Origin of the sequence: Arenibacter hampyeongensis (assembly GCF_002909255.1) — a bacterium.
Lineage (GTDB): Bacteria > Bacteroidota > Bacteroidia > Flavobacteriales > Flavobacteriaceae > Arenibacter > Arenibacter hampyeongensis.
On sequence record NZ_PIOB01000001.1, the window covers coordinates 807,401 to 865,071 of the forward strand.

Below are 57,671 nucleotides of genomic sequence, written 5' to 3' on the forward strand. Positions count from 1 at the left end.
AATCGTCCAATATTGCTTGGGGGTATACCAAGGGTTTCGAATTGGTATATTTTCCTCCCAAGACTTCTAATTTTTCCAAATATTCATAGTCGGCCACCTTAACGGATAAGGAATGAACATCTGCAAAGATGTAGTTAGTAAGGTTATTGGTAACCGTTAATTCCTTCACTTTATCCTTAAAGCTAGGATACTTGCTAGTTTTGAAGCCATAATTCAAAATGGATTTGGGTGCTCCGTTGGAAATGGTAATATTGGCAGCTTTTTTGTTGGAAACTACGGCACTACCGGAGACGTTTCTCGTATCTTGGTTTCCGGTGGAAGGGTCAAACCAATTTGTATCCCCACTTTCTTGATCGGCAAGGGTTTCTGTATTTTCTATAATTATTTCGGTCTTAATATCCGACCCTGGTGGGAAAGTCAGCAAATTTATATTGTAATTGGAATTTAGGGACATGCCTTCTGGCACTTCATAAAATACCATTGCTTTTGATTTGTCGTAAGACAAATTTGTTCGGATGCCCTTATTATTAACAGTAGAAACAAACTCTGCCCTTGTTTTAAATCCGCTGTCGAAGAGATAATTCTGGGGAGTTTTCATTTTAACATATCCCTTGTTATATTCTTCCGGATAAAAACTTTGTTGATCAATGACGGGATACATATAGGCTATATTTTCCAATGGAATATAATCCGGGGCACGATCTGTTTTAAAAGTGATTTCTTTTTTTTCTATAACTGGTTTGCCATTTTCAACCATAGTTTGGTAACTACCCCCTATTTTTTCATCAAAGCTAACTTCGACCACCACCTTAACTTCCTTTTCGGAGGGTAGGGTTTCAGTTGGTTTAAAAGTTACGGCATCATTTGTATCGTTCCATTCCAAATCTCCTTTCAGTTGTTCTCCTTCCGAAGTAACGGTAAAGTTCTTCAATCGTAATTTGAAAGTACGGACCCCATCATCAAACTCAACCTTAAAATCTGAATTGGCGGCATAATTGAAAACTGCTTGTGGAGCGGTAAAAACCGAAATATTGTCGCTATTATCCTTGGGTGTCACATCCGATATCATGGGAACACCCACTGCATTATTAATATTTTCCAGCTCACATTCCTCACCCACTTCAACTTTTAATCGCAATCGACCAGAAACGAGTCCGCCTAAAATTTTGTAGTACATACCTACATAGCCTTGAAAATAAGCCGGATTGGGAAATTGACCCCGTAACATTGCGGCAACACCTGCCTCAGCGATAGGGAATTTACCCTTGATGAAGGCCAGGTCTACCTTCACTCCAAATTCTCCATATAGATAGGCATAAACTTGCCCCATAGAGTACCATCCATTGTTTCCAATGGGGCCTGGACGACCTACACATTTTGCATTCGGGTAGTAAGCGTGCATGACGTCAAAGCCTGCTCCCAGCTCTACAAAGGCGTAGAAAATTAAATAATCAAAATTATAGCCATAACCAAAATTTAGTCCAAATGCAAAACCTTTGCCCGATTGTAGCTGGTTTTCTTGACGATTGCTGTTGAGCATATCATCCCCTAAAATTTTAACGACCATTGGATGGGGATCCAATTGCGAAGGCAGTTGTGTGCCCGTCATAAAATAGCCCCCTATCCGAAGTTGTACTCCTACCTGAAACAAAAGTTCTATTCTTTTTTGAGGAGTACCAATATAAATGTACCAATCCTCAGGACCTGTGTGCATTTTGGCATATCCTGCAAGGTTGTTTTCCCCGCCGCCTTTAACGCCCTCCAAATCCAGATATAGTTCAAACTCACCATCAAAGGTCTGGTTTACAAAATCTTTTTCAATGCCCACATAGACACCGATTTTTCCGGAGGCTGCAACATCGTGGACGGGAATTGATTCTTTGGCCAGTCCCATAAAGTTGCCATATTTGGACAGTTGATCTGCTATTCCTTTATTATTCTCTACAAAATCGTTTACCTTTTCAAATGTTTTGTTTAAGGCACCAAAATCCGAGCTGTCAAGGCCACCACTAGTCTTGTCGCCCATGAAGGCACCTTCTCCAGTAAAGCCTATTCTATTTAATCCACCATGACTGTTGAAAGCCATATCCAAATAAGCCTTTCCACTAAAAGTATCCGAATTTTGAGTGCTTATATCCACTCCGGCACGAACGCTTAAACCATAATCCAAATTTGGACGGTATACGGCTGAAGATGGCGAAAAACCATCCTCATTACCGCGAATCTTTTTCATACGATAGGATATACCTCCTACCATAGAATTGATTATAAATTTTGTACTACTTTTTTCGTCGTTTTTGGCCCAAACATCCACGTTCCAATATCTAAAATCTTTCACTCCAAAAATGGCTTTACCCTTTACTTCTATGTTGACACTTTTAATGGTTGCCGTAACATTACCGCGAAATCCATCACCATACCAACTGTGGTCTTCCATTATTTCCAAGCCTCCTTTTATGGTGATTCCACTTTTTTCATAATCAATATCAATTCCATTCACCTTAACCCTTTCAAATTGCCATTTCTGTATTTTAGCACCGTCCTCCAATTTCCCCATTACTTGCATACTAGTCGTGGCATGGGATCCTTCACCGTCCAAATTAATTTTTAGGTCAAAAGAAAGTCCAACTTGGTTGCTGGGTGTAACCAGCTCTAATTTTTCCACGGAAGCCGGGAAATTCATCAGCCTCATTTCACCCTCAAATCCAAAGCTTTTGGCACTGATGGGTTTTTCGCCCGGTTCTGTTTCCAACTTTAATCCCTCGAAAACAATACCCGGAAAACTAAATCCTTTGCCACTATTTGTGGCCGTTTCTGCGGAGGGCGACTCCTCTCCTTCTTTTTGGCCAATTTTGCCAACTATGGACAGTTGTCCGGATAGGTTGGCAGAAGGATATACATTGCCGTCTTTTATATCTATGGCTACACTGGAATTTTTCTCCAATTGCATTTCACCCAAAAAAACGGGAGTTTTATAATTGCTGTTTAAGCCAACTGCCAGACCGTAGCCGTCTTGTTGTATATATCCAGTATAGTCCATTGGCTTCTCAAAAATAGGCACGGCAATATCCCCCGCAATGGATCCTCCGGTCAGGGAATTTCTGGAGAGTGAAAGGCTCACATCGGCAATAGTAAAGGCCCATTTACCGGCAGACCCATCCCCAGTCTTCAAAACATTTTCGGCAAAGAAGGTGCCCGATACCCCTTGACTATCCAATATGAGATTCTCTGCCCCAAATTGTACCCTTTTGTCGGATGTGTTGGTATTTTCAATTCCCTTGGGTAACATAATACTTAGTTCCTTGGCATAAAATCCACGCCAAAGGTTTCGCTCCCCATGCACCAATACCTCGCTGTAATCTTTTGGGAACTTTATCCCAGATACATTGCGACTGTCACTTAAGTCCAATACCACCTGTTTTATATTAAATCCCCAACCTTTTAATCCCCTAACTTCAAATTGGGGGAGTGACACATCTACCAATAGGTCGTTCCAACCATTGGCTTTAACGCTAAAGGATGCCCCTACATAGCACTTGTTGTTTACAACATCAGAATCCTTAAGGTATTTATTGTCCTTACTCTCACCACATACATAATTTCCACCACTGGTAATGGGAAGGAGAATGTTTCTTGAAATCCTTAGGTCGGCCTCCAATCCAATGGACTTTAGCCCGGCACAGTCGAACTCCACGAAGGATTGGTCTCCAAAGGCCCCATTTTCAAGGTCTATTCCTCCTTTCAGGGTAAGTAGCCAGTTGTCACCATAAAGGGGAATGGCCTGGTCGCCCAAAAGCACTAATTTCATATCACCCAAAAGAGCCCCGTCATGGGAGAGTTTAATGCCTTCACCCCCAAAATATATTTCACGACTAGGTTCTCCGTTGTTTCCTTTGACGGGAATGATCATTTTTGCCCAGGCCTTGAATTCTGCATATTGTGGTGTAAATTTTACTTGGGTAATGGCCAGTTCTACCCGGTTGCCAGAGGTCGAGTCTTTTTTACTTAGTCCAACCGGGAGCTCCAATAATTCCTTTCCTGTAATAATATCGACAAAATTGCCCAATTCCTTTACCGCCTCAAAAGCTCTTATGGCCTGGGCCACCAAGGTGTCCGCTTTGGGATTTCTGGAAAAATTAGTAGAAATATAATCTGAGGTAAACTCAGGTTTAAGGTTGGCAAAGGAAACATTGAAATCTTCTTTTTGTACTAGTTTTTGGTCAAGTGAGGGAAAGGAGCGGAAGGCTTTTTCTACTTCTGTAGTTGCCATTGAGCTATTGTGCCTTCGGCTACGCTCAGGCAACGTTGGTATAGGGAAAACGGATCTTTCACCAGCATTGTCCATTCTTGCCATGGCCATCTGCTGTAATTGGGCCAAATGATTTGGGTCTACTTTCTTAAGTTTGGTGGTGTCTTTTGCTTTTGAAAGTAGAGAGTCTTTTGAGATAATAATAATGGTTTCAGAAAGACACACCCCGGCTTCGCCACCCCTACTTCGACTGGGCTCAGCACAGGTCTCAAGAGGCGAGTTGGTTGGGTCTGCCCAAAGCAGGCTGCACCAAAAAGATAGGATGATATTTATGTGGATTCTTTTCATATTTCTGAATCTTTATTTTCTGATTTAAAACCTCTAAGTACATATTTAAACCCTTCAAGTTTTGCAGCTATTAAACTGGTAATCTCAAGTGTTTCACCAGTTTTTTGAAAATGTTCTATATGAAGTTTTACCGAACCTACAACAAGCCATATGCCAAATAAACCTATGACACTGAAAACTAAGGTTAGCAAAAAATATAAAGCCCTTTCGATTATTGATATTTTTTTGCCCTTTAAAAAAAGGTCGTTAATTTTAATTTTCTCAATACTTTTATTTTGATAGGTAACCTCTACCGTACTATATTTTTCAAGTTGGTCATTACTAAAAGATAGCGGAATTATTTTTCTTATGTTGTCTTCTTTTAAAACACCCAATTGAAACAGAAATATTTCTATTTTTTTATGTTCTTGATCAGGTATATAAAAATTCTTTATATATGTCGTTGCACTATCGAACCTAACAAGCAATTTTAGATATCGTTTGTCAAACGAATTACCATTTGGTAAATAGGTAAGATTGAACTCAAGTAAGGGGTTTAATGAAACAAACACATCTTGTTTTTGAGCTTTACTATAAAATTCCGGTACAAGCATGAATAGTATGCCAAGCGTTACGCCTATCATAAAACCAAATGTTACTATGTAGTTTAAAGTTTTCACTTTTCTAAGAACTGTGTTTTTTAAAGTTATAATTCATTTTCGGCTAATTGTTTCTTTATTTTTACTCCTGCCCCTCTTTCTCTGGACGGCACGAGCCTGTCTTCCGCAGGCAGTAGTGAAGCTTGCGCTTGCGAGGTTTTGGTATAGGTGGCTTTTTCTCCTGATAAAATATTATTAGAAGTAAAAAAAATAAATAATTTAGTTGTTTTAAAAGCATTTATTCTTGGATCAATTTTTGAACTTCTGAGACAAAAGAATAAATTTTCTCTTTTAAATAACCATTTGCTTCAAGAAGTCTATCATCAATCGATAAAATCTCTAAGTTTGCAGGCTGAAAGTTTGGTTTTTCAAATTGATTCAAGTCATTAATTAGGGTGGAATAGATTCTATCATTTAATAGAAATTTTTCTTGAATGTGTTTTATTTTTTCAGCTTTACTTTTTGAGCTAAAATTTGATGAATACTGGTCCAATTTCCATTCAGGTAAACTTTCTAACTTTTCTTTTGATTCAGCATGTAATTCACTTAGATATTTTTCATATAACTTTTTTAATTTGTCCATGGTGCAGAAGTTATGCTTTTAGTTATTGATGATATATTTTGCTGATTTTGGGCAAAACTGATAATTACTTGTTCTTCGCCTCCTTTTAAATAAAAACTAGTTGTATTACTAGAGGCTGGTTGTTTGGCAGCTCTCACCGCTAGCGCGAGCGTCACGCTCGTGCCCATATGCCTGATTATTTATAACATCGTCCTTCATAGTTCCATCATTCCCAAATGCAAACCTTCATTATCTATTTTTAAAACCGAGTGGTCATCCTCATAGTTCCTTGCACTACTGTATTTCCAATCCACTGGGTCCGTAACAAATCCTTGTTCTACGGGGTTGTTGTGGATATAATCTATTTTTTGTTTTATAACTTTTCCACTCCATAGTTCAATAGGTTTATTATGCTGTTGCCAAAATTGTCTTCTACTCACATTGCTGTTTTTTTTACCCGCTCGCTCCATCATTGATAGTAGCCACTCTTTTCTGCTTTCTTGTCGATTTTCTTGGATTGCTTTAATCATTTTTCTTGCGGTAAAACCTTTAAAATCCCTTAAAAGTTCCGAAGGATTATCATTCCCGGACCTAAAAATCAAATGAACGTGGCTTGGCATAAAACAATAGGCAAAGACTTCCATCCCTTTTTCTGCTCTACAATATTCTACAGCTTTTTCTAAAATTGAAAAATAAATCTGTCTCGTAAACACATCCATCCAATACACGGTTGCGAAGCTTACGAAGTAGGCTGCTGAGGGGTTTTGGAATTTGTATTTTCTGCTCATTCTTTTTTATTGACTACTATTTTTTTTTCTGATCTTGAGCCGTTCTGCTCACTGTTGACGGCACGAGCGAGACGCTCGCGCTAGCGGGGGGGTTTTGGAATTTGTATTTTCTGCTCATTCTTTTTTATTGACTACTATTTTTTTTCTGCTCTTGAACCGTTCTGCTCACTATTGACGGCACGAGCCTGCCTGGCCGTCAGACAGGCGTGACGCTCGCGCTAGCGGGGGAGTTGGTTATCACTTAAATAAGCATTTAGTTCCTCTCTGATTTCATAAATTCCAATACTTACTTCTCTAAAATTTTCATTAAGGTTGTCGTTATTAAATCCCTCCACACCTCTGGTCACTGAATTAAAACCATTATCTAATAGTTTAAGAAGTTTGTTTTGTGGTTTTTCCATATATTTATTAAGAGTAATTTTCATATTTCTTATGGTATTTAAACCATAAGAAGCACCCGCCCCATAACTACTGATATCAATTTGTGATGTATTATCTAGAGTATATTCAAAAAAGCATTCTAACTCTAGGAGTTTATTTTCTATTCTTTTTAGATTTACCATTTGGCTTTTGTGGATTTAACTGTTAACCGAAAATTTGAATCTTGTTTTTCTATATAATTGATGTATAGTTGCTCGGCGCCACCTGGGAGACGCTCGCGCTAGCGGGGAATTATCTTAATGGGCTAGTTCCAAAAACATCTGATAGAGTTCTTCAATTTTTTGATTTACTTCTGGTTGTTTATAAACTTTTAAACTGGGTATTTTGTTAGGTTGTATCATTTCTTTGTAACTCCTAAATGCCTCATTAATTTCTAACTTAGTAGGAAATATTATTTTCTTCTTATATGGAGATGCATCAATTATCTCCATTTGATTTTCGCAAAATAGGAGTAAATCTTCTGTGAGGTGTTTTTGCTCATTGTTGATTTTATAACTCGCAGCTTGGATATAAGGGATTACTTCTCTTATTTTTGAGTATAAATTAATTTCGTGCAATGGCTGGGAGACGTCAAAACTTTCTTCACGATATTTAGCTATTTGAAGAATTCGATTTGATTGTTTGTTATCTTCCTCGGCCAATCCCCAATCGAAAGCTCTCCTGATTTCCTGCACAATTTCAAGTCTCATTTCCATTTTTTCCTTTTCTCTTGCATTTGCAATTTCCATTTCTTTTCTTAAATGTTTTTTTAAATTGACGATAACAGAATCGATATACTTTAATATTTGTTTATCTTTCATTAGTCTATTAGTTTTAGAGTTATTTTAGTAAAGGGATTTTTTTGGGAGAATGACGGATCATTAATAGGAAAATCGTCAACAATATTGATCACCTTAAAGTTTTGACCACTCAACAATAATACTTCCATTTCGCCAGGAAGACAGGATATTTTGCATATGTTAGAACCATTTGCATTTATTATTTCCAAAACAACATCATACCCATAGCGATAGCTGAACCTATATGCTGCAATTTCAATGCTTGTAGAAGTAGATTTAAAATCTTTAAAAATTATATTATCCCCTATTTTCCAGTTGTTAATGTTTTTAACTTCTTCTCCTGTAATGCCCCTATACACTTGATTATGAAAACTGTTGGAAAGTTTAGATAATCCTGAACTTAATAGTTCATTTAATGCCTTGTTATAATCGTCCAACTTACCATCTCTTAATTGAGAATTTAGGTCATAATGAATCTTAACTCCCTTTCTCGACATATCACTTGTATATACTTTAATAGCAGTCAATTCGTCGATTGACAGGTTTGGGAACTTAGAGGTTAGTTCACTGGATATAACCTCTGTTCTTTGTGTAATAACAAAAGTATCATTTAGAAATATCGATAAGTTGGAACTGGGATTATCCAATATTTCAGCCCATTTGGAATATCCTCCAGAATGCATAATATCTTGGACTATATCATCTACACTCTTTCGCAGGTTATTATCAAGATATTTGCTCAGCAGTTTGAGTTCTCCGTTTTTTCCAATCCTAATGGTGCCATCCACATTGACCCTTCTCAATACTTCCCAGGCCTCTAGTAATTTGGGATTATTGGCAACAGCCTTTGCAAAGTCAATATTGGCTAAATCCGTATCTAGAACTTTAAAAACTGTTTCATCAAATTTCAATTTTTTTATGATTTCTCCTATTTGTTTGGTAGCGTTGTCGGAGAATTTCAATAACGAATAGTTTCCAGTACCAATTTTTATTATTTTACCAATGTTTTTAACACTTGTGACATATACAAGAGGTATGGTGGATGCAAAAGAGATAGCTGCATTTTGCCCGTCTCCTTCCCATGTGTACCATGCACCGTTTATGGCATCAAAGAGTTCACCTGCAACTGGTGTCATACCTGCTGTATCCAATAATAAATGTCCAGCTTCGGAAGAATAAAGCTTACCGAAAAGATATTTAAGGTCTTCGGTGGTATTCACATCATAAAAGGGTTCTTTTATCAACTGCCATAATCCATTGCCCTTGTTATATTGATATGTTTGAACTTGACCATTTTCACCATCAGCAATAGTGTATATATATGCCAAACCTCCATTTGTAGATTGCGACAATCTTAAAAACCCACCACTTCCGTAGTAATTATAGTAACCAAAAATGTACTCCGTAAATGAGGAATAATCAATTTTGCGAAGGCATGTTTCGTAGTTTTGATCTTGTATTTTTAAAAGATCTGCAGGCCCATCAAAATCCCATTTGGTAACAAGAGGCCCAGTCCCCGTTTTATTAATATCAATGGGAATAAATTTACCTTCGAACATTAAGTGGGAGCAGCCCAAGCCACTATCTATAGATCTTACTATTATATTATTATTGTCCGGAAGTTCCGGAAACTGATATGGCTCATCTTCCTTTGCCCTTTTATATCCTGTAAAATTAGATTCTCGATTGTATCCAAGATAAATTCCTTTAGCAGGCCCATCTGGAATTGAGAAACTAGCTAAAACTCCATAAGCCGTTATAGGTTTGCTTTTAACTTTATAAAATGCAGGAATTGCCTCCTTAGGCAATGCAACAGGTATGCCAGCGGGGGAAACATATACTAAAGAGTTATTCTTATTTGAAACATTATCGATTTGTATTAAATCGGTGTGTTCGAAAGCTATATCTGAGGAGGTAATATCCCCATCCTCATCATCTTGGAAAACATAAAACTTCAACTTAGGATTGTGTAATTGTTTCCAGTCCATATGACTGAGCAGCGAACCGTTGGCATAGTCCATCAGCCATCCGGTTTTGCCTTCGATCTCCTTTCCATATAGATCAAAAGGATGTTGTAGTGCAAAAACCCCGTGACCAATTTCATGAGCTATGGTTTTAGCTAACTCTCCTTTACCCTCTTCATCGGCATTTTGATTGTCGTTACTGGTAAATACAAAACCAAACTGTCGTTGTAAAGGCATAAATCCGCCTATAGGTTTGGAAGGTTTGACTCCGCTACCAAAAACAAATACATAGTATTTATTAATATTGTAATCGATTTTATTTTTGAGGTCTGCAATGACTGCTTGTTGTTCGGCATTGTAATTGGTAAGCCAACCACTATCGCCAATATCCAAACGGGCATTATCTCCCAATACTGCTAGGTCTAGTTCGGCACTCGCGGTCTGCGTTTCTATGTTAATCGTTGCAACTCCCTTTTTAAAGATTTTAGCTACCTCATTTGCCAATCCGTTCACGTTCCCTCCGCTCACGGAAACTAAAACAACATCTACGGGTCTGTCCGTCAAATGCCAAAGGGTAAAGGCCCCGGCGGTTAGTTGTTTGGTCCTGTCCGCTTTGGAGGGCACTACGGCATAGATGATTTCATTCTCGAAAGTGTAACGACCTTTGAGGGTTAGCCGAATAGTATTACTGCCTCTAATTTCAACAGGGATTTTTTCACCCTGTTTTGTTTTAAATACAATACTATCCAATACATATTGGTTGCTGCCTGTTTGTTCTATTATGGCATCAACATAAGCTGTCTGGCCTTTTTCAACGGCCTGATGAGCCAAAGTGTAATTATTACCACCGGCATCTAGTATGGTGGTGTATTCCTTTTTTATACTGGCATTTGCGGTACTAGGTATCTCGTCAAAACCAAAATCGCCCGGCACTTCTTTGAATATAATCTGGATATCTTTTGCCGTTAAGCGTTCCAGTTGCCCGTTCGTGGATATGCCTTCCACATTGTTGGAAGTTACAGCACCTCCAGCATCAATCTGACCTCCTTCTCTAATCTCGCCGCTGGCATCAATATGATAGACCTGGCCTTCACCATCAACGACTACCTTGTCATCACCCAAAGGTTCCGAAATAGAGGCTCCATTTTCCGGATTGGTTATGGTCACCATTCCGTCCTTTATTTTAATGTAATTTCCAACACTGTCTCTTGGAATCATAAAGTTGACCCGCATTTCATCAAGGTCATTATCTCCTTCGAAAGGTTCGGCAACTAAATCACTTATGGTATCCATCGTCTCCACTACCTCATCCACATCCAGAATACTCGCTAAGTTGGGGTCATAGACCGTAACCACGGTACCCTCGGACATTTGCTTATCGGTATTGATCAGCACATTGGTAAATTTTACGCCTACTCTTATACTATTCAAATAAGGGATGGTGACATAGCCTTTGCCCGTAAACCGTCCGTTACTTCCACTAACCTCCAAAACATGTATAGGGAAATCTCCGGCTACAAAACTTTCTCCTGTACTTAATTTAGGTAGAGGTTCTTTATTCGTCAGGCTAAAATTGGGGGTTATGCCACATTGGTATACACTGGCTTCATTATCGGCTAAAAAGGTGGTGAACTGCTTGGTCACACTCCATTCGCTACCTGTAACAACACATTTTTTCTGCAATTGGTATTCATAGGTTGCACCTGCTTTTAGGTCCCAAAGGGTAAGCTGGTTAGTAGTGGTCTTGGAAAGAAACCATTCGGCATCTTGTACATTTTTTTGCCGATACCGAACCGTAAATTCGGGCACTTCGGTCGTAAAATCATCCCAAAAAATATTGGCATTGGTGCTGCCTTTTACTTCATGGTTTATACCTACTGGCAAATCGCATGACCCTGCATAGCTAAAAGAGAAAATTTCACTATATCCCTGATTTTTAAATAGTCCAATTTCTTCGGCACCCTGTTTGGCTTTTGCTTGTATCCGCCAAGCATAGTTTTTGCCAGATAGCAAAAGAGGGTCGGACGGACCATATACGTAGGTGGTGGAGGTAGTGGTAGTTTGAAAAACGGGAGGGGAACTTAAAAAAGCGGCTTGCGGGTCTATTTGGGTGTCCCAAATCTCTACCAAGCTTAGCTCATATTCCACATTGCTAACGTTAATACTTCTGGGTGTCCATTGAAATACAATGTTTTGCGGATTGTTCTCGGCAACAAGGGTCTTGTTCCTTGGGGATATTAGAAAAGGAGGTTCGTTCTGGAAGACTACACTTATGGCACAGCTTTTTTGGGAAAGGCGGTTGCCGGTAAGAACTTCATACACCTCATAACAAAACTGATATGCCCCTTCGGGAATAACTTGTCCATAGACATTGGGCGAAATACCCGTAATATTTTCAAAGCGAAAATATGGCGCCAATTCTACGTTGGTCAATACCAGGGGAACACCGCCTTCTAAAAACAAGGGACTTGAGCCAACTACTACATCATTGCTCTGGAATGAAATTCCATTTCCTTGAAAATAGGCCTTTAGCCGTATTTCACGATTGTTGATTTCTAAATCGTTTAGTATAATTTGAAGCCGTAACGGGCTGTTTGTTGTACTGGCATCGGCATATTGCGAAAAGTATATGGGCGGTGGTGGGGCTACCTGGGGAATTAATTGTACAGGAAAAGATTGTGCGCTAGCCAGTAAGCAGTTGGCTATTAACAGAAGCCACAAGAAAACCCTCCCAAATCCACTACATTTTAGGGCTAAAATTTTATAAGGGTCAAAGGAATTATTTTTGGCAAAAGAAATATATATTATATGCCATATGTTCGCACACCACCTTTTAAAGGGATAATCCCCTTTAAAAACGGAAAAAATAAAAACATACAATCGTAATAGTTTTGCCATACAATATTAATATCCGGTTGGATAATAAATTTCTGGCCTTTAGGGGGGTAAGGGCCTTAGTTTTTGTTAATATAATTCAATTCAAAATCATCAGGATTTACAAGGCCCAAGGATTTTTTGTAATAAAAATCAATAATCCCGTTTTCTAAATAATCTTCCAATTCATCCACATCTTGGCTATTATCAAATATCTCGAATGATTTTACTGATGCAAATTGTTTAAAATCCCTTAGATATCCAGCTGGTTCCTGAACAACATCAATAGAATTAAATTCAATGAAAATCCTCTGCATCCAGCGGTGGCCAACTAATTTTTGTAAGCGTTCTTCCTGTTCTGCCAAAAGGGCCTTAAAAGTTGATTTTTCTTCTTCAGGGACCTCTATTTCCCAGTCTTTTTTGTTCAACGGGTGTTCGTCCACTTTCACCTTGGTCTCCACAAAGCTATTTTCCAGAGTGAGGTCTATTTTGCGCATATCAAACTTAATTTTTTGTATAACGGCAAATAATGCATCATTATAAGTGGCCAAGAAATCTTCAAAAGAGTAAAGTTCTTTTAAAAAGGTAATAGCATTTTCTTTGTAGGGCTGCTCTTGTTTTTGATCTTTCACCAAAGCCAATAAAAGCGTTAGTTCATTTTTTTTGAATTGAGGGATATCCTCAAATTGAGAACTTTGGAAAACTGTAGTAAGTTGTCGGTTCAGCTCTGGAATTGTACCACTATAGGTTACATTTCTGTAGCGGAAACTCAAGATGTTTTCGCTGATACCAAGTGGGTTAACCCGAGGGGCGCGCTCTCCAGGCTCCAAATTCAGTTTGAAGTTATCAAAGGCATAACTATAACCAAAGGTTACGGTGAGGTCGCGTCCCGTATTTAAGGTGGAATTGCGAAATAGTGCCAAGAAATTTAGGCTGAGGTTATGTTTTTCCAATAGGGCATAATTGCTACCCAATCTAAAATTGTATATATTATTTTGTTGCTGGCCATTGGTATAGGAAGTGTTGAAAGAGGTAGAGAGATGCGTGCGGAGTTGTTTTTCAAAGAATTGTTTCCCTATTGTCAATGTTGGGCCCAAGGTAAGGCTATTGTCTGTTTCACCAATTGCATTGTAGGAGGTGTTAGCGGCTAAGGTAACGGTCAGGTTTTGTTTGGGATAACCAAGAGTATACCCGGCCATACCGTTATAAAAGGCATTGTTGCCTCCGGCTATATTTTCACCCTCTTGTTGGTTATTGGAATTTTGGTAGACCAAATTTAGGTTAGTACTATGCTGTTTGTTCTCCGTCTTTTTTAGAATATAATTTATACCGAGATTGGCATTTTGCGATATCTGTCTATAATTTAGGGTGTCTATATTATCGAATTCCCCAACTTGGTTGATATAATCGAATTGGTCTCGAATATTGGTGTAGGATTGAAAGTTGGAGTATCCCGCATTGATGCCCAAACGTTCCGATGCTGTATAATTGAGGGTAACAACACTTACAATTCGTTGTTGGTCAGATGTCTTGGCATTGTCCAGATTGTCTTGTTGAATTCCAGCATTTATGCTGAGGTTTACTTTGTTATTAAAGAGGGTCTGACTTGCATTAAGGGTAATGTTCTCCAAATCATTGTTAAAGTAATAGGCGCCCAGCGTCTTGTATTCCGGATCTATACGCTCATAACCGGCGCCCACGGTGCCGTTACCCGCAGGATAAGAAAAAGAAGCATTTAAGGCATTGTAATAATTGGTGCTAATATTCTCATTTAGCATAAAAGAGAGCAGACCATTGGATGTAGGGGTATCGGTTAGCCTAGCATCTTCGGTTACCCCAGATATGGCATACTCAATTCTTATTTGGGCCTTGTCCAAAAATCGGAATTCAGATTCGAATGAGAGTACGGCATTGTCTTTTGGGGAAAGCCCAAGTTCTGCCGGGAAATTATTTTCCAAGGAATATTCATCATCGGAGGCCTTAAAAAGAATAATTCCCAATTTCATAAAATCGAAATCGTATGCTGTTTTAATCCCGTATCCCATTCGTTTATATGCAGTAAGTGATCTAGGTTCTTCGGGGTCATATTCCGTTGCTTTCAAGAAGCGACCGTACATGGCACTTATCTGGAATTTTCCTTCGGGATTCAACTCGAACCCGCCCCCGCTAAATTGGTGCCCACTTAAGGTGTAAGGGGAGAAGGTCATACTAACATCCCCAATATGTGCGGTAGCCCATTTGTAGGAAGGGTGAAGACTTAAACGATTGAATTTAAAAGGATTTGGGAAATTGAAATTTTGATTGGAGTAGGTGAACGAAAGTGGAATATTATAAAGTCCGGCTAAATTGAAATTGAGATTACCCGTTAAATAATAGGTGAAATCCTGTCGGTTCGTGGAACCATCATAGTAAACCGCGTTTGCGGCGATCCCTCCATTGTACCGCACCCATTTTTCTTTGCCCAATTGGTCAAAATTGATACTCTGGGAAAAACCAAACGTACAGCACATAACAAAGGGGCATATAAGTTTGAACAATGGCGTGTTCTTAGAGTTTTAAAAATAAGTTAAAATTTTAATTTTAACATAATTTTTTCGATGAAATACCTCCTATTTTTTGTAGTATTCTAATTTTTTTATTATCAGATTATTCTTGTTATATGGTGGTATTGAAAGATGTTTATTATTTTTTGAAGGAATTTGGCCGGAATTTAACATCAAAGGGATAGGCAAAAATGACATGTTATGAAAGCCCAGGACTGTTCATTGTTGGTTTAGATAATTGCAATTGGCTTTCATTTTTTTAGTAGATCTAAAGCTATAATGAATACAGCCTATGATTAGTTGTTCTTAAATATATCATATCTATTATCAAGAATACTCAAGTAGGATTCTTTCATTTTCGCAGATAGAAATGATTTATTTATCCATTCAACCGCTTTGGGCTTATTTTTGATTATTCGATTAAATGCGTTTTTAATTTGCTTAGGATTTAGCCCCATGCCTTTTCCTAATTGCGTAAAATCTTCCTGTTTAAACTTTTTCTTTTTCCCGGCAAGTGTAAGTGCAAGTTCTTCCTCATCTTCAGGATTTAAAATAGCCACATTAAGTAAGTCGTAGGCCGGTGCAAGTTCCCATCTCGAAGCATTTTCCATCATTGAAAAGTTCTTCAAGTGCATATCATTATTACCTGTTAAAAAGCTAAATAAAGCCAATTCAAAATAAAAGATCTTGTCCAGTAAGGTGTTACTCGAATAATTGTGAAGGGCCTTTCCAACTTTTTCCATCGAGCCTTTGTATTTATCAAATGCCTCGGTAATCTGAAACATATCTATCATGTGAATCTTTTCTCCCGTTTCCGTCCTGTCAACACGTTTCGTTATATATGAGAGTTCTCCGGAAGCAAGTCGGATCAATGAGGCTGGTACTACCCTAATTCCGAAGGATTCGGCTATTCGCATTGTTACATGTTCGTTTTCAGGCATTTCAGGAAAGCGATCAGATGGGGGCTTAAAAATGTATTGTCCTCCCAAAGCACCTACAACAGTAAGGCGGTAGTCTGATCTTCCTTTAGTTTCATTCACTAAGGTCATTGATAATTTCGCCTGAACACCTGGTACTGAGACACTTCGTTCAACCACATTTTTGGCTAGTACACTCATTTGATTCAACGAGTACTCTATTAATGGAGGAGTTGGCGTTCCAAAGAATGCTAACGAACATTTCTCATGAAAATCATTCCCTTTCTCTACAGATTTGTAACAATATAGACATCTATTCTCCATCTATTTCAGAAATTGGTTCAACACTTACAGCACCAATGCAATTCTGACAACAAGCCAGTAATAATCCCATGCGATCATTCCGATTGATTTTCCAGTTTTCGGAGGCAATATCTAATAGCCAGCCTTCGGGAATCAATCCTTCAAAAAACGGAAAGAGCCGCTTATCTTTATAGGGTTTGTTGGTTACTGGCATGGTGAATGTGATGAAATCGCTGTGATGATCTTTCACATATTGTTTCTCATACTCAAAAACATACTCCCCTTCATTTGTTTCTGTAATGATACCGGCCATGCGATCTTTATAATATACCCTTCCACGTCTCATTTACTCAATTCTTTATTATTCACAGGAGCTAATACATGTCCAAACATGCGGAGTACCAAGTTCACTTTTTCCAGATTCAAATTTGTTTTACCCTGTTCAATTTTACGGATTACAGTCAGCGCAACACCTGCACGTTCGGCAAATTCCTCTTGTGTAAGACTAACTTCTTTTCTGCGTTCCTTTACAAATTCAGCCAATTGTACCATTATATGCAATTAAATATAAAATCAAGTAAATATATAAAATTATATGTAATTAGATATAAAAATAGCAAAAATATGAAATTTATATGTCTTTACATATAGTGTGTGTATTCAGTGAATAAGCCATCACTTTTCACCTTTGTCGAGATTGTACCCTTGCCCCAAAACAATCAATTTCCAATCCTGTCCGCCTGCGCTATAGGTTTTTAGATCTTTAAACCCCACCGCATAATGCGCCTCCAATGAACGCAGGTTGGTGGCATCCACCTCTGTGATGATGCTGGTGAACTGGGGTTGAAGGGTGTTTTTCATGGTATCGTACAGCTTTCTAAAAATGCCCTGCCGCCGATACTCCTTGTCTATACATATTTGCCCCATTACCATATAGGGTTCCGCTTTGGGCACTACAGAAGTTATTTCCTTGAACATGGGTTTTAATACCTCTATATAGTTCCCAAAACGTGGATGCATACATAGTGCATAGCCCACCACTTTATCTTGGTCCTTGGCTAGGATATGTGGACAGGCGGTATTCATATCTGTCAGGAGTTCCAAAGTATGGGATACTGTCACAAAACCTTCTTTTTCCTTTTCGCCAGGACCTAGGTTAGTGATCAGGTTCTTTTGTTGTAGTTCTAGTATTTGTTGTAATTCGCTGTCCTTGGTACAGCTCTTAAAGACTACCTCCATCTTATTCCACTTTTAGCCAATCCTTTCTATTTTTTAGTACTTGTTTACTGGGTTTTTCACCATCCTTTTCCATTAGTTCTATCGTATAGGTAGGATCCGCAGATAAAACAACAGTGGTGGATTTTGGAATGCCAAATCGGGTGTAGGCTACTTGTACACTTTCCCCTACCTTAAATGATCCAATTAATTCCCCAAAACTCTGGTTAGAAGTGAGGGGGAAATTGTTTATTGAGGTAATCACATCCCCATACTCCAGCCCTGCGGTATAAGCCGGACTTCCCATGACGGTATTCCGTTGAATATTGCCCGCCCCAAATTGGTTGAAGTTGATACTTGCTCCAAAATAAGGTTTGTCAGTGGCACGCTTTAGTACTATGCCAACAGATTTGAACAGCTCCTCATAATTTGGCATTTCACTGTTATGGATATATTGATCAAAAAAGCGATTTCCAAATTCCTTTCCGGCGTATTGTACCAAAGTTTGACGCAGATCGGACAGCGTATAGGGAATTTCTTGTTTCCCATAGGTCTGCCAGACCAATTTCATGTAATCATCCAAGTTCAGTTTATTTTGTCGCAACGATAGGTCCAAGGCCAATCCCAAAACACTGCCGTAGGAATAATAGGAGATAAAGGTGTTGTCCCTATTTACAGGATCTACGGAAGTGGCGGCGTCCACAAAGGGTGCCTGATAGCTCATTTCTATGGGATTAAAGAATTGTCTGGCCGGAGAGTTCCAAACATAGTTGAAAGTGCTCGTAAGGCCCTCTACATATTCCTTAGGAGTAATGATGCCTGTGCGACAAAGGATAAAATTGGTGTAGTAACTGGTAAAACCTTCCGCAAACCAAAGTTCTCCGCTCATATTGGCTTCGGCAAAATTAAAGGGTTCCAGAGCCTGGGGCCGAATACGTTCCACGTTCCAGCAATGAAAAAATTCATGGGCAACGGTGCCTATATTGTTCTTCATTCCACCTTGGGCCAAACCTTCTATATCGGTAAGAATGGTAGAATTCCTATGTTCCATACCATCGCCGGAAGCGTTGGGAATATAGCAGGCTAAAAAGGTGTAGGTCCCATAATCGTAGGAGGGAAGTTCGCCAAAAACGTCTTTTTCGGCCAAAACCACTTTTTTTACCTGCTCAAAATAGGTGTCCAGTTCCGCTTCCGTACCGTTGTGGTGCAATACAAATTCTATGGTTTGTTGCTGGCCATTAGTATCCACAGTAAATTGGCGTAGTCCATAATTGCTGATTTCCGTAGGGCTGTCCATAAAGTACTGTAAATTGGGCGAAGTATAGGTATTGCCCATAACCTTGGGCATTTGAGTGGCCACTTTCCAGTTGAGGTCTTCCCGGACCCTAAAGTCCACTTCTATTTTCCGATCTTCCAAATTGGTCACATACATAAAGGTAGCCGGGATATTTAAATGGGCATGGGTCTCATCAATTTGCGCATAGGTGCCATCCCCACGATTGGCAAAAAGGGTATAACTTATCTTCACTTCCCCATCATGGCCGCTAATATCCCATTGGTAGGGATTGGGTCTGTTGATTTCCAAGGTTTTTCCCTTGCTATCGGTTGCCTTAAAATTATATACATTTTTAGCAAACTCGTGCAGGGCATAACGGCCGGGGGAGGAACGGCCCATACGTACCGATAGTACCCCGGGATCCAGCTGTGGAAAGGATGCTGTTATTTCCGCTTCGTGATGTACGGCATTTTCAAAGGAAATGGTATAGCGGTTGGTCTGACTTTGTAGGCCTATACAACTGGCAATAAATAAAAGGCTTAGGATTCTATATTTCATACTTTTCAAGATCGATAAATATTTTTAAAATTGAGAACGCAGCTGATTGCAACGCTCCTAAATTATTATTTTTCCAAGTCATTATTATCACGAATATACTATTTAAATACAGGATATGCTACATTTGTAATATGACGGAATTCCCAAAAAAATTGTCGGCAAAACTCACCGAAAGACAGGCTAACAATGCCCTTCGGAAGTTGCCCATACCCAATGGTTTGATCGATTTTTCCTCGAATGATTATTTGGGATTTGCCAGAAATGAGGCCATATTCAAAAATGCCTCCAACATCTTGCAAAAGAAGGGTGTCCTTGCCAACGGGGCTACTGGATCAAGACTTTTAACGGGTAATAACGGACTATATAGCGAATTGGAAGATTTTTTGACAGATTTTTTTGGTTCAGAGTCGTCACTGGTTTTCAATTCTGGTTACGATGCCAATATCGGATTTTTTAGTGCCGTACCCCAACGGACAGATGTTGTTTTTTATGACGAACTGTCCCACGCTAGTATTCGAGATGGCATAGGTTTGGGCCGTGCACAAAGTTATAAGTTTAAACACAATTCGGTGGAGGATTTAAATCGACAGATAGACCGTTTGCGGGAAGGCAAAACAGATAGTGATATTTACGTGGTTACGGAGTCGGTTTTTTCCATGGATGGGGATTCACCGGATTTGGAGGCTTTGGTAGCGACATGCAAGGCCAAAGGAGCCAATTTGGTAATTGATGAAGCCCATGCCGTTGGAGTGTTTGGTAAAAAGGGAGAGGGTCTATTGAATGAACTGCAATTGCAGGACAAGGTATTTGCCAGGATAGTCACATTTGGGAAAGCAATGGGCTGCCATGGTGCGGCCATCTTGGGGAGTGATGCCCTTAAGAGCTATTTGGTGAATTTTGCACGCAGTTTTATCTATACAACGGGTATGCCACCGCATTCCTTGGCGACGATACTGTCGGCCTGCGAACATATAGCCGCAACAAAAGGGGGGCAAAATCAGCTTAGGACCAATATTGATTTTTTTAAAAATGAATTGAAGGCCCATAACCTTCAATCCTATTTTATTCCAAGTAATTCTGCCGTACATTGTTGTTTGGTGGAAGGCAATGAAAAGCTGAAAAAATGGTCGCAGCAATTACAGGAAAACGGATTTGATGTAAAACCTATAATGTCGCCCACCGTTCCAAAAGGGAAGGAGCGTTTGAGATTTTGTTTGCATAGTTTTAATACAGAAAAAGAAATTAGCAAGGTGCTTTTACAATTGTCCAACTTATTTTAACAGCATGGCGAATCAAGAATTTTATACCGTAGCCGCTTTTGAATATGTTGCCGATGTGCAAATATTAAAAGGGCGCTTGGTGTCGGACGGTATTCCGGTTTTCCTTCGGGATGAGAACACCCTTAATTCCGATCCGCTGATCAGTAATGCCATAGGTGGAGTAAAGTTACAAGTGTATTATTCCGACAAAGAAAGAGCTACTGAAATTTACAATGAAATAAGGTCTTATGCTATGGACGATCATGGTAATTTAAGAAGCTGCCCCAATTGCAAGGCCCAAAGAATGGAGATATATTTTAACAGGAGAGGGCTATTTTATAAACTTTTCCCTTTTTTTGAAAAAAGAAAGTATAAATGTCTAAATTGTGAGTTTATAACAGAACCAAACTAGAATGAAGCAGTTTTTTGTAACAGGCATATCCACAGATGTGGGAAAAACAATAACCTCTGCCGTTATGGTAGAGGCCTTGGAGGCAGATTATTGGAAACCCGTCCAAACTGGAGACGACTCCGATAGTGAAAGGATTTCCGAATTAATTTCAAATACCAAAACTGTAATACATAAGAGTAGCTATTCCCTAAAGGCGCCTATAAGCCCACATGCGGCCGCGGCTTTGGAGGGTGTTTTTATAGACCACAATAAGATAAATGAGCCCAAAACTGAGAACCATATGGTAATCGAAGGGGCAGGTGGTGTATTGGTACCCCTAAACGATTCGGATACCATGCTGGATATTATTATGCCGACCTATTACGTGATCGTAGTGGTAAAGCATTATTTGGGAAGTATAAATCATTCCCTTTTGACCATTAAATGGCTTTTGTTAAAAGGTTATGATGTGGCAGTCCTTTTTAATGGGGAACCTAATGCCGCATCCGAGGATATAATTACCAAGATTACAGGAGTCCCTGTGCTGGGCAGAATTGGGCAAGAAGCATCCTTGACCAAGGAAATTGTTAAGAAGTACGCTGCAGAATTGCGTCCTGCACTTATGGCATTGTAATTTCAATGGACAATAAAATAATTCTTAGGAATTATTAGGGATTATCGTTTCGTTTTTCCCTTTAATGAAATGGAATCGGGATAGTGTTTTTAGTCATTATTCCCCATCTTTGCACTTCTATTTAAAAAGGATATTCAATTGAAAAATCTTTCGGAAAGGGATCAAAAGCACCTATGGCACCCACTTACGCAACATAAGCTACATCCTAAAATGCTTGGCATTGTCAAGGCTAAGGGAGCTGTATTGTATGATGAACAGGGCAAGGAATACATAGATGGGATATCCTCTTGGTATACCTGTATGTACGGTCATTGCAATGATGCCATAATAGCTAAGGTCTACGCTCAAATGCAACAGTTAGATCAGGTAGTCTTTAGTGGATTTACACACGAACCGGCCATTGCGCTTTCTGAGGCGTTGATATCTTTATTGCCATCCAATCAAGAAAAATTATTTTTTTCGGACAACGGTTCCACTTCAACTGAAATAGGCATAAAGATGGCCTTGCAGTATCATCATAATCTAGGGAAAAAGCGATCTGTTTTATTGGCATTTGAAGATGGTTTCCATGGGGATACTTTTGGTGCGATGTCCGTCTCGGGTTTATCCGTATATAACGGCCCTTTTGAAGATTATTTTATTGATGTAAAAAGGATTCCTGTTCCTACGGATGAAAATATTGGAAGCCTGTTGCATGAATTGGAAAATACCATAGCGCTTGATGCTATTGCCGGATTTATCTATGAGCCTTTGGTCCAGGGAGCTGCAGCCATGAAAATGCACAAGGCAGAACATTTGGAGAGTATTTTAAAAGTGATAAAATCCCATGGCGTATTGGCCATCGCTGATGAGGTTATGACGGGATTTGGAAAGACGGGGAAACACTTTGCTTCAGATTATATGCAGGTAAAGCCAGATATTATATGCATGTCGAAGGCGTTGACGGCAGGAATGCTGCCCATGGCGGTGACCAGTTGTACCCAGGAAGTTTACGATGCTTTTTACAGTGATGATATTGCGAAAGGGCTATTCCATGGCCATACTTATACAGCAAATCCACTGGCATGTGCTGCAGCCTTGGCGGGAATTGAATTGTTGACATCAGATGAAATTCAAAAAAATATAGGACAAATTACTCAATGGCACCAAGAGTTTAATGCCGAGATAAAGGATCATCCAAAAGTAGCTGCCACAAGGCAATCTGGGATTATCTACGCCCTGGACCTTAATATTGTCATGGAGCGCTATGGAAATGTAAGGGACAAACTTTTTAGGCATTTTATGGATTCGGGTGTTTTTCTTAGACCTCTTGGAAATACCATTTACATACTGGCCCCCTATATTACCACCAAGGAACAAATGCAAAAAATCTACGACAGTATAAAGGAAGTTCTTAATTCTTTTTAACCTATGCAGAACGAACCTGTTTATATCACGGCAATATCGTCCATCTCACCCCTAGGCATTTCCTTGGTGGAGACTTGGGAAAATTATAAACGCCAAGACCATTTTCTACAGCTAAAAAATTATGGAACGGTATGGGCTTGGGGATCTTCCTTAACGGAGGATGCAAGACAGAATATAGAAGTATTGAAAAATTCCGATTCCAAGTATAAAAACTTGGATCTATCCGTGCTGTTTGCCATTTATGCCTCTAGGGGAGCCATAAGTCAGGCGGGTTGGAAGGATGGTGATTTTGGAGTAAACATTGGATCATCTAGAGGGGCTACCGGACTTTTTGAAAAGTACCATAGCGAATTTATCCAAAATGGCGAGGCCTCAACCTTATCTTCACCAACTACCACTTTGGGGAATATTTCTTCCTGGGTGGCCCATGATCTGCAGACACAGGGCCCCGAAATATCACATTCCATTACCTGTTCCACTGCCCTGCATTCCCTCTTGAATGGGGTTGCCTGGCTTAAAAGTGGTATGGCCAATAAATTTTTGGTGGGAGGTAGCGAGGCACCGTTGACGCCTTTTACCATTGCACAGATGAAGGCCTTAAAAGTCTATTCGCGGTTTGCAACCAACGACCCCGAGGGTTATCCTTGTCGCGCCTTGGATTTGGACAAGAAACAGAACAGTATGGTTTTAGGCGAAGCGGCCTCCATGGCCTGTTTGGAGAAAGGTAACCCGGGTAATGCCCTTGCCCGTATTGAAGGTCTGGGGTACGCCACCGAAATACTGGAACACAATATTAGCATTTCCTCCGATGCCGTCTGTTTTCAAAGATCCATGAAAATGGCCTTGGGAGGGATGGATCCCAAGGAAGTGGATGTGATAGTATTACATGCCCCTGGCACCATTAAAGGCGATCTGTCCGAAGTAAGGGCCATAAGTAAAGTATTTGGAGCAGATGTGCCGGCAATGACCACCAATAAATGGAAACTGGGGCATTCTTTTGGCGCTTCCGGGATGTTGAGTTTGGAATTGGCGGTTTTAATGTTGCAGCACCAAGAGTTTATAGGAGTGCCCTTTGTAAAGTACGATGCTATGCCAAAACAGATCAATAAAGTAATGATCAATGCGGTGGGTTTTGGAGGCAATGCGGTGAGTATTCTCCTAAGAACGGTTTAACAAACCACTCATGTTGAAGTAGCGCTAAAATGAATACCATTTGTTTTGGTCCAGCGGATATTTTGTATGCAAAATGTACCTAGGTTTTTTATGATAATCCATAAAAGTTACTATCTTAACCCAACTAACCAAGACTATAATTTACCATGGAAGAATGGTTTGAACCATTATCGTTATTCGAGAAAATTTATTGGGCAGTGGCTGGAATATCATCGGTTATATTCATAGTTCTGTTGGTGCTAACTTTTTTAGGAGGCGACTCCGATACCTTGGAGGGTGATGTTGATGTAGAGATAGAAGGAGATACGGGTATTGGGTTTCAATTTTTATCTTTTAAAAACCTAATTGGGTTTTTGACCATTTTTGGTTGGTCCGGAATTGCCTGTCTCGAAGGAGGCTTGTCCAAAGGGTTGACCGTATTGATCTCTGTAATTTGTGGTTTATTGATGATGTTGGCCATGGCCGGACTTTTTTATTATTTGGGAAAACTTCAAAGTAGTGGTACCCTTATATTAAAAAATGCCCTGAACCAGACTGGGGAAGTGTATCTTACTTTGGGTGCTAACAGATCGAAAATAGGGAAGGTAAGTATTACCGTGCAGGGATCACTACGAGAATTGGACGCTTTGACCGACGAGGATAAGGATTTGGTGATGGGTAATGTTATCAGGGTGAAGGAAGTTACGGATAACGGAATATTAATTGTTGAATTACTAAATAAATAACCATATGCTATCATTGCCATTACAGATGGGCGGAAGTGCCTCATTGCTTGCCATAGGTTTTGCAATTCTATTCTTTTTTATCATCGTTATATCCTTTATAAGAAGGTATAAAAGATGTCCGTCCGACCGAATTTTGGTGGTGTATGGAAAAGTGGGCACAGGAAATTCTGCCCGCTGTATCCACGGGGGGGCCGCCTTTATATGGCCTGTTATCCAAGACTACCAATTTTTGGATCTTACCCCAATTTCCATTGAGGTAAATTTGGTGAATGCCTTGAGTAAACAGAATATTAGGGTGAATGTCCCTTCTAGATTTACCATTGGAATTTCTACGGAACCCGGAATTATGCAAAATGCCGCGGAGCGATTATTGGGACAAGGGATGCAGGAAGTTCAGGATTTGGCCAAAGAGATAATTTTTGGACAATTGCGTTTGGTGGTAGCGTCTATGGACATTGAAGAAATTAACTCTGACCGTGATAAATTTTTGACCAATATTTCCCAAAGTGTCGAGTCCGAACTTAAGAAAGTAGGTCTTAAATTGATCAATGTAAACATCACCGATATTGTAGATGAATCGGGATATATAGAGGCACTGGGAAAAGAGGCTGCGGCACATGCTATTAACGCCGCACGTAAATCGGTGGCCGAGAAAAACAGGGATGGTTCCATTGGCGAGGCCAATGCAGTACAGGACGAACGTACCCAGGTGGCTGCTGCCAACGCTCAGGCCGTGGAAGGTGAGAATACGGCAAAGATTGCAGTCGCCAATTCGGATTCATTACGTCGACAAAGGGAAGCTGAGGCCGAGAGAACAGCGATTGCATCGGAAAAAGTACAATCGGCCAAGGCATTGGAGGAATCCTATGCCGCTGAAAAGGATGCGGAATTGGCAAGGGCGGAAAGGGTCCGTAGCTCTCAAATGGCCGATATTGTGGTGCCTGCGGAGATAGATAAGAAAAAAGTGGAAATAGATGCGGAAGCCGAAGCCGAAAGAATTCGAAGAAGGGCGAAAGGAGAGGCAGATGCCATTCTCTTCAAGGCACAGGCAGAGGCGCAGGGACTTTTGGAAGTGCTTACAAAACAGGCACGGGGTCTGGATGAAATAGTAAAAGCTGCAGGCAATAATCCTAAGGATGCGGTGCTTTTATTGATTGCCGATAAATTACCGGAATTGGTTAGGATACAGGCAGAGGCCATTAAAAATATTAAGATCGATAAGGTTACCGTCTGGGATTCGGGCGCGAAAACAGAAGAGGGCAAGAGTTCCACCGCCAATTTTATTTCGGGAATGTACAAATCCGTTCCTCCCTTACAAGAGATGTTCAATATGGCGGGGATGCAATTGCCGGAATATTTAAAAGGCAAGGAAGTTGGGGAAGTTGATGAAAAACCGGAGGCAAAGAAGACAGATAAAACGGAATAAGATCTATAAGGCGCTACTCTTTGCCGAAGTTCAAAGTAGTACAGCCCATGTATGGCCTGTTTTCAACTAATCAAAGATAATTTAAGATCTGTTTAAATAATCTTATCTAAGAATTTAGGAATCGATTTTTGCAATTTCTGCAGATTATAGGTTATTTTTGACGCTTAAATCGATGTTGGCTTAGGGATTGAAGCGACATCCTTTTTATGTTTACCGCGCTTGGCGATGGTAAACTGAAAAAGATATAGCGAATAAGCCCGACCCCGACTTCCTTCTCCTGCAAGGTGTAGACCTACAAGGTCGTGAAGACCTTGCAGGTCCTCCTTGTAGGTGTCAGAGGAAGTCGGGGTAAGCCCCAAGAACTAATAAGTATGAGCGAAGTAAGACATAACTGGACCAAACAGGAAATACTGGACATTTACAACAAACCTTTTATGGAGCTGCTTTATGAGGCGGCTACCGTGCACAGGGAAAACCATGATCCCAATACTGTGCAAGTATCTACCTTGCTGTCCATTAAAACGGGTGGCTGTCCTGAGGATTGTGGATATTGTCCACAGGCCGCACGCTACCACACCAACCTTGAGGGCAACGATCTTATGAGCGTTTCCCAAGTTAAGGCCCAGGCATTACGCGCTAAAACTGCAGGAAGCTCTAGGGTGTGCATGGGAGCTGCATGGAGAAATGTTAAGGACGGTCCCGAGTTTGATCAGGTGTTGGAGATGGTGCGTACCATTAACAAACTGGATATGGAAGTGTGCTGTACCCTGGGAATGATTACTGAAAATCAGGCGCATCGTTTGGCCGAGGCCGGACTTTATGCTTACAACCATAATTTGGACACATCGGAGGACTACTATAAAGATGTTATCTCTACCCGTGCTTTTAAAGATCGTTTAGATACCATAGACAACGTGCGTAAGAGTAATGTTACCGTTTGTAGCGGTGGTATTATTGGTATGGGCGAAGCATTGGAAGATAGGGCGGGAATGTTGGTGGCCCTTTCAACGTTGGACCCACAACCGGAATCCGTTCCGATCAATGCTTTGGTGGCCGTTGAAGGTACGCCTATGGCGGATCTACCCCCTATTCCAATTTGGGATATGGTGCGTATGGTGGCCACTACCAGAATTATTATGCCCGAAACCCAGGTCCGCTTATCCGCCGGCCGTACTCAAATGAGTAGGGAAGGGCAAGCCATGTGTTTCTTTGCTGGTGCCAATTCTATTTTTGCCGGGGATAAGTTGCTTACTACTCCCAATCCTGATGTAAATGAGGATATGGCTATGTTTAAGCTGTTGGGATTAAACCCACAAAAGGCTTTTACCAAGGTTTCCCAGCCCCAAACTGTTGAAGCTGAGGATTCCCAATTTGCAGCCAAGGGCGAAAAGCCAAAATGGACCAGGCCAGGACATACCATTGATCGAAATGAAGCCGCAAAAAAGAAGGCCAATCTAACGGAGTAAGCCAGCGTTGGAATAAATTGCCAAGAACCTTATTTTTGGGTTTTTTAACTTTGCTAGATTAATCAATCAAGTTATATTGAACTTAAAGGAGATTCCAAGGGTAGCGAATATTACCAAAGAAGAGTTTCTCAATAACTATTTTAGGCCACAGAAACCCGTGGTTATAGAAAAGTGTATTGAGGATTGGCCTGCCTATACCAAATGGAATTTTGACTATATGCGGCAAGTGGCCGGCAATAAAACAGTCCCACTTTATGATGATCGTCCGGTGCATTTCAAGGACGGCTTTAACGAGCCACACGCTAGAATGAAAATGTCCGAATATCTTGAGCTTTTGCGAAACGAACCTACAAAATATCGGATCTTTCTATGGAATATTCTTAAAGAGGTTCCAGAGCTGCAAAAGGATTATTCCTTTCCTGATTTTGGACTGAACCTAATGAAGGGTCTGCCCATGCTTTTTTTTGGAGGGACCAATTCCCATACCTTTATGCATTACGATATTGATCTTGCCAATATCTTTCATTTTCATTTCGCAGGGAAGAAAGAGATTATCCTGTTCTCCCAGTCACAAAATAAATACTTGTATAAAGTTCCGCATTCCTTGATTACCCATGAAAGCATAGATTTTTCCAATCCTGATTATGAAAAGTGGCCTGCCTTAAAAAATGCCTCCGGATATAAAACGCATTTGGAGCACGGGGAAGTGTTGTATATGCCTGAAGGGTATTGGCACTATATGAAGTATCTTAGTCCCGGCTTCTCCATGAGTTTACGTGCCATTGCCAGAAACCCTGTGAATTTGGGAAAGGCTTTTTACAATGTGTTGGTAATGCGGTATTACGATAATATAATGAGAAGGCTAAAAGGGCAGGAGTGGATCGATTGGAAGAATGAACAGGCCATTGAAAGAACAAATAAGCAGTTGTCTTAGGGCTTTTATTTACGGAAAGGAATATCTTTGTCCCCTTTAATTAAAAAAATAATTGTAAGATAACTATGAGAAAATTATTGATTGCATTGGTATTTATATTAGCTGTGGCATCTGTTAATGCACAGGCATTTGAGGGTAGGGAAGATATGAAATTTCAGATAGGGACCAATTTTCAGGATAATGGTACTGGAATTGTCGTGACCTATGATTATGGTTTGGGTGAAAACTTTTCCCTTGGCCTTTCTTCCTCCTATGTTTTAGGGGTTGCGGAACTGATTAATGCCGATTTTGGAGACAGAATAGACTTAAAGGCAAGATTCAATGCCAATTTGGGTAGTGTTTTTCAGTTAGGTGACAATGTGGATATTTATCCTGGATTGGACCTTGGTCTTAAGAATTTTGGTGGTCATTTAGGTATTCGCTACTTTTTTAGCGATGGCTTTGGTGTATTTTCTGAAATAGGAGCGCCATTGGCAAAATACAAATCGGGAACCTTGACTCCGGCCGAAAAATTGCATAATCAGTTTGTCTTCAGCATAGGAGCTTCCTTTAACCTTAATTAAGTTATATACGGCCCTTCGCCCTTTCCAATAGGAAGGGGTGGAAGATCAGCCGTTAATTGTTGGGGACAAGTTCGTATACTTTCTCATATACCATTCCACTTTCCCAACCCCGGTATAAGAGGTAGTCCGCTAATTTCTTTCGACGTTTTTGAAGGTCTTTCTCCCTTATTTCGGCCAATCGTTTTTTGGCAATGGAGTTAAAGGTTTTGAGGTATTTTGTGGGTTCTATTTCCTCCATAGCCAATCTTATATTGTATTTGGAGATTTCCCTAAACTTCAATTCATTTTCAATTCTATTTTTCCCCCATTTTTTAATGTTGAATTTGCCTCTGGCAAAACTTCTGGCAAAGCGTTCCTCGTTCAGGAAATTTTCTTTAATAAGATGTCCCACAATCACGTCTATGGCTTCGGGAATCATATGCATTGTCCTTAGCTTGGAAATCACTTCTTTGTGGCAACGATCCTGATAGGCACAATACCCTTCCAGTTTCTTGGTAGCTTCGTCTACGGAATAGGAATTTTGGAGTGGTGTCATTGGATAAATATGCCTCTAGTTTGTCAATTTCTCCCAAAGGTTTTGCAGGAGTAGGTCTGTAAATATACGGTGGTTTATTGTATTGGTATAGCTGCGCTGTTATTTTTAAATTCTTGGATGGGCTAGATTATAAGTCAAGTTATTTAGGGGCTATTTAATTGGTGAACTGGGTATAATGTAATTATATTTACGATTCGCAAAAAAAAATCTTTGAAATGAGCTATAACAATCTTGGATACCTCCCGATAGTTGGAGAGTCGAAATGATTATTGGCGAATTCCACCTGTCTGTCTGGTTAGGCGGGCCTGACAATTTAAAGCAATAAATATAATTAGATGAAAATGAATAACAAATTTAAAATGTGTTTAGTGGCACTAAGCCTTCTGCTGGCCTTTAATACTTTATCCTATGCCCAGCAAATAAACCCTATTGAGGGGCGTTGGAATATGGTTATTTCCCAAGAGGGGGAAGAGCTTCCTTCCTGGTTGGAAATCCGTCACTCAGGCACCCAGACCTTGGTAGGAAGGTTTGTTTACGCCATGGGTAGTGCCCGTCCTATAGCTGAGGTAAAGATGAATGATGGGAAATTTAGTTTCGCCATTCCCCCGCAATGGGAAGATGGAAATACCGATATGGAATTCGAAGGAAGCATGCACGGTGATGTCTTAAAAGGCACCATGTTATATACTAATGGACAAACCTATGATTGGGTAGCTACACGGGCCCCTAAATTGGACCATACAAAAAGCCCAAAATGGGGCAAGCCCATTAATTTATTCAATGGGAAGGATTTAAGTGGATGGCAGGCCATGGGGGAAAATCAGTGGATTGTTGATGGGGGTGAGTTAAAAAGTCCTAAATCCGGTTCCAATTTGGTATCTGAGCAAAAATTCGACGATTTTAAATTGCATTTGGAATTCAAGTATCCCAAGGGTAGTAATAGTGGAGTTTATCTGCGGGGACGCTATGAGGTGCAGATAACCGATAGTCAAGGAGCAGAACCTTCAGATGTGGAATACAGTGGTGTATATGGCTTTCTAACCCCTAGTGAGGTCGTAGCCAAGGCAGCCGGAGAATGGCAGGAATATGATATTACCTTGATAGGAAGAAGGGTTACTGTTGTGGCCAACGGAACTACGGTGATCAGCGATCAAATAATCCCCGGAATTACCGGTGGTGCTTTGGATAGTAATGAGGCTGAACCAGGGCCATTATACTTTCAGGGCGATCACGGTCCCATAGAATTTAGAAATATTGTGGTTACGCCTATGGTAAAGTAATTTGAGATTTGCAAACAACAATGTCTTTTTGTCTCCTGAAAACTTTTGCCATTTAAGATTATAGCGTCTTGTGGGCTGATCTCCTTCTGTAGTGTAGGAGGCGTGGTCGTGAAGAATTATTGAAGTCTTGGAGATAATTTAGGCCGGGCCACCGGTCACAAAAATCCCTGGATTTTTGGGGACATATAATGAAGGAGTGTCTTTTCTCCGGCCCGACGGCAAGGCGGGTTTGTTTCGTTTTATTCATTGCCTGTTTATTTTGGAATAAGGTATTCATGAACCTCCTGCGTCGGTTTCTTTGGACAAGCAAAGAAATCGAAGATTCACGAAATCCAATTAAAAACAATAAAAACCACTTGAGTAAAATGAAAGAATAATTTTAACAATAATTTCATTCGATTTTGCCCAATAAATAAAGCTAAAATCAAAAAACACGAAATTTTATGTTCATCCTAATTTTTGAAGAAACACAACAAATAAGCAGGATCCAGGATAACCACAATCAATAAATATTAAAACAAAAAAGCGACTCCGTTTTGGAAGTCGCTTTTTCTTTAATATATGGTTTTACCGTCTTTGTTCTTAAAACGATATTCAAGATAAGTATAGGCATCCCTGGGTTGAATTTTAACCCATTTTTTATGTTCCAAAAACCATTTGGAACGTATGGATGGAAACCCTTTGGTTAAATAAGCGGCAATAAATGGATGAATGTTTAAGAAAATACCATCATCTTTTGCCGGACCTTTTAAGAGTTTTTCCAGATCTGAATTTATCTTGTCGATCAAAACAATTGGGGCTTCTACCTCTTGGCCAGAGCCATTGGGGTTTTCCTCACTTGTTTTAATGTTCATTTCGGGTCTAACCCGTTGTCTTGTAATTTGTATTAGTCCAAACTTACTAGGGGGCAGTATTTTGTGTTTGGCCCTGTCGTCTTTCATCTCATCCCTAAGGTGATCAAAAAGGCGTCTTCTGTGTTCGCCTTTACCCATGTCGATAAAGTCTACGACGATGATCCCTCCCATATCGCGCAGGCGTAATTGCCTTGCGATTTCTGAGGCGGCCAATAAATTTACTTCCAGGGCTGTGTCTTCCTGATTTTTGGCTTTATTGGAACGATTACCACTGTTAACGTCTATAACGTGAAGTGCTTCTGTATGTTCAATAATTAAATAAGCACCTTTGCTCATGGAAGCCGTCCGGCCAAATGAAGTTTTTATTTGTCTTTCAATCCCAAATTTTTCAAAAATGGGCACAGTAGAATTATACAGCTTTACAATAGATTCTTTTTCTGGTGCAATTTCATGCACATAATCTTTTACTTGTTCAAAAAGCGTTTCATCATCAACTTGAATTCCTGTAAAGGAATCATTAAAAACATCCCTAAGAATGGAGGAAGCTCTTGTAAGCTCGACCAAAACTTTGGACGGATGTGGGGCTCTTTGAATTTTGTCGCACATTACTGACCATTTGTTCAGTAAATTTTGTAAGTCTTTATCTAGTTCTGCAACTTTTTTACCTTCTGCTACTGTTCGGATAATAACGCCAAACCCTTTAGGCTTAATACTCCTGACGAGTCTTTTTAACCTATCTTTTTCTTCTTTGCTCTCGATTTTTTGAGAAACCGATACGCGATCGGAAAAAGGGACCATGACCAAGTAACGGCCAGCTATGGAAAGTTCAGAGCTTATTCTGGGTCCTTTTGTGGAAATGGGTTCCTTTACTATTTGTACCAGTAAAGATTGATTGGCTTTAATAACATCAGTGATGCTACCATTTTTGTCAATATCTTCTTCAAACTGAAAATTGTTTAAGGAATAATCCTTAAGTTTTCCAGTGCTAACTTTTTTAATGAATTTCAACATAGAAGCTAGTTGTGGCCCTAAATCGTGATAATGTAGAAAGGCATCTTTCTCGTACCCTACATTTACGAAGGCTGCATTTAGTCCAGTTACCGGCTTTCTTACCTTGGCAATTAAAATATCGCCTACGGCAAAGTCGTTACTGTCTTCTTCTTTGTGCAATTCAGTGAGTTTTCCATCCTTTAGCAAGGCAAAATCAATGGCATTGGAACTAGATCTTACGATTAATTCTCTATTCACCTGAATTAATTTATATTCATCCAACCACTCAATAATTCTCGAGCGGGGACAAATGATTAAACAATAATTTGTACAGGTTGTGTAAACCCGTCGAAATTCATTTACGAATTTCTATGTCAAGGAACGTACAAAAGGAAAAAGTAGTTGATACAACTACTTTTTCTTGTGTCGGTTAGCTCTCCTGCGTTTCTTACGCTTATGGGTAGCTACCTTATGTCTTTTTCTTTTTTTACCACTAGGCATAGAGGTCTATTTTTTTAGATTAATAATATTTTATTTGACTTGTACATTACTTTTAACACCTTCTACAAAAACCTTGGCCGGTTTAAAGGCAGGGATGTTGTGCGCAGGGATTTTAATGGTAGTATTTTTGGATATGTTCCTACCTGTTTTTTCAGCTCTTGTTTTAATGATAAAACTGCCGAAACCTCTTAAGTATACGTTGTCTCCGCTTTCTAAAGATGTTTTCACTTCATCCATGAAAGATTCCACAGTTGCTTGCACATCTCCTTTTTCAATTCCCAGTTTTTCTGAGATTTTCGTTACAATTTCCGCTTTCGTCATTTTAACTAAATAAATTTCTAAAGAATTTTTTTTCGGGATGCAAATATATGAATTAAATTGAATCTTTCATTGCTAAGGAACTTAATTTTAAGTTAGTAAACCGTTACTTTTGTAAATTATTCCCTGATAGATGAATTTTTCCAGAATAATTTTAGAGTGGTACCAAGTTAATAAAAGACCTCTACCTTGGCGAAATACCAATGAACCCTATCTTATTTGGCTTTCGGAAATAATGCTTCAACAGACCCGTGTGGCTCAAGGTATACCCTTTTATTTGAAGTTTGTGGAGGCCTTCCCTAAAGTGCAGGATTTGGCAGGGGCATCAGAGGAAATGGTTCTTAAGTTATGGCAAGGATTGGGGTATTATTCGAGGGCAAGAAATTTGCATGCCACAGCAAAAATAATTTCGGAGAAATATAATGGTAGGTTTCCAAATACCTATAATGAGCTTTTGGAACTAAAAGGAATTGGCGATTATACGGCCAGTGCAATTGCTTCTATCTGTTTCGGGAAGCCAGAGGCTGTAGTGGACGGGAATGTATATAGGGTTTTGGCCCGTTATTATGGTGTGGACCTGCCCACAAATAGTTCCGAGGGCATTCTACATTTTAAGGAATTGGCCAAAAAAGTTATGGATATCCAGAATATTAGGGACTACAATCAGGGGATTATGGAATTTGGCGCCCTACAATGTACCCCAAAGAGTCCGGAATGTGTTATTTGTCCTTTGCAGCAAAGCTGTGTGGCCTATTCAACCAACAATATTGATGGCTTACCTGTAAAAATTAAAAAGAATAAAGTCCGTAATCGTTATTTTAATTATTTGGTACTGGTAGATGAGAATAAGCAAACTTTATTGCAACAAAGAAAAGGGAGGGGTATTTGGCAAAATTTGTACGAATTCCCATTGTTGGAAACGGAAAAGTACATAGGTCAAACAGAGGTGGCTCAAAATCTTGGGGAATACATTGCGGTGGAAGAGCCCTCTGAAATATATTTATACAATGAAAATAAAATAGTTCATAAACTTTCCCATCAACATTTGCACACCAGGTTTTGGATCATCACCTTTGACTCCAATCTAAAAAATGGAATACAGATAGCTGAACTTCATAAATATCCAGTTCCAGTTTTAATTGCAGATTTTATAAAAACGTTTAAAATTTAGTACTTTTGAGGTATAATTTGAGTTATGAGCGGAACACTAAATAAGGTTATGCTGATCGGGCATTTGGGAGACGAGGTTAAGATTCACTTTTTTGAAGGTGGTAACTGTATCGGAAGATTTCCTTTGGCTACCAATGAAACGTATACCAATAAGCAGACAGGAGAACGGGTTACCAATACGGATTGGCATAATATTGTAATTAGGAACAAGGCTGCAGAGATATGCGAAAAGTACCTAAGTAAAGGGGATAAAATTTATGTGGAAGGCCGGCTGAAAAACCGTCAATGGCAGGGAGAAGATGGGAATACCAGGTATACCACCGAGGTGCATGTTCAGGATTTTACTTTTTTGACCACCAAAAAAGAGAGTATGGCCAATTCCCAGGCAAGTAACCAGAATCAACCGCAGCAAGGATCATCCGCAACAACAAATACAACAAACAAGGTTAATGAGCCCCAAGGTGGCAACGGACCCGAAGAAGAAGATGATCTACCTTTTTAGACTAATTAAATTTAAAGACTGACTATTGGACCCAGACCCCCTTAGTTTATTATTGAATTTTATTGCAATCGATAGCGTTTTTACCCTAAAAATCGCAATACTCCTAATTTTGTTGTTTTGTTCTGCCCTTATTTCTGGTGCCGAGGTTGCTTTTTTTGGTCTATCCCAAACCGATGTCAATGAAATTGAGGAAAAAAAGACTGCAAAAGGTAAGATTATTGTCCAACTTTTAGATCGTCCAAAGAAATTATTGGCCACAATATTAATTGCAAATAATGCCATAAATATTGGGGTCGTATTGTTGTTCAATAACATAGGCGACACCTTATTTGCTTCAATTACCTATACTATCCTAGGACTTATACCTGTACGTTTCCTTTTGGAGGTAGTTGTGGTCACCTTTTTAATATTGATGTTTGGGGAGATTTTGCCAAAAGTGTACGCCAATCGCAATAGATTTAAATTTGCTTATTTCATGACCTTTCCCCTTAAGGTGTTGGATTTTTTGTTTTCTCCTTTGAGTTTACCTATGAGATCTGCCACCATTTACCTGTACAATAAATTGGGCAAGCAGAAATCTAGTTTGAACGTTGGTCATTTATCCCAGGCATTGGAGCTTACCTCTGAAGGAGATACCACCATGGAAGAGCAAAAAATACTCGAGGGCATCGTCTCTTTTGGAAATACCGACACTAAACAGGTGATGCGTCCTAGAATCGATATTTTTGCCCTTAATGAGGAAATGAAATTTTTGGAAGTATTGGCAGAGATAAAGACACATGGCTATTCCAGGATACCCGTTTTTTCGCAAAATTTGGATAATGTCTTGGGAGTTTTATATGTTAAAGACCTTTTGCCCTACATAGACAGAAAATCTTTTAATTGGATGGCCTTGATCAGAGAGCCCTACTTTGTTCCTGAGAATAAAAAATTGGACAACCTACTGCTCGAATTCCAGTCTAAGAAAAATCATTTGGCCATTGTTGTAGATGAATACGGGGGCACTTCCGGGATAGTAACCTTAGAGGATATTATAGAGGAAATTGTAGGGGATATAAGTGATGAATTTGATGATGAGGATTTAGTTTTCTCAAAACTGGACGATTTTAACTATGTCTTTGATGGCAAAACGGCCTTGAAGGATTTCTATAGAGTGGCCAAAATTGAGGATGAAGATGATTTTGAGGAGAAAAAGGGAGAATCTGAAACGGTGGCCGGTTTTGTCTTGGAGATAGCCGGAAGCTTTCCGAAAAGGGGAGAGGTGGTAATATTCAAGGATTATCAATTTATAGTGGAGAGCCTGGACAAGAAACGATTGAAACAGATAAAAATAACGTTGCCACATGAAGCTTAATATCGGACTTTTAATTTTTTTGGTTTGTTTTATGTCGGCTTGTGAAGAAGATGTGCTGCCCAAGCCCAAGGCTATGCTTAGGTTGGAATACCCATCGGGTAAGGAGGGACTTTTGCAATCGAAGCACTTTTTGATCAAGTACAATGAAGCGGCCAGACTAAAATCCGAATCCAATACTTCCTTTGTTTTGGACTATCCACTTATGAAGGGTTCTATTTTTGTTAATTACAAGGAGGTGAACGGTAATTTGGACAAGCTTCTTACTGATGCCCAAAAACTAAGCTATGAGCACGTATTGAAGGCCGAGGGAATTTATGAGGAACCCATAGTGAATGAACCCCACAAGGTTTATGGAATGTATTATGAAATAAAGGGCGATGCTGCTTCCCAGTCCCAGTTTTATGTCACGGACAGCACAAAACACTTTGTAACCGGGTCCTTGTATTTTTATGCCAAGCCCAATTATGATTCTATTTTGCCCGCAGCCGTATACTTACAGAAAGATATGCGTAAGATTATTGAATCCTTGAGATGGAAGGAATAAATAAGGGATTAATTACTTTTTAACAAATCCTCTGCCGTTTTAATGCTGGAATTTATTTGATCCCTGAGGGCTTTGACTTTGGCTTCTTCTTCATCCAACCATTTCTGTTTTTCTTCGGTCAATACTTTTGCCTTTAAGATCTCATCACCATCAAAGCGATCACCAAACCCTTTCATCCAATCCATCATGGCCTTATGTGCCGCCTTCAAATCCTCCCTTGCTGCTGCATGGCTGTTGGAAGAAGCATCGTTGGTTATTTCTTCATCCAATTGTGATATCAATTTACCTATAGTACCCATTTTGGGCATTAGTTCGTCATGAATGGCCATTACCGCTTTCATTTGGGAACCCTCATTATTTTTATCCTTACAGGAGTATGTAACTGCGATTAAAACGGATAGAATAAGAATTAATTTTTTTTTTGTCATCGGGTAGGTTTTAAAAATACAAAGGGTCTAAAAGAATTTTTTAAGTCAAATTTTGTGGGCCGACCCTTTTTTCAATGCTCAACACCACACTTTTTTTCTAGATCAAAGATACTGAATTGGGACTCTTGTACGCTGCAAATGGATTCCATTTTTACTAAAATTGAAGGATATTATCTTTTTTCTAGTATATATTTCCTAAAGAAACGACCTGTGTGTTGGTTTCAAATTTAAAAAAATCAGTTAAATTAATTCTGCGTTGAGAAGAGAGGAATGTGTATGCCCATTAAATACGGATCCTACAAATGGCTAATCGAGGATGTGATGCTAAAACTAACTTCAAAATCAATTCCTTGTTAATATATGTGCATAAATCATTAAAATTCTGTAAATTAAATGCATAACCTAAAAATTCTCTACAATGAAACAATTTGCGCTTCCTATTAGGTTTGGCATAGCAGTAAGTGGCTCATTAATCGCCTATTTCCTTTTATTGTCACTTTTTAACTTACATACCAATATATTTTACAGCCTTTTTAATGGTGTAATAACTGGATTTGGGATATATGAGGCCATAAAATACTTTAGGATAAAAGAAGGACCTGCCTTTAATTATGGTAAGGGTTTTACGGCGGGAATTGTTACGGGTTTTGTAGGTACATTGATTTTTACATTTTTTTTCGCTTTTTACGCCACGGAGATAAATCTTGGATTTTTGGATGAACTGTCCAAGGTATGGTTTAAGGATTATAATACTTCCGAGGGTATAGTGTTCTTTACCGTAGCCATTATGGGTTTTGCTACTTCCCTGGTGTTGACCCTTTCATTTATGCAATTGTTTAAGTCTTCCAACAACCTTAAAAGAAAATCGGTTTAAAAATCTTAAAAATCACTTGTGGGTTAAGGATTTAGGAGTATATTTGCACCCGCCTAAGTAAATATTAGGCTTGTTCTTAAATTTATAAATAACACAAGCTATGTACGCAATTGTAGAGATAGCAGGGCAGCAATTTAAAGTTGCGAAAGACCAAAAAGTGTATGTTCACCGTTTACAAGACGAAGAAGGTAGCAAAGTAACCTTTGATAACGTTCTTTTGTTGGAAGATGGTAGTAACATTACGATTGGCGCCCCAGCTATAGACGGAGCCGCTGTTGAGGCAAAAGTCATTAAGCACCTAAAAGGTGACAAGGTAATTGTCTTTAAAAAGAAAAGACGTAAAGGTTACAAAAAGAAAAACGGTCATCGTCAATATTTGACAGAATTGGTAATAGAAGGTATCATTGCCTCTGGAGCTAAAAAATCTGAGAAAAAGGCGGAACCAAAAAAGGAAGCTAAACCTGCCGCTAAAAAAGCAGAGGTAAAAGCTGAAGCACCCAAGAAGGTGGAAGCAAAAGCTACTGTGGATTTGAGTAAAAATACAGTTGCTGAGCTAAGGGAAATGGCAAAGGCTAAGGGAGTTGAAGGTTATTCTTCAATGAAAAAAGCAGAATTAATTGCCGCTTTAAGTTAATAACAAGAATTAAAACATTATATCATGGCACATAAGAAAGGTGTAGGTAGTTCTAAAAACGGTAGGGAATCAGAATCGAAACGTTTGGGCGTTAAGATTTATGGTGGACAAGCTGCCATTGCAGGAAACATCATTGTAAGACAACGTGGTACTAAGCATAACCCAGGTGAGAATGTTTACGCTGGAAAAGATCATACTTTGCACGCAAGGATAGATGGTCTAGTTAAGTTCCAAAAGAAAGCTGGAGGTAAATCTTATGTTTCTATTGAACCATTTGAAGCTTAATCAGCAAGTCTTTTAAGATTTAAAAACCCTCTTTGGAAACAAAGAGGGTTTTTTGTTTTAGTTATTTCTAGACCATCTTTTGGGCTCAATCTCAAAAGTTGTGTGTGAATTGAAAAAGGAATCCCACCTTTAAATGAACACGCTCGGTATTGGAATTATCTATACAAATTTAAAGAATATATAACCTACCCCTTTATTTTAAACAGTTAAAAAAGCAATTGTTTTTTTGCTGTGAACTCCTCCCGTAAAGTGGCACCTTCCATGACCGGAAACAATGGGCTATGTTCATTTACCTCAGCTATTGATTATGGGCATACCCCTTGATCGTACTTCGCACTAATGTTCGAATTAAAACAGGTGCAATTCCGTTTCCAGGTATTAAATTTTTTGTATTTTTAGAAAGAAAGAATGCATCTATAATTAGGCAATCGTTCTAAAAAAAAGCCGCTGATACTTTCGAAATTAGGATTGTTAGACAGTTTAGATTTATTTGATCAAGTTCCTCAATGATAATAACATTTTTCTTTTAAATCTAATTAGATGACACCATCATCCCAAGCCCATTTCAAAAAAGTATTTTTCTTGCTCGCCCTCCTATTGGTAATAAGTTCAATGTGTTTTGGACAGATTAAAATCATTTATGAAACGGATATGGAAACTGACTGTGATGATGCAGGGGCTCTTGCCATGTTACATGCGCTTCAAGACAATGGTGAGGTAGATTTACTCGCCGTGATGCACAACACCTCCGACGATTTTAGTGTGGGCTATATCGATGCGGTAAACACATATTATGGTCACCCTGATTTGCCAATTGGATCATATAAAAAAGATGATACTTATTCTAGGGATATTGCTATCCTATTAAAATGTTGCACGGATTATACACAGCAAATTGTCAAGGATATTCGCTTCGTACATGATGTTGACACAAGAAAGGATGTACCTGATGCTGTGGACCTGTACAAAGAAATATTACAACAACAACCCGACAGCTCGGTAGTTATCGTTTCCGTTGGTTATCTTCTAAATCTAAAAAATCTCATCAAAGATGATTGGGTGTTGCAATTGGTTAGAAAAAAAGTAAAGGAATTAATAATTATTGGTAGGACTTGGTTTCCCAAAGACACCATGTTACCGCTTAGCATGAACTTAGGCGGTCAGCAGATTAACCATACTGCCGGCATGGCTTCCATGGAAGTTTTTGAACATTGGCCTACCCCGATCCATGTCGCCGGTAATTTTATCACTAAACCCTATCATAGGGGAAAGGAATTGATAAATACGCCTGAAAATAACCCTGTTAGGGAGGCGTATAGAATTTATCGGGAAAGATATGGAGATTGGGACCATCATCTAGCCGATTTGGAAACGGTGTACTATGCCATTTACAGGGATCAAAAAGCAGAATATTTTTCTTTGGGAACAGCAGGAACTCCAAAAATAGGGTTGCATAGTGAGCCGAACGGAATCCGGTATTTTTACAATCTATGGGATACCTCCGAAGATTCCCACCATGTATATTGGTTGACCAAAGAAGATAAATTCGCCGAAATTTCGGAGCGAATTGGTGAGTTGATGGTTCAAACTCCAAAACAATAAGAACCGCACAGTGAACGACCTATTTCTGAAGGTATATACCCATCTCGGTTTAGTAATAGTTCAATGCATCTAAATCCCTATTAGGCACTGAACTAGGATCAATGCCAAAAGTTGTGATTGAATTGAAATAGGAGTCCGATCTTTGCAATAAAACGATCAGCCTTGGAATTATCTATTGACCTATTAAAGCTTATACTACCTGAACTATTAATTACCCACTTCGACCTGGTCTCCCATAAAAAGGAGGATGGTACACTCCATTTGTATTTTGAGGAAAAAAAAGATACCCCCAAAGAGGAAAGGCATCGCATCTTAATAGCCCATGGCTTTCATAAAGAGATTGTCGTCCAGGACTTTCCGTTGCGTGGAAAGTCGGTCTTTCTCCACATCAAGCGGCGCCGTTGGTTGGACAAGGCCACAGGCCAGGCCGTGCAAAGAGATTGGGGTCTGGTGGCACAGGGGACTCGTATGACCGTAGAGTTCGCTGCTTTTTTAAAAGTACTTGGTCAGTACCAAAGCTAATGACTGCCATACCATTGGCGGATTTTATGGGGTCAACGGCAAAAAATTACAGCGACAGTTTCGGGATTACCTGAGCGAATTCAAGCAATGGGAAGAGAGACCACATGCCAAACAGTGGCTCATATTCCCAGAGAATATAGGGCCTTACCTGTCCATTGACGAAACGGCACTCTCCAAGGGGGAACTCTACACCATAATCACGAACAAAAAGGCCAAGGGCAAGAAAGGATCTATAGTGTCCATATTCTCCGGCACCAAGGTGGAACCGATCATAGAACAGCTGCTCGGTATACCCGCCAAGAAAAGGGCCAGGGTCAAGGAAATCACCTTGGATATGGCGAACTCCATGAAGACCATTGCAAAAAAGTGCTTCCCTAAGGCCATACAGGTGACGGACAGGTTCCATGTACAAAAGCTGGCACTGGAAGCTCTTCAGGACATCCGCATCAAACACAGCTGGGACGCCATAGACCGGGAAAACCAACAGATAAAACAGACAAGGGCAAAGAACGGGACATTCGTGCCAAAAGAATTCAGCAATGGGGACACAAGAAAGCAACTCTTGGCCAGAAGTAGGTACCTGCTTTATAAATCGTCCAACAACTGGACGCAAAACCAATCCGAGAGAAGTAAGATATTGTTCGCCCAATATCCCGATATAAAGATTGCCTTTGAACTGGTTCAGGGACTCAGGAACATATTCAATACGGCAACGTCCAAAGAGTCCGCCTACACAAAACTGGCACATTGGTACAAGGATGTAGAAAATACTGGATTTAGGGCGTTCAACACCATCGCAAACACGATATCGCTCAACTATAGATCAATTCTGAACTATTTTATAAACAGAAGTACAAATGCATCGGCGGAATCATTCAATGCAAAAATAAAAGCGTTCAGAGCACAGTTCAGAGGAGTCAAAAACGTAGAATTCTTCCTTTATAGATTGACCACAATATTTGCATATACACAACAATTGTTCTTGATCCATCTTTTGCCTTTTACCATCTGTAATTGGGATTTAACATGCCCATAGCAACCATTTAATTTGATTAATAAATCCTGTCCAGGATTCATAGGCTGTTCATTCTTACCACGGCTGACTCCTGAAATTGTTCAACTTTGCGAATGCAACTGTTTCTGACAAATAATCCACTAGGTTATAGCTTGGCATAGGTAGGATACTTTCCAATAGTTGGGTATCCCATTCATTGGGCATGGAAATCATATACGGGTGTAGATGTACCCCAATGGTTTCATAGTAAAACTCTTCCAATTTAGAGGAGAACCCCGTTGATGTATTAATTTGGTCTTCGGTAAAACTAAAGTTGGAGAACCCCACCACCTTTAATATTCTGGAGATTCCTTTTATCATATTGGTCTCCTTGGAATGAACAATGTTTAATTGTTGAATATCCTTTGAAATCACCCTTACAATTACTTCAGCGGCATAATCGGTTGGAATTATATTTAAGCCGGTACTTGCTTTGGTGGTAATTCTTATCGCCTCTTTGGAGTTGTTGTTGTGAAAAAACTTCGCAAAAAGGTAAAAAACCATATATTTTGATATAAAGTAGTTCGGACTTTCATGAATATTCCCTCCAAGGACGCTAGGGCGTAAAATTTGAATGGGAATATTACAGTCTTCACCAGCTTTTAGGAGGAACTTTTCGGAAGCGTGTTTGGAGGCCTCGTAATAATTGCGATAATTGTCGTGGTTTATGTTGGAATAGTCATTATCCAATAGTCCGCCAATATTTCCGGCGGCAAATGCAGTGCTTATATATACGAATTTTACAATATGCTTTTGATAGGTATTGAAAATATCTTTTGTAAACTGAAGGTTTCGGTTAAAGATTTCCTCTTTGGCCGCAGGGTCGGTGGAAAGATTAACAAAACCAGCGGAATGTATAAAATAATCTATTTTATTGTTCCCTAGGAAGGAAGTAGGGATTAAAAGGTATTCGGCATCGACCGTAACAATTTTTTTTAGGATTTCAGACTGATTGTTTTTTACAAAATCAGTGGTAAAGTCACTTGATATTACTTTTGCGATGCGTTCCTTTGCACTAACCGAAGTTTTATTCCGAACAGGAAGGTATATGGTTTCAACACTTTGAAAGTGAAATTCCAAAAGTGAAAATAGCACCCTAGAACCTAAGGTTCCTGTAGCTCCTGTTAAGAGTATGTTCATTGATTTTGTGTAGAATTATAAAAATCAAAATCCTTATCTGTTTAAGTAAGATAAGGATTTTGATCAAACATTATTAGGGTGCTTTGAATCTTTCTATATAAGAATAAAATCTAGTACCTGTAATAATCGGGTTTAAACGGACCTTTTACGGTTACCCCGATGTATTCTGCCTGTTCTGGTCTTAAAGTTTCCAATTCCACTCCCAATCTGGACAAGTGCAAGGCGGCCACCTTTTCGTCCAAATGTTTCGGAAGCATATAAACGTCATTGTTGTATTTGTCAGTGTGGTTCCAAAGTTCCATCTGAGCCAAAGTCTGGTTGGTGAACGAGTTGCTCATCACAAAACTTGGATGACCTGTAGCGCACCCTAAGTTGACCAATCTACCTTCGGCCAAAACAATAATATCCTTACCATCAATAGTATATTTATCTACTTGTGGTTTTATCTCGTCCTTAGTATGACCGTAATTTTTGTTCAACCACGCCATGTCTATTTCATTGTCAAAATGGCCAATATTACAAACGATGACCTTGTCTTTCATCGCCTCAAAATGTTGTGACTGAATAATATCCTTATTTCCTGTTGTGGTTATAACAATATCGGCATTGCCAACAACGGCAGCCATTCTTTTTACCTCAAAACCGTCCATTGCTGCCTGTAGGGCACAAATGGGGTCAATTTCGGTAACGGTAACAATGGAGCCAGCACCTTTAAAAGATGCGGCAGTTCCTTTTCCAACATCACCATATCCGGCAACTACTACCCTTTTGCCAGCAAGCATTGTATCTGTTGCCCTGCGAATGGCATCTACGGCACTTTCCCTACATCCGTATTTGTTGTCGAATTTGGATTTGGTAACAGAGTCATTAACATTGATGGCGGGCATAGGCAAGGTTCCATTTTTTACACGCTCGTAAAGCCTATGGACACCAGTGGTGGTCTCTTCCGAAAGTCCTTTAATACCTGCGGCCAATTCTGGATATTTGTCGAGCACCATATTGGTAAGGTCGCCACCATCATCCAATATCATGTTTAAAGGTTGGCGATCTTCACCAAAAAACAACGTCTGTTCAATGGCCCAGTTAAATTCCTCTTCGCTCATTCCCTTCCAGGCATATACAGGCACTCCGGAAGCCGCAATGGCTGCAGCAGCTTGGTCTTGGGTAGAGAAAATATTGCAGGAACTCCACGTAACATCCGCACCCAGGGCAACCAAAGTTTCGATAAGAACGGCAGTTTGTATGGTCATATGCAAACATCCTGCAATACGGGCGCCTTTTAACGGCTGATCTTTTCCGTATTCTGCCCTTAAGGACATTAAGCCTGGCATTTCAGCTTCGGCCAGTTCAATTTCTTTTCTTCCCCATTTGGCCAAGCCAATATCTTTTACTTTATAGGGTACGTAAGGAATGGTTTTAGTACTCATATATTTATCTTTGTTATTGTTAAATGGTCCTAATCGCCAAAATAGAACAGGGAGAAATTAATTAAAAATAATATAAATTAAGAATATCTTCGATTAGCTTATTTCTTCTCCGTTTTTATTTTTACTTTAGTAATAGAACAATTATCTTATTTTTTGCAGTTGCAAAGGTAGTAATAACTTAAATAACCTAATGCCTCTTTACAAAACAATAACAGTAGACGAAAACGCTAAAGTCTTGATTTGGAAAGTTCAGGAAACGGAATTCCAACTTTCCGAGGGGATTGTGTTAACTCCACATTGCCAAAAACGAATGATGGGCATGAAATCGGAATTGCATAGAAGGGGGTTTTTGAGTATTAGGCATTTGTTGGCAGCAGAAGGCTATGTTGATCATGATCTGTTTTACGATGATGCCGGAAAACCGCATTTAAAGGATGGTAAGTTCATCTCCATTACCCATTCACACGAATTTACCGGTATAATAATTTCCGATTCCAAAGAGGTTGGAATTGATATAGAAATGCAGCGCGATAAAATTCTCAGCATTGCCAATAAATACACTCCTTTGGAGGAATATAAAACCGTGGCAAATGCAGATGCTTTGGTAAGAAAACTTACTATTGTTTGGGGAGCCAAGGAATCGTTGTACAAGATATATGCACAACACGGTCTTAGTTTTTTACACCATATAGATATTACCGATTTTTCGTTATCGGATACTGAAACTACGGGTACCATACTGTATAAGGGCAAAACTACGCACTACAATATTATATTTTTGGAGTTTGAGGGATACACCTGCGTATACGCTATTAAAAATTAGTGCTTGATCCAAAATCCAGGAGCGCTCTGTCCATAGTTCCGATTAATATCCCTAGATAAATTCTAAAACTTTTAACGTGAAGGGTTATTTTTGGCCCATATTTAATGCCATTAATCCTAGGGGATTACCCCCAATAAGATAAGTTAACTCATGAATATATCAGTAGAGCTTACCCTTTCCCCTTTGCAGGACGACTTCGAGGAACATATCATAAATTTTATTAAAAAACTTAGGGTCTCTGGCCTTACGGTTCTTGAAAACCCTTTAAGTACCCAGATTTACGGAGAATACGACCAGGTGATGAAAGTCCTCAATACTGAGCTTAAGGCTTCCTTTGAATTAATGGATAGGGGATTATTATTCATGAAAATTGTAAAATCTGACCGAAGCGACTATGAACCTCATTTTTGATTGGATTTTTGCCCAGTACCAAGAAACGCCCACACATTTAATTATTTTGGAAATGATAGGGGTGGTTTTTGGATTTTTAAGTGTTTGGTATTCCATGCGCGAGAATATCTTGGTATTCCCTACAGGAATTCTAAGTACCGGAGTATTTGTATATATACTTTTGATTTTTGGCCTATTGGGAGATATGCTGATCAATGCCTACTATTTTGCAATGAGTATCTATGGTTGGTATGTATGGACTAGAAAGATAGATGAGGTCCATTTTATTCCCATAACCCGTACGACCTCAAAGGAAAAGAACTGGTCGCTTGTTCTTTTCGGTGCTACAGTCTTATTTGTTGCTTTGGTGTACTTGGTTTTTGACAAATTTGATAGCTGGACCGCATATGTAGACACTTTGACAACAGCAATTTTCTTTGTTGGAATGTGGCTTATGGCAAAGAAGAAACTTGAAAATTGGGTATATTGGATTATAGGTGATGTAATTTCGGTGCCCCTATATTTATATAAAGGACTTATCTTTACATCTCTACAATATTTTTTGTTCACCATTATTGCCATTTTCGGATACCTTGCATGGAAGAAAAGTTTAAACAAGAGCCCTCAAGTATTATTAAAGTAGTCTTATTTGGTCCTGAATCTACGGGAAAAACAACTTTGGCCCGTGAATTGGCAATACATTACAATACTGTTTGGGTACCAGAATACGCACGTGATTACCTTCAGGAAAAATGGGACAAAGAAAAGAAGCCTTGTGAGCCTAAAGATTTACTTCCTATAGCTGAAGGGCAGATGAAATTAGAAAATTCCCTGACCAAAAATGCCAAAGAAGTTTTAATATGCGATACGGATCTCCTAGAGACCAAGGTGTATTCCGAGGCATATTATTTAGGGTACTGCGATCCAGTATTGGAGACTTACGCATTACGAAATACTTACGATATTTATTTTTTGACCTATATAGACATTCCGTGGGAAAAGGACGACTTAAGGGATAAGCCAAATGACCGTGAACGAATGTTTATTTATTTCAAGGATACTTTGGAAAAATATAACAGGAATTTTATTATATTAAAGGGTGATAAAAAAACAAGGCTCACAACGGCCAAGAACTACATTAACCAACTACTGAGAAAATAATGGAATTAACGGAAGAAGACAAAAAGCAATTAGAAAAGAAAGGAATTTCCAAGGAAAAAGTTCAAGGGCAAATAGAAACGTTTAAGGAGGGTATTCCTTTTGTTCGTTTGGAAAAGGCAGCAATAGTAACTGATGGAATTTCAAAATTTTCCGATGCCCAGGAAGAAACATTAATTAAAAAATTTGAGGAAGCAAAAAAGAAAATTTCACTTTTGAAATTTGTGCCGGCTTCCGGTGCCGCATCCCGAATGTTTAAGGCGATGTTTAATTTTTTGGATACTTACGACCCAAAATCCGAAAAATTCGAGGCCTATTTGGATAGGACCAAAGATAAGGACGTGAAAACTTTTTTTGAAGGCTATGGGAAATTTGCCTTTTACGATATTATACAAAAACGCATAGCTGGCAAAACAAAGTCGAAAGACGAGGAAAAGTACCTTTTTGTAAAGGAGATGTTGATGCCGGAAGGTTTAAATTTCGGATTTTACCCAAAAGGCCTATTGAATTTTCATAATTATGGTAAGTACAGTGCAACCCCGTTTGAAGAACATTTAAAGGAAGCTGTTGCCTATGCCCAGGTGAATAACCAGGCTAAGCTACATTTTACCATTTCGGAACAGCACGGTGAAATGTTCAATAAGGAATTTAAGATTGCAGGGGAAAGGGTGTCAAAAGAGTCTTCAACCTCATTTACAGTAAATTATTCCTTTCAAAAACCTTCTACGGATACCATTGCGGTGACCTTGGACAATAAACCGTTCAGAAATTCCGATGGCACCTTACTATTTAGGCCGGCAGGACATGGTTCATTAATAGAGAATTTAAATGAGCAGGATGCGGATATTATTTTTATTAAGAATATTGATAATGTTGTAGCCCCAAGACTGTCCGGGGAAGTTGCAAGAAGCAAAAAAATATTGGCCGGATTACTCTTGGAATTGCAATCCAAAGCTTTTGGATATGCAGAGGCCTTGGAGGGGGATAATCTTTCTTCGGAAAAACTCGAGACCATAAAATTGTTTTTGGAAAAAGACCTCAATGTACGTTTCTTGGATAAATATAATGGGTTTAGTATTGGCCAGCAAATAGAAATTTTGAAGGATAAGATCAACCGCCCCATACGTATTTGTGGAATGGTCAAGAATGAAGGCGAACCTGGCGGTGGGCCGTTTTGGATAAGGGATGCCCACGATCATATTTCACTTCAAATAATTGAATCCGCCCAAGTTGATATGTCCAATCCGGAGCAGGTAGATATATTAAAGAACTCTACCCATTTTAATCCGGTAGATTTGGTATGTGGTGTAAGAAATTACAAAGGGGAAAAATTTAATTTATTGAATTTTGTGGACGCTAAACAAGGCTTTATTACACAAAAAACTAAAGAAGGTAAGGATTTAAAAGCCCTGGAGTTGCCTGGGCTCTGGAATGGAGCGATGGCCTTTTGGAATACCATTTTTGTGGAAGTTCCGTTGGCAACCTTTAATCCGGTAAAAACGGTAAACGACTTGTTAAAACCTGCACATCAGGTAAAATAGGATTGCGGCAAATATGTTGAATTAATTTCCATCTGCATTGGATGGGACAATAAGCATGTTCAAAGCTTAGGTAATGTAATTGGTCCCTGAAAAGGTGTGTATTTTTTATACACTTTTTTGGGGGCTATACATTTTTATACATTCTATGTTTTACACTATAACTATTTAATTAATTGAAAATCAATTAATTAAGAATATAATTTTTCATATTTTAATGTTGGCACAATTTTCCTTCTATCATTTGAAAAAAATAGGTACTCACACTAAATATTAGAGATATGAAAAATGATATGAAAAATTTAGTTTTCGCAACAGCTTTGGCAATGGGAAGTTTAAGTCCTGTATTGGCTACTCCTCCAATTTTTCACGATGGAATTATGGAAGTAATTATGGCCCAAGATTTTACTGAAATCGACCTGGATAATTTACCGGATACAATTACTAAAGCCTTGGAGAAAGATCATGCCGGAGCCGTTATAAATAAAGCATATGTTAACGACGAAGATGAATACAAGTTAGAGGTTACTTTTTCTGATGGAACCAATTCCGAATTGTATGTTGATGCTGAAGGCAACTGGATCGATATGTAATCCATTAAAGTATTGAGTTATTTTAGTTATTTGAATTAGTAGGGCTGCTTTTTGGCAGCCCTTTTTTTGTGATAATTCTCAAGCTGCTGTTTATTTTATGCCCATATGAAAAGACTTTATTATGATTTTAGATTAGATTCAGATCACGCAAAGACCAATTCATTAACTGTGGCGTTTTTAACTCTTTTTGGTATGGTTCAAGAGTTTATTAATGGAAGTAGTAGTCTCTCCTTAATGAAAAGGTGTGTAATTTTAACACAGTTCCATAGCAAAATACCCAGTATTACCCAAATTCGATAAAACGTTATTATTGATGTAAATACCTGGTAGTCAGATTTTTGTAAGATATTCTCGATTTCGGTATCGTTTTTCCATTGGTAATGGTAATAATTGTTAAAATTAGAATCATGAGAAAGTTATTTTTTGGAATTGCATTATCACTAACAGGTCTAACTGCCTGTGCGCAGGAGAATAAAATGGTTAAGGGAGACAATACCGAAATAAGCGTTGTCCAAGATAAATTCTCTGAAATAGGGACTACGAAATTGCCGGCAGCAGTAACAAAGGCTATCGACACCTATTATCCTTCGGCGGTAATTAATAAGGCCTTTGTGAACAGTTCCCAACAATTTAGACTGGAGATAGTAATGGAGAAGGGAAAAAGGGGTACGGTCTATGCCGATAAGGATGGAGATTGGATTGAAAGATAGGAGGCATTATTTAAATTAATAAGGTAGGCAAAGTCCACCGGGATGGGATCGTTTTTTAACGATCCCATTTTTTTATGGCTAGTTTATAAAGAAGAACAATTTTCTATTGATAAAAGCTGAGCAACATGAATACATAGTTTAGAAAATGGGAAGACAATCAATAGGGGAACCTACAAGTGTAATTTAGAAAGAAAATTAACACGAAAAGTGTTTAGTTTTTACCCACTAAAGCTAGGAGGTACCCAAAAATACACAGTGCATAGATCAATGAAAATATTGTAACTAATGCAATAACAGTGTGTTGTGTTTAAATTGGGCAGAAAATTATTTCTGGTATTATATTTTCAATAGGTAAAGCAAGTTTAACTATTAAAATGAAAATCATGAAAAAATTATTTTTTGTAGCAGTAATGTCAATAGGAAGTCTAACAGCATTTGCCCAAGCTGGGGAAGAGGTAGTAGAAGTAGCTACGGAAGTTGCCGTAACTCAGGATGACTTCTCTGAAATAGAAACCAGTAATTTACCTGACGCGGTTGCAACGGCGGTTTCTACTGACTATCCTTCAGGGACCATCAGTAAGGCCTATGTAAATAAGCAGGAGCAATATAAGTTGGAAGTAACCTTGGAAGATGGTACAACTGGAACTTTATATGCTGACAAAGATGGTAATTGGATAGAACTATAATATAACTTGAATTATTTGTTTTGTATCAAGTTGGTTTGGTAAGAAGGGGATTGCTCAATGCAATCCCCTTCTTTTTTTATGATAATTTATGGGAATGAATAACTTTCTTATGGTATTTTTACTATTCATTGTAAATAGTAATAAAATTGTATGCCCAAACTGCTTATCATTGAAGATGACGCCGCTTTTTGTCAAATGCTTCAAAAGTTTTTGATCAGAAATGACTATGATGTTGATGTTAGTTTTACGGCCCAGGATGCCAAGATCAAAATTAAGGAAACGACTTATAAACTGGTTTTGACGGATTTACGTCTCCCCAATTATGACGGGTTACAACTGTTGTCCGATATTAAGGAGGAAAATCCCAAAACACAGGTAATTGTGATGACTGGCTATGCCGAGGTAGGCTCTGCAGTAGAGGCCATGAAAAAAGGTGCCTATGACTATATTTCCAAACCTTTTACTCCAGAGGAAATATTAATGCAGATTAAGAGCGCATTAAGTCAGGAAGTTAAGCAGCAGACTAAAAATTCGCCAAACAAAAACAATACGATAGAGAGTTCTGAAGGAGAATCTAGGGAAAATAAGGTAGTGTCAGGAATTAGTGAGGCCTCCAAAAAATTAACAGAGTATATAAAGCTGGTGGCCCCAACGGACATGTCCGTTTTAATTACCGGTGAAAGTGGAACAGGAAAGGAAGTTACTGCGCGGGCAATACACGATAATAGCAAGCGTAAGGACTACGGTTTTGTTGCCGTAGATTGTGGAGCTATTCCCAAAGAAATTGCGACAAGTGAATTTTTTGGACATGTCAAAGGTAGTTTTACTGGTGCTGTGGAGGATAAAATAGGACATTTTGAAGCCGCAAATGGGGGTACTTTGTTCTTGGACGAAATAGGGAACCTTTCCTATGAAAACCAAATACAGTTGCTAAGGGCGCTACAGGAAAGAAAGATTAAAAGAGTTGGCAGTACTAAAGAATTGGATGTTGATGTCCGCATCGTTACTGCAACCAACGAAGACCTGACGGAGGCCGTTGAAAATGGGACTTTCAGGGAAGATTTGTTTCATAGGATAAACGAATTTTCGGTGGAGATTCCATCTCTGGAGGAGCGCTTTGAAGATTTGCCTCTATTTGCCGATTTCTTTTTAAGTAAGGCCAATCGATCCTTAGGTAAAAATGTAGAAGGTTTTTCGGAAGATGTTGGGAATATATTTAAGCAATACCATTGGCCCGGAAATCTACGCGAATTACAGAACGTAATAAAAAGAGCTGTGTTGTTGACCAACGGTGATTTTGTGGAGAAGGAGGCTTTGCCCAAAGAAGTTTATAAAAGCAAGGTAAGTAATGTAAAAACCGACAACTTTTCCAAGGCCGATTATGAGAAGGAACAAATAGTCAAGGCTTTAAAACAATCTAATTTTAACAAATCCAAAGCTGCCAAATTGCTTCAGATTACCAGAAAAACCCTATATAACAAAATCAATCACTATAATTTGGACTTGTAGCCAAATAGGATTTAATGGCCAAAATTAAAACGGTGGATTTATTGTAGAGGTTCCTGTAGGTGTGCTTTAAAATCTTAGGGTCATTTTGGCTAATTTCCAAAATTTCCAATTCCTCTAAAATTGGAACTATCTCAGTACTATTTAATTGCCTGAACATAGGTAGCATTCTATGTGAGACTAGTTTGATTTTATTGATGTCCATTTTATCTACCGCTTCTTTCAATTTTTCCATGTTTGAGGCAGTATCGGTGAGGAATGTCTGTAATACTTCGGCTATGGCTTCCTCGTCATCCCCTAAAAAGGACGAGATGACTCCCAAACTAAATAGGTTGGAACCAGAGGAGATATTTGATTGGATTTTACTTTCGGGCTTTTCATGAACTGCTTGGGGGAACAGCTTACTCAAGACTTGCAAGAACATTTCTTTGGTAAAAGGCTTCTGAAGGATATCTGAAAAACCTGCTTCAAAATAATGCTCCTTTTTTAAGTCCTTTCTTCCGGTCATGGCCACTATGGGTTGGCCGCTATAATGCGAATACTTGCCATTTTGTAAAAGACTTAATACTTCAAAACCTGTAATATCCGGCATTTGAATATCAGTCAAGACTATGTCATAGTGAAGCTCCCCATTTTTTGAAATATCATAAAAATTATTGTAGGTATGGGTAGATAGGTCCAAATATTGACAGACTTCCTTTAGTAGTTTTAACATTGCTTGGTCATCATCTATGATAAGGAGGGTTAGTCCCAATTTTGGTCGAATTTCAATTTTTTTGGGAGACATCAAGGGTTTTTTTGATATTTCGAAAGGAATTTCTATAGTGAATGAGCTTCCTTTATTCTCTTCGCTCTGTAGACTAATTTCTCCTCCCAAAAGTTCAGTTAGTTTCTTGGAAATAGTGAGACCCAGCCCATAACCGCCATATTTTTTATCGGTATGGTCCTCTGCCTGGGTAAACTCCTTAAAAATGTGCTCCTGCTTTTCTTTTTTAATACCAATACCAGAATCTGTGACCTTGATTACTGTTTGGTAGTTTCCATTGGTCTCATTGACTATGGTGGCTTCCACTTCTATATGGCCTTCTTTTGTAAATTTATAGGCATTGCCAATAAGGTTCGTCAATATTTGTCTAATCCGAAAAGGATCTCCTAAAACAGGATTTTCCAATTTGTCGTCTATTCTCACAATGAGTTCAATAGGTTTCTTGGAATGTATTTCCTTAAGGTTTTCTGCAGTTTCCCTAATTAGGTCCGAGAGAATAAAGGCAGTCTTGTCCACTTTTATTTTTCCAGCTTCGAGTTTGGAAAAATCCAATAGATCGTTGACCAAGCTATCTACATATTTAGATGCGGATTTTACATTTTTTAAATAGGAAACTTGCTTACCTGTAAGTCCTGTATTTTCCATAAGTTCAGAATAACCGGTAATCGTATTCAGGGGGGTGCGCAGGTCATGGCTTACCGTGGAAATCAATTGTTCACGACTTTTTAATAGGGATTCGGAAAACTTTTTTTCCTTTTCCAACTGCTGCCTGTACAGTTGAACCTTCCAATAATCTTTGCTGATCAAAAAAGTAAATAATCCCACAATGGCAAGGCCCAATAAACTGGCAAAACCAGCGAGCCGTATGCTTCTTTTTAGTGCGGTTTGTTTTTTAAGGTTGTCATTGTAGGATTTTGCTATCACCTCCTGTTCAAAGGCCGAAATAATACTGCGCAACTGCTGCGAAATTTCCAAATCTGCCGTACTTAATTGAAATTCTTTTTGAGCTACAGAACGTAGGGTCTTGGTATTACTTTGTTTTGCCTCGGCCAAAAGCGATTTGGAAACCGTTAACACCGAATCTACCCTTTGGGAAACTGGAATCGCACTGGTGTCCTTAGGAACATTCTCACTAAGATATTCGGCCCATTTTTTTATAGTATTCTGTGTACCTGTAGGTAGGTTTGCATAATTTGGATTAAGGCTCTCAGGGGTTATTTTGCCAAGAGACTCCTCTATTTTACTAAACTCCTTTAATGCATTGTCTATAGAGCTATTGGACTCGTTTTTTCTTTTTAATCGGAGCAGCTCGTTGCTGTTGAACACCTTTTTTTTAAGAAGCCCTTGCACACTATCCAACATTTTTTTGTGGTAGTCATTGTCGGTCAGTAATTTAAGTGAATCAATAGTAACAAAAATGGAATCAATTTTTTGGGCATAAGCAGTAAAACTTTTTGGAGTTTTTTTTTGTAGGGCCAATTTAGAAAGACTTTCGGCTTCGTACAATTCCGTAAGTAAGGAACCTGTTTTAAGTAGTTTAATATCGTTTTCAGAAGATGTATCGGTGGAGACCAATACTTTTATTTCGGTAAATATAAAATAGGCCACTACTAGGGTCAAGATCCCTAGCATCATATAGCTAAAAATTATTTTGAAAGTAAACTTGTTTTTGGTTTTGTTCATCAATACATCTAGTATTTACTGGTGTTATTCTAAAATACGTATTTCAGGTTCCACTGGGCTATAAATTAAAGTTAATTATTTATCTCTTTTTATTATGAAATTAGATTGGGCGTATGTAAATTTGCGCCCGTCTCAAAGGGGTGCTTGTTAAGTCAGGCTGAGATTATACCCAAGGAACCTGGGCAGGTAATGCTGCCAAGGGATGCGAAAATCGCGTTTTGGAATTTCCAAGGTTTTATTTTCGATGCAATTATGTAATCGGGAAAAAACAAAAATCAATTTTTAACAAGAATAATAGCCCCTTTTATTCGTAACACATGTATTACGGATGAAAACTATGTTCACAACGGTCGCTGTATTTGCGACTGCACTCTCGGCCTTTGGCCAAGAGAAACCCAAAGATTCTTTGGAAGGAAAAGAAATTGCCTTGGATGAGGTATTGGTATCCGCTGTTAGGGTTACCAGGCAATCTCCGGTAACGTTCTCAAACTTGACCAAGGAACAAATCAAACCTAGAAATTTAGGACAGGATATTCCTATTCTTTTAAATTTTTTACCGGCGGTGGTAACCACTTCCGATGCTGGTGCAGGTGTTGGCTACACTGGTATCCGGGTTCGTGGTAGTGACGGTACAAGGGTAAACGTAACCATAAATGGTATCCCCTACAACGATTCTGAATCGCATGGTTCTTTTTGGGTAAACATGCCAGATTTTGCCTCTTCCACAGAGAGTTTGCAACTACAACGTGGAGTGGGAACATCAACAAATGGATCAGGAGCATTTGGTGCCAGTTTAAATTTGCTGACCGATGTCGTTTCCAACGAGGCCTATGGACAGATTTCGTCTTCTATTGGCAGTTTTGGCACGCTAAGGAACAATTTAAAATTTAGTACTGGCCTGCTCAACGATCATGTAGAGATAGCAGGACGATTGTCTAGAATAACTTCGGATGGTTATATAGATAGGGCTTCTTCCGACCTGAATTCTTACTTCTTGCAAGGGTCATATGTTGATGGCAATACCTTGATTAAAGCATTGTTGTTTGGCGGCCATGAGATTACTTACCAAGCATGGAACGGAATAGATGCGGCGACCTTGGAATCTGACAGAACCTTTAATTCTGCGGGTATCTTTACAGATGATAATGGCAACACCCAATTCTACGATAATGAGGTGGATAATTATAAACAAAATCATTTTCAGTTGCATTGGAACGAACGAATTTCCGATGATTGGAGCTCAAATTTGGCACTGCACTATACTAAAGGAAGAGGGTTTTTTGAACAGTATAAGGAAGACGATGACTTCAGCACCTATGGAATTCAGCCTATATTTATAGATGGGGAAGAAGTGGATAAGACGGACCTCATAAGGAGACGATGGTTGGTGAATGATTTCTATGGCACTACTTTCTCCCTAAATTATGATCGTGATAATTTTAATTTGATTCTTGGAGGAGGTTGGAACAAATATGAAGGAGCCCATTTTGGGGAAATTATTTGGGCCCGTTTTTCAAATAATCGGGATTACGAGGACAGATATTATGATGACAGTTCCACAAAAACAGACCTCAATCTTTTTGCCAAGGCAAACTACAAGTTCAACGCCCAATGGAGTGCCTATGGAGATTTACAGTACCGGACAATAGGTTATGAGGCGAACGGGGAGGACACTGGCTTGGTAGATGACACCTTTAATTTTTTTAACCCCAAGCTAGGGGTTACCTACGATTTAAATATGAATAATAATTTTTATCTCTCCTATGCCAGGGCCAATCGCGAACCCAACAGAAACGATTATGAAAGTGGAAGTCCCAAGCCCGAAAAGTTGAACGATTATGAGTTGGGATGGAGGTATATTTCTCCCGATGTACAAATCAATACCAATGTGTACTTTATGGGGTATAAGGATCAATTGGTACTCACTGGCGAGTTAAATGATGTTGGAGCCCCTTTACGTGCCAATGTAGGGGACAGTTACCGTTTAGGTCTTGAAGTGGATGCCACCATAGCCTTGGGGCATCAATTTAAAATACGGCCCAATGTGGCATTGAGCAGAAACAGAAATAAAGATTTTGTGTTTCAAAGGGATGGTGAACTGCAAGAACTTGGTGATACCCATATTTCATTTTCGCCAGATATTATTGTGGGAAATGTTTTGACCTATCAGCCTGAAGAAAATTTACAAGTCAGTCTATTGACCAAGTTCGTTGGAGAGCAATACATGGGCAATATAGATTCTGAAGGCTCAAAATTGGATTCGTATTCCCAAACCGATTTTAATGTGCAGTATGGGATAAATACCAATAGCTTTATCAAGAGTATTGTGATTTCCGGATTGATCAATAATATTTTTGATACATTGAATGTG

At 39.1% G+C, this 57,671-nt stretch carries 51 protein-coding genes (2 of these 51 running past the window's edge); 31 read left to right on the forward strand and 20 right to left on the reverse strand.

Annotation, left to right across the window (positions count from 1 at the left end; all coding sequences use genetic code 11):
- The 13 genes from CWD91_RS03210 to CWD91_RS03270 all read right to left on the reverse strand — a co-directional run.
- On the reverse strand, window positions 1–4,597 hold the 5' portion of the coding sequence (locus CWD91_RS03210; RefSeq protein WP_103439481.1) for a hypothetical protein. Its footprint begins 419 nt before the window's first position; the window shows 4,597 of its 5,016 coding nt (coding positions 1–4,597); it begins with the start codon at window positions 4,595–4,597; its stop codon lies beyond the left edge, outside the window.
- Window positions 4,594–5,220 (reverse strand): hypothetical protein, encoded by a 627-nt coding sequence (locus tag CWD91_RS03215; protein ID WP_157943706.1) that lies wholly within the window; start codon window positions 5,218–5,220, stop codon window positions 4,594–4,596. Before CWD91_RS03215 ends, CWD91_RS03210 begins: the two co-directional genes overlap by 4 nt.
- Before the next feature lie 253 nt (window positions 5,221–5,473).
- Window positions 5,474–5,818: a hypothetical protein gene (locus tag CWD91_RS03220; RefSeq protein WP_103439483.1), complete on the reverse strand. Its 345-nt coding sequence runs from the start codon at window positions 5,816–5,818 to the stop codon at window positions 5,474–5,476.
- Between the two features lie 194 nt (window positions 5,819–6,012).
- Window positions 6,013–6,585: an REP-associated tyrosine transposase gene (locus tag CWD91_RS03225; protein WP_103439484.1), complete on the reverse strand. Its 573-nt coding sequence runs from the start codon at window positions 6,583–6,585 to the stop codon at window positions 6,013–6,015.
- A gap of 218 nt (window positions 6,586–6,803) precedes the next feature.
- Window positions 6,804–7,148, reverse strand: a complete 345-nt coding sequence (locus tag CWD91_RS03230) for a hypothetical protein (protein WP_103439485.1) — start codon at window positions 7,146–7,148, stop codon at window positions 6,804–6,806.
- A 114-nt stretch (window positions 7,149–7,262) separates the two neighbouring features.
- Window positions 7,263–7,826 carry a hypothetical protein gene (locus tag CWD91_RS03235; RefSeq protein WP_103439486.1) on the reverse strand — a complete coding sequence of 188 codons (564 nt, stop codon included), beginning with the start codon at window positions 7,824–7,826 and terminating at the stop codon, window positions 7,263–7,265.
- Entirely contained in the window at window positions 7,826–12,667 is a 4,842-nt protein-coding gene (locus CWD91_RS03240) for an ADP-ribosyltransferase domain-containing protein (RefSeq protein ID WP_103439487.1), read from the reverse strand. The genes CWD91_RS03235 and CWD91_RS03240 overlap by 1 nt, the downstream gene beginning before the upstream one ends.
- A 56-nt stretch (window positions 12,668–12,723) precedes the next feature.
- A complete protein-coding gene (locus tag CWD91_RS03245) occupies window positions 12,724–15,153 on the reverse strand; it encodes a TonB-dependent receptor (RefSeq protein ID WP_103439488.1) in 2,430 nt (809 codons plus the stop codon).
- Window positions 15,154–15,482: 329 nt separating this feature from the next.
- Window positions 15,483–16,304, reverse strand: a complete 822-nt coding sequence (locus CWD91_RS03250; RefSeq protein ID WP_239985632.1) for a HipA domain-containing protein — start codon at window positions 16,302–16,304, stop codon at window positions 15,483–15,485.
- A 112-nt stretch (window positions 16,305–16,416) separates the two neighbouring features.
- On the reverse strand, window positions 16,417–16,752 hold the full coding sequence (locus CWD91_RS03255) for a HipA N-terminal domain-containing protein (RefSeq protein ID WP_103439490.1): 336 nt from the start codon (window positions 16,750–16,752) through the stop codon (window positions 16,417–16,419).
- Window positions 16,749–16,958, reverse strand: a complete 210-nt coding sequence (locus tag CWD91_RS03260; RefSeq protein WP_103439491.1) for a helix-turn-helix domain-containing protein — start codon at window positions 16,956–16,958, stop codon at window positions 16,749–16,751. Before CWD91_RS03260 ends, CWD91_RS03255 begins: the two co-directional genes overlap by 4 nt.
- A gap of 123 nt (window positions 16,959–17,081) precedes the next feature.
- Window positions 17,082–17,645, reverse strand: a complete 564-nt coding sequence (locus CWD91_RS03265; RefSeq protein ID WP_103439492.1) for a GNAT family N-acetyltransferase — start codon at window positions 17,643–17,645, stop codon at window positions 17,082–17,084.
- A 1-nt stretch (window position 17,646) separates the two neighbouring features.
- A complete protein-coding gene (locus CWD91_RS03270; RefSeq protein ID WP_103439493.1) occupies window positions 17,647–19,455 on the reverse strand; it encodes a M61 family metallopeptidase in 1,809 nt (602 codons plus the stop codon).
- A gap of 131 nt (window positions 19,456–19,586) precedes the next feature.
- Here CWD91_RS03270 and CWD91_RS03275 point away from each other — a divergent pair, with 131 nt between their 5' ends.
- The 10 genes from CWD91_RS03275 (at window position 19,587) to CWD91_RS03320 (ending at window position 29,433) form a co-directional block, all read left to right on the forward strand.
- A complete protein-coding gene (locus tag CWD91_RS03275) occupies window positions 19,587–20,735 on the forward strand; it encodes an aminotransferase class I/II-fold pyridoxal phosphate-dependent enzyme (protein ID WP_103439494.1) in 1,149 nt (382 codons plus the stop codon).
- A gap of 4 nt (window positions 20,736–20,739) precedes the next feature.
- Window positions 20,740–21,126 (forward strand): putative signal transducing protein, encoded by a 387-nt coding sequence (locus CWD91_RS03280; RefSeq protein WP_103439495.1) that lies wholly within the window; start codon window positions 20,740–20,742, stop codon window positions 21,124–21,126.
- Between the two features lies 1 nt (window position 21,127).
- A complete protein-coding gene (gene bioD / locus CWD91_RS03285) occupies window positions 21,128–21,739 on the forward strand; it encodes a dethiobiotin synthase (RefSeq protein WP_103439496.1) in 612 nt (203 codons plus the stop codon).
- Between the two features lie 138 nt (window positions 21,740–21,877).
- Window positions 21,878–23,146: an adenosylmethionine--8-amino-7-oxononanoate transaminase gene (gene bioA, locus CWD91_RS03290; RefSeq protein WP_103439497.1), complete on the forward strand. Its 1,269-nt coding sequence runs from the start codon at window positions 21,878–21,880 to the stop codon at window positions 23,144–23,146.
- 3 nt (window positions 23,147–23,149) lie between these two features.
- On the forward strand, window positions 23,150–24,319 hold the full coding sequence (locus CWD91_RS03295; RefSeq protein WP_103439498.1) for a beta-ketoacyl synthase N-terminal-like domain-containing protein: 1,170 nt from the start codon (window positions 23,150–23,152) through the stop codon (window positions 24,317–24,319).
- Between the two features lie 146 nt (window positions 24,320–24,465).
- Window positions 24,466–25,044, forward strand: a complete 579-nt coding sequence (locus CWD91_RS03300) for a hypothetical protein (RefSeq protein ID WP_103439499.1) — start codon at window positions 24,466–24,468, stop codon at window positions 25,042–25,044.
- Between the two features lie 4 nt (window positions 25,045–25,048).
- The gene (locus tag CWD91_RS03305) at window positions 25,049–26,470 is read left to right on the forward strand and encodes a flotillin family protein (protein WP_103439500.1); all 1,422 of its coding nucleotides are present in this window, start codon (window positions 25,049–25,051) and stop codon (window positions 26,468–26,470) included.
- A gap of 371 nt (window positions 26,471–26,841) precedes the next feature.
- Window positions 26,842–27,936 (forward strand): biotin synthase BioB, encoded by a 1,095-nt coding sequence (gene bioB, locus CWD91_RS03310; protein ID WP_103439501.1) that lies wholly within the window; start codon window positions 26,842–26,844, stop codon window positions 27,934–27,936.
- Between the two features lie 76 nt (window positions 27,937–28,012).
- Window positions 28,013–28,870, forward strand: coding sequence for a cupin-like domain-containing protein (locus tag CWD91_RS03315; protein ID WP_103439502.1), 858 nt, complete (start codon window positions 28,013–28,015; stop codon window positions 28,868–28,870).
- A gap of 65 nt (window positions 28,871–28,935) precedes the next feature.
- Window positions 28,936–29,433 (forward strand): DUF6646 family protein, encoded by a 498-nt coding sequence (locus tag CWD91_RS03320; RefSeq protein WP_103439503.1) that lies wholly within the window; start codon window positions 28,936–28,938, stop codon window positions 29,431–29,433.
- 52 nt (window positions 29,434–29,485) lie between these two features.
- On the opposite strand, the gene CWD91_RS03325 is transcribed toward CWD91_RS03320, so the two are convergent.
- Complete coding sequence (locus CWD91_RS03325) at window positions 29,486–29,968, reverse strand: regulatory protein RecX (RefSeq protein ID WP_103439504.1); 483 nt, start codon at window positions 29,966–29,968, stop codon at window positions 29,486–29,488.
- A gap of 341 nt (window positions 29,969–30,309) precedes the next feature.
- Here CWD91_RS03325 and CWD91_RS03330 point away from each other — a divergent pair, with 341 nt between their 5' ends.
- Window positions 30,310–31,248 (forward strand): 3-keto-disaccharide hydrolase, encoded by a 939-nt coding sequence (locus CWD91_RS03330; protein ID WP_103439883.1) that lies wholly within the window; start codon window positions 30,310–30,312, stop codon window positions 31,246–31,248.
- 554 nt (window positions 31,249–31,802) lie between these two features.
- Here CWD91_RS03330 and CWD91_RS03335 read toward each other — a convergent pair.
- On the reverse strand, window positions 31,803–33,350 hold the full coding sequence (locus tag CWD91_RS03335; RefSeq protein WP_103439884.1) for an Rne/Rng family ribonuclease: 1,548 nt from the start codon (window positions 33,348–33,350) through the stop codon (window positions 31,803–31,805).
- A gap of 273 nt (window positions 33,351–33,623) precedes the next feature.
- Window positions 33,624–33,914 carry an HU family DNA-binding protein gene (locus CWD91_RS03340; RefSeq protein ID WP_031445631.1) on the reverse strand — a complete coding sequence of 97 codons (291 nt, stop codon included), beginning with the start codon at window positions 33,912–33,914 and terminating at the stop codon, window positions 33,624–33,626.
- 130 nt (window positions 33,915–34,044) lie between these two features.
- On the opposite strand from CWD91_RS03340, the gene mutY reads away from it, so the two are divergent.
- From mutY to gldD, 4 genes are read left to right on the forward strand one after another with little or no spacing between them, the layout of a single operon-like run.
- Window positions 34,045–35,082: an A/G-specific adenine glycosylase gene (gene mutY / locus CWD91_RS03345; RefSeq protein ID WP_103439505.1), complete on the forward strand. Its 1,038-nt coding sequence runs from the start codon at window positions 34,045–34,047 to the stop codon at window positions 35,080–35,082.
- 24 nt (window positions 35,083–35,106) lie between these two features.
- Window positions 35,107–35,583 carry a single-stranded DNA-binding protein gene (locus tag CWD91_RS03350; protein WP_103439506.1) on the forward strand — a complete coding sequence of 159 codons (477 nt, stop codon included), beginning with the start codon at window positions 35,107–35,109 and terminating at the stop codon, window positions 35,581–35,583.
- 25 nt (window positions 35,584–35,608) lie between these two features.
- Window positions 35,609–36,937 carry a gliding motility-associated protein GldE gene (locus tag CWD91_RS03355; protein WP_103439507.1) on the forward strand — a complete coding sequence of 443 codons (1,329 nt, stop codon included), beginning with the start codon at window positions 35,609–35,611 and terminating at the stop codon, window positions 36,935–36,937.
- Complete coding sequence (gene gldD / locus CWD91_RS03360) at window positions 36,927–37,481, forward strand: gliding motility lipoprotein GldD (RefSeq protein ID WP_103439508.1); 555 nt, start codon at window positions 36,927–36,929, stop codon at window positions 37,479–37,481. The genes CWD91_RS03355 and gldD overlap by 11 nt, the downstream gene beginning before the upstream one ends.
- 8 nt (window positions 37,482–37,489) lie before the next feature.
- On the opposite strand, the gene CWD91_RS03365 is transcribed toward gldD, so the two are convergent.
- Window positions 37,490–37,909, reverse strand: a complete 420-nt coding sequence (locus CWD91_RS03365; RefSeq protein ID WP_103439509.1) for a hypothetical protein — start codon at window positions 37,907–37,909, stop codon at window positions 37,490–37,492.
- A gap of 418 nt (window positions 37,910–38,327) precedes the next feature.
- On the opposite strand from CWD91_RS03365, the gene CWD91_RS03370 reads away from it, so the two are divergent.
- The 6 genes from CWD91_RS03370 to CWD91_RS03395 all read left to right on the forward strand — a co-directional run bounded on the left by CWD91_RS03370 (window position 38,328) and on the right by CWD91_RS03395 (window position 42,862).
- Window positions 38,328–38,783, forward strand: a complete 456-nt coding sequence (locus CWD91_RS03370) for a DUF4199 domain-containing protein (RefSeq protein ID WP_103439510.1) — start codon at window positions 38,328–38,330, stop codon at window positions 38,781–38,783.
- Window positions 38,784–38,883: 100 nt separating this feature from the next.
- Window positions 38,884–39,417 carry a 50S ribosomal protein L21 gene (gene rplU, locus CWD91_RS03375; protein WP_103439511.1) on the forward strand — a complete coding sequence of 178 codons (534 nt, stop codon included), beginning with the start codon at window positions 38,884–38,886 and terminating at the stop codon, window positions 39,415–39,417.
- Window positions 39,418–39,441: 24 nt separating this feature from the next.
- Window positions 39,442–39,702 (forward strand): 50S ribosomal protein L27, encoded by a 261-nt coding sequence (rpmA, locus tag CWD91_RS03380; RefSeq protein ID WP_103439512.1) that lies wholly within the window; start codon window positions 39,442–39,444, stop codon window positions 39,700–39,702.
- A gap of 540 nt (window positions 39,703–40,242) precedes the next feature.
- On the forward strand, window positions 40,243–41,304 hold the full coding sequence (locus CWD91_RS03385) for a nucleoside hydrolase (RefSeq protein ID WP_103439513.1): 1,062 nt from the start codon (window positions 40,243–40,245) through the stop codon (window positions 41,302–41,304).
- A gap of 162 nt (window positions 41,305–41,466) precedes the next feature.
- Window positions 41,467–41,826: an ISAon1 family transposase N-terminal region protein gene (locus tag CWD91_RS03390; protein ID WP_103439514.1), complete on the forward strand. Its 360-nt coding sequence runs from the start codon at window positions 41,467–41,469 to the stop codon at window positions 41,824–41,826.
- Window positions 41,807–42,862 (forward strand): ISAon1 family transposase, encoded by a 1,056-nt coding sequence (locus tag CWD91_RS03395; protein WP_239985634.1) that lies wholly within the window; start codon window positions 41,807–41,809, stop codon window positions 42,860–42,862. The genes CWD91_RS03390 and CWD91_RS03395 overlap by 20 nt, the downstream gene beginning before the upstream one ends.
- Window positions 42,863–42,916: 54 nt before the next feature.
- Here the strand turns inward: CWD91_RS03395 and CWD91_RS03400 are convergent, their stop codons facing one another.
- The gene (locus CWD91_RS03400; RefSeq protein ID WP_103439515.1) at window positions 42,917–44,020 is read right to left on the reverse strand and encodes an SDR family oxidoreductase; all 1,104 of its coding nucleotides are present in this window, start codon (window positions 44,018–44,020) and stop codon (window positions 42,917–42,919) included.
- Between the two features lie 110 nt (window positions 44,021–44,130).
- Window positions 44,131–45,447, reverse strand: coding sequence for an adenosylhomocysteinase (gene ahcY, locus CWD91_RS03405; RefSeq protein ID WP_103439516.1), 1,317 nt, complete (start codon window positions 45,445–45,447; stop codon window positions 44,131–44,133).
- A gap of 190 nt (window positions 45,448–45,637) precedes the next feature.
- Here ahcY and CWD91_RS03410 point away from each other — a divergent pair, with 190 nt between their 5' ends.
- The 9 genes from CWD91_RS03410 (at window position 45,638) to CWD91_RS03450 (ending at window position 52,854) form a co-directional block, all read left to right on the forward strand.
- Window positions 45,638–46,270: a 4'-phosphopantetheinyl transferase family protein gene (locus CWD91_RS03410; RefSeq protein WP_103439517.1), complete on the forward strand. Its 633-nt coding sequence runs from the start codon at window positions 45,638–45,640 to the stop codon at window positions 46,268–46,270.
- A gap of 150 nt (window positions 46,271–46,420) precedes the next feature.
- A complete protein-coding gene (locus CWD91_RS03415; protein ID WP_103439518.1) occupies window positions 46,421–46,681 on the forward strand; it encodes a thiamine-binding protein in 261 nt (86 codons plus the stop codon).
- Window positions 46,665–47,303 carry a nicotinamide riboside transporter PnuC gene (pnuC, locus tag CWD91_RS03420; RefSeq protein ID WP_103439519.1) on the forward strand — a complete coding sequence of 213 codons (639 nt, stop codon included), beginning with the start codon at window positions 46,665–46,667 and terminating at the stop codon, window positions 47,301–47,303. Before CWD91_RS03415 ends, pnuC begins: the two co-directional genes overlap by 17 nt.
- The gene (locus CWD91_RS03425; protein WP_103439520.1) at window positions 47,258–47,821 is read left to right on the forward strand and encodes an AAA family ATPase; all 564 of its coding nucleotides are present in this window, start codon (window positions 47,258–47,260) and stop codon (window positions 47,819–47,821) included. The genes pnuC and CWD91_RS03425 overlap by 46 nt, the downstream gene beginning before the upstream one ends.
- Entirely contained in the window at window positions 47,821–49,359 is a 1,539-nt protein-coding gene (locus CWD91_RS03430) for a DUF4301 family protein (protein WP_239985636.1), read from the forward strand. The genes CWD91_RS03425 and CWD91_RS03430 overlap by 1 nt, the downstream gene beginning before the upstream one ends.
- Before the next feature lie 278 nt (window positions 49,360–49,637).
- Entirely contained in the window at window positions 49,638–49,949 is a 312-nt protein-coding gene (locus CWD91_RS03435) for a hypothetical protein (RefSeq protein ID WP_239985638.1), read from the forward strand.
- Between the two features lie 407 nt (window positions 49,950–50,356).
- The gene (locus CWD91_RS03440) at window positions 50,357–50,659 is read left to right on the forward strand and encodes a hypothetical protein (protein ID WP_103439522.1); all 303 of its coding nucleotides are present in this window, start codon (window positions 50,357–50,359) and stop codon (window positions 50,657–50,659) included.
- Window positions 50,660–51,042: 383 nt separating this feature from the next.
- Window positions 51,043–51,345 (forward strand): hypothetical protein, encoded by a 303-nt coding sequence (locus tag CWD91_RS03445; protein ID WP_103439886.1) that lies wholly within the window; start codon window positions 51,043–51,045, stop codon window positions 51,343–51,345.
- A gap of 150 nt (window positions 51,346–51,495) precedes the next feature.
- Window positions 51,496–52,854 (forward strand): sigma-54-dependent transcriptional regulator, encoded by a 1,359-nt coding sequence (locus CWD91_RS03450; protein WP_103439523.1) that lies wholly within the window; start codon window positions 51,496–51,498, stop codon window positions 52,852–52,854.
- Here the strand turns inward: CWD91_RS03450 and CWD91_RS03455 are convergent.
- Complete coding sequence (locus CWD91_RS03455; protein ID WP_192877627.1) at window positions 52,829–55,252, reverse strand: ATP-binding response regulator; 2,424 nt, start codon at window positions 55,250–55,252, stop codon at window positions 52,829–52,831. The two genes, CWD91_RS03450 and CWD91_RS03455, sit on opposite strands and share 26 nt — an antisense overlap.
- A 376-nt stretch (window positions 55,253–55,628) precedes the next feature.
- Here CWD91_RS03455 and CWD91_RS03460 point away from each other — a divergent pair, with 376 nt between their 5' ends.
- Window positions 55,629–57,671, forward strand: partial view of a TonB-dependent receptor gene (locus CWD91_RS03460; RefSeq protein ID WP_103439525.1) — the 5' portion only. It continues 129 nt past the right edge of the window; 2,043 of the gene's 2,172 nt are visible here — the first part of the coding sequence; it begins with the start codon at window positions 55,629–55,631; its stop codon lies beyond the right edge, outside the window.

What these genes read in the sequence shown, in the direction of transcription:
- CWD91_RS03215 (WP_157943706.1), bottom strand. Translation starts at nt 5,220, where the DNA reads ATGATAGGCGTAACGCTTGGCATACTATTCATGCTTGTACCGGAATTT.
- CWD91_RS03220 (WP_103439483.1), bottom strand. Translation starts at nt 5,818, where the DNA reads ATGGACAAATTAAAAAAGTTATATGAAAAATATCTAAGTGAATTACAT.
- CWD91_RS03225 (WP_103439484.1), bottom strand. Translation starts at nt 6,585, where the DNA reads ATGAGCAGAAAATACAAATTCCAAAACCCCTCAGCAGCCTACTTCGTA.
- CWD91_RS03230 (WP_103439485.1), bottom strand. Translation starts at nt 7,148, where the DNA reads ATGGTAAATCTAAAAAGAATAGAAAATAAACTCCTAGAGTTAGAATGC.
- CWD91_RS03235 (WP_103439486.1), bottom strand. Translation starts at nt 7,826, where the DNA reads ATGAAAGATAAACAAATATTAAAGTATATCGATTCTGTTATCGTCAAT.
- CWD91_RS03240 (WP_103439487.1), bottom strand. Translation starts at nt 12,667, where the DNA reads ATGGCAAAACTATTACGATTGTATGTTTTTATTTTTTCCGTTTTTAAA.
- CWD91_RS03245 (WP_103439488.1), bottom strand. Translation starts at nt 15,153, where the DNA reads ATGTGCTGTACGTTTGGTTTTTCCCAGAGTATCAATTTTGACCAATTG.
- CWD91_RS03250 (WP_239985632.1), bottom strand. Translation starts at nt 16,304, where the DNA reads ATGAGTGTACTAGCCAAAAATGTGGTTGAACGAAGTGTCTCAGTACCA.
- CWD91_RS03255 (WP_103439490.1), bottom strand. Translation starts at nt 16,752, where the DNA reads ATGAGACGTGGAAGGGTATATTATAAAGATCGCATGGCCGGTATCATT.
- CWD91_RS03260 (WP_103439491.1), bottom strand. Translation starts at nt 16,958, where the DNA reads ATGGTACAATTGGCTGAATTTGTAAAGGAACGCAGAAAAGAAGTTAGT.
- CWD91_RS03265 (WP_103439492.1), bottom strand. Translation starts at nt 17,645, where the DNA reads ATGGAGGTAGTCTTTAAGAGCTGTACCAAGGACAGCGAATTACAACAA.
- CWD91_RS03270 (WP_103439493.1), bottom strand. Translation starts at nt 19,455, where the DNA reads ATGAAATATAGAATCCTAAGCCTTTTATTTATTGCCAGTTGTATAGGC.
- CWD91_RS03275 (WP_103439494.1), top strand. Translation starts at nt 19,587, where the DNA reads ATGACGGAATTCCCAAAAAAATTGTCGGCAAAACTCACCGAAAGACAG.
- CWD91_RS03280 (WP_103439495.1), top strand. Translation starts at nt 20,740, where the DNA reads ATGGCGAATCAAGAATTTTATACCGTAGCCGCTTTTGAATATGTTGCC.
- bioD (WP_103439496.1), top strand. Translation starts at nt 21,128, where the DNA reads ATGAAGCAGTTTTTTGTAACAGGCATATCCACAGATGTGGGAAAAACA.
- CWD91_RS03295 (WP_103439498.1), top strand. Translation starts at nt 23,150, where the DNA reads ATGCAGAACGAACCTGTTTATATCACGGCAATATCGTCCATCTCACCC.
- CWD91_RS03300 (WP_103439499.1), top strand. Translation starts at nt 24,466, where the DNA reads ATGGAAGAATGGTTTGAACCATTATCGTTATTCGAGAAAATTTATTGG.
- CWD91_RS03305 (WP_103439500.1), top strand. Translation starts at nt 25,049, where the DNA reads ATGCTATCATTGCCATTACAGATGGGCGGAAGTGCCTCATTGCTTGCC.
- bioB (WP_103439501.1), top strand. Translation starts at nt 26,842, where the DNA reads ATGAGCGAAGTAAGACATAACTGGACCAAACAGGAAATACTGGACATT.
- CWD91_RS03320 (WP_103439503.1), top strand. Translation starts at nt 28,936, where the DNA reads ATGAGAAAATTATTGATTGCATTGGTATTTATATTAGCTGTGGCATCT.
- CWD91_RS03325 (WP_103439504.1), bottom strand. Translation starts at nt 29,968, where the DNA reads ATGACACCACTCCAAAATTCCTATTCCGTAGACGAAGCTACCAAGAAA.
- CWD91_RS03330 (WP_103439883.1), top strand. Translation starts at nt 30,310, where the DNA reads ATGAATAACAAATTTAAAATGTGTTTAGTGGCACTAAGCCTTCTGCTG.
- CWD91_RS03340 (WP_031445631.1), bottom strand. Translation starts at nt 33,914, where the DNA reads ATGACGAAAGCGGAAATTGTAACGAAAATCTCAGAAAAACTGGGAATT.
- mutY (WP_103439505.1), top strand. Translation starts at nt 34,045, where the DNA reads ATGAATTTTTCCAGAATAATTTTAGAGTGGTACCAAGTTAATAAAAGA.
- CWD91_RS03350 (WP_103439506.1), top strand. Translation starts at nt 35,107, where the DNA reads ATGAGCGGAACACTAAATAAGGTTATGCTGATCGGGCATTTGGGAGAC.
- gldD (WP_103439508.1), top strand. Translation starts at nt 36,927, where the DNA reads ATGAAGCTTAATATCGGACTTTTAATTTTTTTGGTTTGTTTTATGTCG.
- CWD91_RS03365 (WP_103439509.1), bottom strand. Translation starts at nt 37,909, where the DNA reads ATGACAAAAAAAAAATTAATTCTTATTCTATCCGTTTTAATCGCAGTT.
- CWD91_RS03370 (WP_103439510.1), top strand. Translation starts at nt 38,328, where the DNA reads ATGAAACAATTTGCGCTTCCTATTAGGTTTGGCATAGCAGTAAGTGGC.
- rplU (WP_103439511.1), top strand. Translation starts at nt 38,884, where the DNA reads ATGTACGCAATTGTAGAGATAGCAGGGCAGCAATTTAAAGTTGCGAAA.
- rpmA (WP_103439512.1), top strand. Translation starts at nt 39,442, where the DNA reads ATGGCACATAAGAAAGGTGTAGGTAGTTCTAAAAACGGTAGGGAATCA.
- CWD91_RS03385 (WP_103439513.1), top strand. Translation starts at nt 40,243, where the DNA reads ATGACACCATCATCCCAAGCCCATTTCAAAAAAGTATTTTTCTTGCTC.
- CWD91_RS03400 (WP_103439515.1), bottom strand. Translation starts at nt 44,020, where the DNA reads ATGAACATACTCTTAACAGGAGCTACAGGAACCTTAGGTTCTAGGGTG.
- ahcY (WP_103439516.1), bottom strand. Translation starts at nt 45,447, where the DNA reads ATGAGTACTAAAACCATTCCTTACGTACCCTATAAAGTAAAAGATATT.
- CWD91_RS03410 (WP_103439517.1), top strand. Translation starts at nt 45,638, where the DNA reads ATGCCTCTTTACAAAACAATAACAGTAGACGAAAACGCTAAAGTCTTG.
- CWD91_RS03415 (WP_103439518.1), top strand. Translation starts at nt 46,421, where the DNA reads ATGAATATATCAGTAGAGCTTACCCTTTCCCCTTTGCAGGACGACTTC.
- pnuC (WP_103439519.1), top strand. Translation starts at nt 46,665, where the DNA reads ATGAACCTCATTTTTGATTGGATTTTTGCCCAGTACCAAGAAACGCCC.
- CWD91_RS03425 (WP_103439520.1), top strand. Translation starts at nt 47,258, where the DNA reads ATGGAAGAAAAGTTTAAACAAGAGCCCTCAAGTATTATTAAAGTAGTC.
- CWD91_RS03430 (WP_239985636.1), top strand. Translation starts at nt 47,821, where the DNA reads ATGGAATTAACGGAAGAAGACAAAAAGCAATTAGAAAAGAAAGGAATT.
- CWD91_RS03435 (WP_239985638.1), top strand. Translation starts at nt 49,638, where the DNA reads ATGAAAAATGATATGAAAAATTTAGTTTTCGCAACAGCTTTGGCAATG.
- CWD91_RS03440 (WP_103439522.1), top strand. Translation starts at nt 50,357, where the DNA reads ATGAGAAAGTTATTTTTTGGAATTGCATTATCACTAACAGGTCTAACT.
- CWD91_RS03445 (WP_103439886.1), top strand. Translation starts at nt 51,043, where the DNA reads ATGAAAAAATTATTTTTTGTAGCAGTAATGTCAATAGGAAGTCTAACA.
- CWD91_RS03450 (WP_103439523.1), top strand. Translation starts at nt 51,496, where the DNA reads ATGCCCAAACTGCTTATCATTGAAGATGACGCCGCTTTTTGTCAAATG.
- CWD91_RS03455 (WP_192877627.1), bottom strand. Translation starts at nt 55,252, where the DNA reads ATGATGCTAGGGATCTTGACCCTAGTAGTGGCCTATTTTATATTTACC.